Source organism: Thioalkalivibrio sp. ALRh (genome assembly GCF_000381425.1).
Taxonomy (GTDB): Bacteria; Pseudomonadota; Gammaproteobacteria; order Ectothiorhodospirales; family Ectothiorhodospiraceae; genus Thioalkalivibrio.
This window is the reverse complement of record NZ_KB906525.1, coordinates 1-55,720: the sequence shown is the minus strand read 5'-3', so window position 1 is coordinate 55,720 and position 55,720 is coordinate 1. Positions and strand designations below refer to the sequence as shown.

The window sequence follows — 55,720 nt, the reverse complement described above, 5'->3', positions numbered from 1 at the left end:
GGGGCCGGTCGCGGCCACCGCGTCCACATCGGCGAGCTGACGCCCGAGTACCTGGCGCAGGCACCGATCGCGGTCGGCGACCACTGCTACGGATGCACGGCCGGCCAGGGTTCCAGCTGCGGCGGGGCGCTTTGATCCCCCCGCGACCATTCAAGTCCTCAACCACGATGAAAAGGAATTCGTCACGAAAAAAACCCTTCTGGCCACCACACTGTCGCTCGCCCTCGCCGCCACGTCCGCGCAGGCGTTCGATGTGGACGGCATGATCACCAAGGCCAGCCCGCACTCGGCCGCGGAAACCCTGGACCGCTTCGAGTCCGCCCTGCAGGCGAACGATGTCAACGTCGCCCTGCGCTGGGATCACGCCAGCAAGGCCGCGGGCGAGGACATTGATCTTGGCCCGACCGAGCTGCTGCTGTTCGGCAATCCGGCCCTGGGCAGCCACATGTTCACCAGCCGCCAGCACGCGGGCATCGACCTGCCGATGAAGGCGCTGGCCTGGACCGATGCGGAAGGACAGACCTGGCTGGCCTACAACGATCCCGAGTGGCTGGCCGAACGCCACGGGATCGACGATCGCGAGGATATTGTCGAGCAGATGAGCAACGCGCTCGACAACCTCTCAGGTGCGGCGATCGCCGACGACTGAGCACCAGCAACCGGCGGGCGATTCGTTATAGTGGGGGCCAGACCCAATGTCCCGGGAGACTCATGGATCGCCCGCCTCATTACAATCCATCGGCGCGTGCCGAAGATGTGCTCGGCTGGCGCGAGTGGGTCGGCCTACCGGATCTCGGCCTCGGAGCCATCAAGTGCAAGGTGGATACCGGCGCGCGCAGCTCCGCGCTGCATGCCTTCTATATCGAGAGTTTTACCCGCGACGGGCATGAATGGGTGCGCTTCGGGATCCATCCGTACCAGCAGGATGACCAGACCGAGGCCTGGTGCGAGGCCCCGGTACTGGATGTTCGCAACGTCACCGACTCCGGCGGCCATAGCGGCGAGCGTTACTTCATCGCCACCCGCGCTAAAATCGGTGATCGAGTGATCCCTCTGGAACTCTCCCTGACCAGTCGCGATACCATGCGGTTTCGTATGCTGCTCGGGCGCGAGGCCATGCGGGGGCGGTTTCTGGTGGACCCCCGCGCCTCGTTTCTGCTCGGGCGACCCGCTCCACATCCTGCAACGCCGGAATCCATGCCCGAATGAAGCTCGGAATCCTCTCGCGCAACAGCAAGCTCTACTCCACCCGGCGCCTGGTCGAGGCCGCCCAGGAACGCGGTCACGAGATCCGCGTGGTGGACCCGCTACGCTGCTACATGAACATCACCGCGCACAAGCCCCAGATCCACTACAAGGGCGATGTGCTCGACCAGTTCAACGCGGTGATCCCGCGTATCGGCGCCTCCATCACCTTCTACGGCAGCGCCGTGCTGCGCCAGTTCGAGATGATGAACGTCTACCCCCTGAACGAGTCAGTGGCCATCTCGCGCTCGCGCGACAAGCTGCGCAGCCTGCAACTCCTGTCACGCCGCGGCATCGGGCTGCCGGTAACCGGCTTTGCCCACTCCCCCGATGACATCGACGACCTGCTGGCCACTGTCGGCGGCGCACCCGCCGTGATCAAACTGCTGGAGGGAACCCAGGGGCTTGGGGTCGTGCTGGCCGAGACCAAACAGGCGGCGGAAAGCGTGATCCAGGCCTTCATGGGTCTGAAGCAGCACATCCTGGTGCAGGAGTACATCAAGGAGGCCAAGGGCTCGGATATCCGCTGCCTGGTGATCGGCGACAAGGTCGTCGCCTCGATGAAGCGCCAGGCAAAGGAAGGCGAGTTTCGTTCCAACCTGCATCGCGGTGGCAGCGCGAGCCTGTGCCGCATCACCCCCGAGGAACGGGCTACGGCGGTGCGCGCGGCCAAGGTGATGGGCCTGAATGTCTGCGGCGTCGACCTCCTGCGCTCCAACCACGGCGCGGTGGTGATGGAGGTGAACTCCTCACCGGGCCTGGAAGGAATCGAAAACGCCTCCGGCAAGGACGTGGCCGGCATGATCATCGACTTCATCCAGAAGAACGCCAAGCCGAACCGCACCAAGACCAAGGGCCGTGGCTGATGGCCACACCCCGGGGCGACCGTAACGCCCCCATCACCATCGGCGGGACAACCGTGCGCCCGGGTGAACGGCGAACGGTGGAGCTGCAGCTCGGTGCCCTGTACACCCACACCCCGACCAACATGCCCGTACAGGTGCTGTGCGGCCGGCGCAAGGGACCGGTGCTGTTCGTCAGCGCCGCCATCCATGGCGACGAGATCAACGGCGTGGAGATCATCCGCCGTCTGCTGAAGGTCCCGGCGCTGCGGCGCATGCGGGGCACGCTGCTGGCGATCCCCGTGGTCAACATGCACGGCTTCATCAACCAGAGCCGCTACCTGCCCGACCGCCGCGACCTGAATCGCTGTTTCCCCGGATCACCCAAGGGCTCGCTGGGGGCCCGGGTCGCGCGGCTGTTCATGCGCGAGATCGTCCACCGCAGCACCCACGGGATCGACCTGCACACCGGGGCGATCCACCGCTCCAACCTGCCGCAGATCCGCGCCAACCTCGACCACGCGGAAACACAGGAACTGGCGCGCGCCTTCGGCGCACCGGTGGTCCTGAATTCCGCACTGCGCGACGGCTCCCTGCGCGAGGCCGCGGCGGAGCGGGATACGCCGATCCTGCTGTACGAGGCCGGCGAGGCACTGCGCTTCGACGAGCTGTCCATCCGCGGCGGTGTACACGGGATCATCGAGGTGATGCGGCATCTTGGCATGCTGCCGGCGAGCCGGCGCCGCAGCCCGCGCGAGCCCATCATGGCCCGCACCAGCGGCTGGGTACGCGCCCCCCAAAGCGGCATCCTGCGCAGCTTCGTGCGCCAAGGCGATCGCGTGGTCCGCGACCAGACGCGCCTGGCAATCGTCTCCGATCCCTTCGGCGAGACCGAGACCGAGGTCCTCGCCCCGGCCTCGGGGATCATCATCGGTCAGCTCAACCTGCCCCTGATCAACGAGGGCGACGCCCTGTACCATATCGCCCAGTTCAACCGGACCGACCTGGCGGTGGAACGCCTGGAGACCTTCCAGGAAAACCTCGAGGCCAGCGACTACCCCTACGCCGACGCCCCGCGCCCGGAAACGCCCTGACGTTCACACTGGCGGGGGATCAAAACCCGCTGTCACCACGTCTACGGCTTGAACTCATTCAACCAGACCTCTGTCCATGATCCGTTTGCCCTTGTGGCTCCATGCCCTGCTCCTGACTGGCGCCCTGTGTACGAGCCCCGCCCTGGCGCAAGAGATTGCCGAAGAGACCTCGGACGATGCCCGGACCGGCACGGTCTCCGCCGCCACCAGCATCGACGCGGGCGGGGCCGAGATCCCGGTCGAGCGCTACCCCACCGATGGCGAGGCCGTGCTGCTGTGGTTCCCGTCCGAGCACGGGCTGCTGGACGGCCACCGGCAGCAGGCCCTGGCGCTACAGGCCGCCGGCGTCGAGGTCTGGCTGACGGACCCGTTCGCCGGGCATTTCCTGCCGGAGGCCGCCTCCAGCTTCGACGAGATGCCGACCGACACCGTGGGCGACCTGATCGAGGCCGCGCACGCGGAAGACGAACGCGCGGTGTTCGTGTTCGGCAATGACCGCGCCCTGCCCTGGCTGCTCACGGGCCTGTACCACTGGCAGGAAGAACATCCGGAAGCAGAGCACCTGGCGGGGCTGATCATGATGAGCCCGTACCTGCATACCGGGGTGGACACCGACGAGGCCGAGATGCAACCCATCGTCGGCGTCACCAACCTGCCCGTCTACATCATCCAGCCGATGCTGTCTCCGCAGTTCCAGCACCTGGGGCTGATCCGCTCGACCCTCAGTGACGGGGGCAGCACCGTCGGGGCGCGCCTGCTCCCCGAGTTGCGTGACCGCTTCTTCTTCCGCCCCGATGCGATGGAGACCGAGCTCCTGGCGCGCGAGGTCTTCCACCAGGAACTCGTCTACGGCATGGACCTGCTACGCCGCCTGTCGGCCGCGCGCACCGCCACCGCATCCGACGACCTGGACCTGAGCGTGAACACGCCCACCGGCGGCGACGTCCAGCTGGATACGCTGGACGAACCCATCGCGGCCCCCGAACTGGTCCGCCCGGACCTGGCCGGCGAGGAACACCGGCTGGAGGACTATCGTGGCGAGGTCGTGCTGATCAACTTCTGGGCCAGCTGGTGCCCGCCCTGCGTGCACGAAATGCCGTCCATGCAGCTGCTGGAAGACGAGCTGCGCGAACAGGGCTTTCGCATCCTCGCGGTCAATCTTGGCGAGGACGAAGAGACCATCCGCGACTTCATCGAGAACGAGGTGCAAACCGAGTTCACCATCCTGCTCGACCCGGACCAGGAGTCGCTGAACGACTGGCGCGCGATGGCCTACCCCACCAGCTATGTCGTCGACCGCGAGGGCAACCTGCGCTACTACCTGTTCGGCGCCATCGAGTGGACCGAACCCGGCGTCGTCGACCAGATGCGCGAACTGCTCGAGGAAGACTACGAAGCCTCGGAAGGCGACGACTAGTCCGAACCCGGTGGCGTCCCGAACGCCTCGCGCAGCCACTCGCGCAGGGCGTCAAAGCCATGCTCCGCCCGCTCCGAGGGCGGCTGCATGCCCGGGACGAACCCGTATTCGCGAAATGGCTCCAGCAAGGCCGGATCGCCGCTGATGATATGCACGGGCACGGCCCAGCTGGCGTCCTGACCAGTCACCAGGGCGGCCGGCTGGTGATCACCCAGCATGAAAAATAGCGTGTCCTCGTCCGCATACCGCGCCGCGTAGCCGCCGGTCACCTCCAGCGAATAGCGCACCGACTCCGCGTAGTACTCGCGCACGCGATCGAAGTCCCGCCACAGCGACTCCGGGGTCGGGCCCTTGCCCGCCCACTCGTCGAAGACCGCGCCGTCCCCGATCGACTCCCAGTCCTCCAGCACCGGCAGGATCGGCGTCCACGGTGCATGCGAGCTGATCAGGGCCAGCATCGCGAATACCGGGCGCTCCGAGGGCCCGCGGATCTCGCGTTCGAAGAACGACCAGGTGTACTGGTCCGGCATGGTCACCCAGAAAAACGGCGGCCCGGCGTAGTCGAACCCGTGCTTGTCGACGATCCGGTCCCAGCGAAACCACTGTCCCTCCGGCCAGTCGAGCTGGATCGCCGGGGCCAGCATGGCCGTGTCGTGCCCGGTCGCCTGAAAGTCCTGCACCAGGGTGTCGCGGGTCTGCGCCTGCAGGGCGTCATAATGCCCGGCGTAACGCACCTGCAGGCCCGCCAGCAGCGAGGCCTGCGCCAGCCAGGACTGCCCCCCGGCGATCGGGGCCTCCAGTACACCGGTCACCACATGCAGGTCCGCGGCGTCGAGCTGCTCGCCAATGGATTCGAGACTCGGCACGATGACCGGGGCATAGCGCTCGTCGAACACCGCCGAGACCCCGTAGGACTCCACCAGCCCCAGGATCACGTCGACGTCAGCCAGACCCGTCAGGGGACGCCCCTCGGCCTGCTCGCGGGTCTGTTCCAGGCGCTCGCGAAATACACGGTTCTCCGCCAACGCCCCCTGCCCGGCCACGATCTGCTTTTGGACCGAAACGAGCCCGGGCGCGGCCGTACCCGGCGGTGCCGCGCCCCGGCCGGAGACGACCGCCCCCACCAGCCCGAGTGTTAGCAGCCCGACCGCTACGGACAGGGGTATCCGGCGCCCTTGCGTCGGCTGAACGGTCAGCGCGAACAGGCCGCGCCCCGCGCCCGCGATCACCGCGATCAGCCCCGTGATCAGTACGACCACCAGTGCCACCGTGACCCAGAGATCCAGATTGCCGGTCACCAGCCGGTAGACCGCGTCCAGCAGGATCCAGTCCTGCATCACATTCAGGGGGCGTACCAGGCTGACGCGGGTCAGGGCATCGAACAGGGCCAGCACCACCAGCGCCAACAGCACGCATCCGGCCAGCCAGGCCAGCGCACGCGCCAGCCGCCCGGCGGGCAACAGCGCGAACAGCCCGACCAGCAGGACCGCCTCCCAGGCCAGCCAGTACGGGCCAATTCCCGCGTGGCGGGGCACGTCCAGCCCCAGCAGCACGACGTTGAGTGCCGCGAGGGTCAGCAGCAGTCGAATCACGGGCAGACGGACATTAGGGAAACACTGATCAATGTACACGCTCGCGCTGCGGGGAACCGAACGTCATCCGCTGCAGGACACCATCCCGTCGCACACGCCAGTGGTACAGGGCCGCCGAGATATGACCCAGTGCCAGCACCAGAAGGGTGATCCCCAGGATCTGGTGCCAGGCGAACAGGGTCTCCGACAGCGCCTCGTTTTCCGGGAACAGGCCCGGCAGGATCAGCGGACCCAGCTGCACCGGGTAGCCGCCGGCGGCCGTGGCCCACCAGCCGATTACCGGCATCACGATCAACAGCAGATACAGCAGGCCGTGGACCGACTCGGCGGCAATGCGCTGGGCCGGCGGCAACGCGACCGCGTAGGGCGGCTTGCCATGCCGCAGACGCATGCCCACACGCACCAGCATCAGCAGCAGCACCAGCACGCCGAAGCTCTTGTGCCAGGTGTAGATGGTGTCGGTCGTGCCTTCGCCAAAGCGCTCCTGGAGACCCTCGAAGCCATACCAGCCAATGGTCCCGCCCAGCGCCAGCGCACCCAGCACCAGCACGGCGACCGCCCAGTGCACGATCCGCTGGCTCAGGGCGTAACGCGGCCACACTCCGGTATTGTCCGTCTCCATCCCGCACTCCCGTTCGTGTATGCCCCCAACATGCCGCCCCCACAGCATGCCCGCAACCCCAGCCCGGCTGACGATATCCCCCATTGGCCGTACCGGGCCATTATGCTTTGAGGATGCGATCCTCCATCCCCAACCCCACGCCGCTGACCGGCGTACGCTGCCTGACGTTCGACCTCGACGACACGCTGTGGCCGGTGATGCCGGTGATCCACCATGCGGAGGCGCGCTTCTACGCCTGGCTGCGCGAGCACGCGCCGGTGGTCTGCGAACGCTTTGATCCGCAGGCCCTGATTGCTGAACGGGCCGCCTTCATGCGCGCGGCCCCGCAGAGCGAGCGCCACGACCTGACCGGCCTGCGCAAGCGCTGGCTGCGCCGGCTGGCCACGGATTGCGGCTGCTGTCCCGATCTGCTCTCGGGCGAGGGATTCGCGGTGTTCTGGCATGCGCGCAACGAGGTGACGCCCTTCCCCGAGGCGGATGGCGTGCTCGCCACGCTGTCGCGTCACTTCCGGCTGGGCGCGATCAGCAACGGCAATGCCGATGTCTTTCGCACCCCCCTGGGGCGCCACTTCGACTTTGCGATCGCGGCGGGCGAGGCCGGCGCGGCCAAGCCCGACCCGGTGATCTTCGCCCAGGCCCGCGAGCAGGCCAGCGTCGAGGCCGAGCAGATCCTGCATGTGGGGGATGACAGCACCAGCGACGTCCTGGGAGCCCTGAACGCGGGGTTTCAGGCCGCCTGGTTCAATCCCGACGCGCTGCCCTGGGAACACGGGCGCCCCCGACCAATACTGACACTGGGCCGCCTGGGCCAGCTGCCGCGGCATCTCGGGATCGACTAGGCGTCTATCGCCGCAGCCCCACCCTCTCAGTCGGGATCGACGCGGCCGCGCAGGGCCTTCTTGCGGCCACGGTGGGTCTTGCCCTCTAGCCGACGCAGCTTGGAGGCACGTGTGGGCCGGGTCGGCTTGCGCGTCTTGATCGGGCGGCCCGCCTCGCGCAGGAGCTCGGCCAGGCGCTCCAGCGCATCCTCGCGATTGGCCTCCTGGGCACGGTACTGCTGCGCCTTGATCACCACCACGCCGTCCTTGCTGATGCGCTGATCACGGCGGCGCAGCAGGCGCTGCTTGTAGACCTCCGGGAGACTGGAGGCATGGATATCGAAACGAAGATGGATGGCCGAGGCCACCTTGTTCACATTCTGCCCGCCCGCGCCCTGGGCCCGGATCGCGGTCAGCTCGATCTCGTCGTCCGGCACCGTAACGCTGTTGGAGATACGCAGGGTCATGGCAGCGTATTCGCTAGCGAAAGTCGCCGTCCTGGATTCGACCCTCGTCATCCAGCTCGGCGAAGAAGCGCGAGTTGTCCTGGCGGTACTCGTGGGTCGCGATCTCGCCCGGCAGCACCAGCGTCACGTCCGGGTAGACGCGCTCGAACTCCTCGGGGCTCGGCCGGGTTTCCAGGAAGTGCAGAAACGGGTTCATCTGCTTGACCGTCCCCGGACGCGGCTCCGGCCCGTCGGGCCGCGTCTCGGTCTTGTGGACCGCGCAGCCGCTAACCCCAAGCGCCAGCATCACTGCCACTACGGACATCCATCGAAGTACTCGTGACATGCATCCCTCCGGCGTCAGTCGTATGCAACTTTATTGCGAGGCACCGCAGGCGCCGCAGCAGTCGCAAACTGGCATCAAGCCACGAACCACTGGTTTCGGATGGAGGTCCCCAGGTCGCTACGCTCCTCGCGATGACGGTGCCAACGCAGGGCTCCGGGGTCGCCCCTACTCGGTTGGCTGGCCGTGCTCGCGGGTGGCCTCGAAGCGGACCTCCGGCCATTTCTCCTGCGCCATCTGCAGGTTCACCCGTGTCGGGGCGATATAGACCAGATCGCCGCCGTGGTCGATCGCCAGGTTGACCGCGGCCTTCTCCTTGAACTCCTCGAGTTTCTTCGGATCGTCACATTCGACCCAGCGTGCCGTCTGGACGTTCACGTTCTCGAACTGCGCCTCGACCTTGTACTCGGTGCGCAGGCGCTCGGCGACCACATCGAACTGCAGCACGCCAACCGCGCCCAGGATCAGGTCGTTATTGGTCAGCGGGCGGTAGAGCTGGGTCGCCCCTTCCTCGCACAGCTCCTGCAGGCCCTTGGCCAGCTGCTTCATCTTCAGCGGGTCCTTCAGCTGTGCGCGACGGAACAGCTCCGGCGCGAAGTTCGGCACGCCGGTAAAGGTCAGGTCCTCGCCCTCGGTGAAGGTATCCCCGATGCGGATGGTGCCGTGGTTGTGGATGCCGATGATGTCGCCCGGATAGGCGGTCTCCACATGCTCGCGGTCCGAGGCCATGAAGGTCAGCGCATCGGGGATCTTCACGTCGCGCCCGATGCGCACATGGCGCAGTTTCGCGCCCTTGTCGAAGGTGCCGGAGCAGATGCGCATGAAGGCGATGCGGTCGCGATGTTTCGGGTCCATGTTCGCCTGGATCTTGAACACGAAGCCGCTGAACTTCTCCTCGGTGGGCTCGACCTTGCGCGAATGGGTCGGCCGCGGCAGCGGACCCGGGGCGTATTCTACGAAGTCGTCCAGCAGTTCCTCGATGCCGAAGTTGTTGATCGCGGAGCCGAAGAACACCGGGGTCTGTTCGCCACGCAGGTAGCCGTCGGAATCGAACTCATGTGAGGCGCCCCGCACCAGCTCCATCTCGTCACGCAGCTCCTGTGCCTGATCGCCGAGCACCTCGTCCAGGCGCGGATTGTCCAGCCCTTCGATGATCTCGCCGGTGGACTTCTTGCCACCCTCTTCCGGGTCGTACAGGTGCACCGCATCGCGGCGGATATGGTAGACGCCGCGGAAACGCTTGCCGGACCCGATCGGCCAGGTGATCGGGGCACACTGGATTTTCAGCACCTCTTCGACCTCGTCGAGCAGCTCGATCGGGTCGCGGCCCTCGCGGTCCATCTTGTTGACGAAGGTCATGATTGGCGTATCGCGCAGCCGGCAGACCTCCATCAGCTTGATGGTGCGCTCCTCAACACCCTTGGCCGCGTCGATCACCATCAGCGCGGAGTCCACCGCGGTCAGCGTGCGGTAGGTGTCCTCGGAGAAGTCTGCATGCCCGGGGGTGTCCAGCAGGTTCACGATGCGGCCCTTGTAGGGATACTGCATCACCGAGGAGGTCACCGAGATCCCGCGCTGCTTTTCCATCTCCATCCAGTCGGAGGTGGCATGGCGCGACGCCTTGCGCCCCTTGACCGTACCGGCGAGCTGGATCGCACCACCGTACAGCAGGAGCTTTTCGGTCATGGTGGTCTTGCCCGCGTCCGGGTGCGAGATGATCGCAAACGTCCGGCGCCGGGCGGTTTCCTCGAGAAAAGACATGGTCTTGGGCCGCCTGAGTGAAGCGCGGGAGTTTAACGCGAAAACGGGGCAGGCGTTGCGTTTCCCGGTGCCCGCAATGCAAACGGCCCCGGATCAAGATCCGGGGCCGTTTGCAGCAGGCCCTGAACAATAATGGCTCGCGCTAGCGTGCAGAGGCTCGCTGGATCGCGGAGGACTGTTCGTCCAGCCGGCTCTGGGCCAGGTCCAGATCACGCTGGCTCATGCGCGTCTTCACGGCCTCCATGCGCTCGCTGTCCTCGGCCAGGGAATACCAGACATAGGCCTCGACCAGATCACGCTCCACGCCCTGTCCGTTCTGGTGCAGGCGCCCGAGACCGATCTGCGCATTACGATCGCCTCGCTCCGCAGCCTTGGTGTACCAGCGGGCGGCCTCACCGGGATTCCGGTTCGTCCCGCGACCCGTCTCGTGCAGGAAGCCGTAGTAGTACTTGGCCGAAACCTGGCCCTGCTCGGCCGCCTTGCCCAGCCACTCCAGGGCCTCGCCATTCGACTGCTCGTTACGGGCATAGTGGCTGCCCAGCCAGTACTGCGCATTGGCGTAGCCGAGTTCGGCCGAGCGGGTGTAGTGCTCGAGGGCCTTGTCTTCATCGGCAGCCGTGCCACGGCCGGCGGCAAACATGAATCCAAGGTAGTAGTGGGCGCCCGCATGGTCGTCGTCCGCCGCACGCGCGAACCAGTGCAGCGCCGCGTCGTAATCCACGTCAGTGCCACGGCCGACATAGTTGGCCATACCCACGTCGAACATGGCGCGGGTGTCACCGCGCTGGGCGTTGCCTTCACGAATCTCGTACCAGACGCCGAGCAACTCCTGTTGCCGCTCGACTTCGTCGTAGCCGAAATCCTGGGCCTGAGCCGCACCGACCCCAAAGGCCAGGGGCAATGTCAGGGGAAGAGAGAAAAACAACGCACGCAGGGATCGGGACATGGGGCAGCCTCGCAGGGAATTCCGGCATCAATGCCGGTTACGATCATAGACCGCCCCCCATCCGCGCGCAAAACCCGTCCACGGGTACGAGAACCGCTGGCCGCAAAACGCCCTCCGAACGCCGAAAAAACGTGGCAGACGTCACACTGTGTCGCGTCACGCCCCGGCCGGGGCGTCGCAACGGCAACTCAGCACCCAGGCATCCTCGCGGCCGCTGTGCAACGGGTAGTAGCGCGGCCGGGTGCCGATGTGCTCGAAGCCCTCCGAACGATAAAGCTGGACCGCCGCGACATTGGAGGGACGCACCTCCAGAAGCAGGGCCTCGGCCCTCTGGTCGCAGGCATAGTCGAGCAGGCGGCGCAGCATGAAGCGACCCAGCCCGTAGCCCTGCCAGCGTCGGTCCACGGTCAGATTCAGAAGATGCGCCTCGCCGGCCGCCACGGTCAGCACGGCGTGTCCCACCTGGCGTTCATCCACCTCCAGCACCCAGCAGTCGTATCCGACCCGGATGCAGTCCTCGAAGATGCGCGCGGTCCACGGATAGTGATACGCCTCGCGCTCGATGCCCATCACACACTCGACATCCTCGGCCAGCATGCGGCGCATCCGGGGTTGTACTTGCGGCTCGGCACTCATGGCGTCGGGCTGGATCTCCTGAGTTTATTACCTGGGCTGAACATATAGGCGAGTCCGCGTTCGCTGCGTTCCCTAACACCTACAGTCTGCAGGGTTACCCTCCGGGCGCACTCGTCAGACAGGCCCGCGCGCGCTGCAGATCCTGCCAGGCCCTGGCCTTGTCCTGCGGCTTCCGCAAAAGGTAGGCCGGATGATAGGTCACGACCAGCGGGACCTCACGATACCGGTGCAGGCTGCCCCGCAGGGATCCCAGCGGCTGGTCGGTCTCCAGCAGTTGCTGGGCGGCGACACGCCCCAGCGCCACGATCACCTCCGGCTGCACCAGTGCGATCTGCCGGTCCAGGAAGCCACGGCAGGCCCGGGATTCCTCCGGACTGGGGTCGCGGTTGTTCGGCGGACGACACTTGAGGACATTCGCGATAAAGACATCCTGCCGTCGATCGAGTCCCAGCGCGGCGAGCATGCTGTCCAGCAACTGGCCGGCACGCCCGACAAACGGCTCGCCTCGGCGGTCTTCCTCGACCCCGGGTGCCTCGCCCACGAACAGCCACCGGGCACGGCGGTCGCCCACGCCAAACACGGTCTGCGTACGCTGGGCCGCCAGTTCGGCGCAGGCCGTGCAGTCGCGCACACGGGCTTCGAGCTCGGGCCAGTCCAGAGCCGCAACTTCGACTTCCAGCGGCCCGCTCGCGGGGGACACGAGCGGCTCGGGTATCTCGGGTGTCTCGGGGGGTGCACTGGTCGCTTGAGCCGACGCGGCCTCGGGCATTAGCGGGGCAGTGGGAGGCTCGACGGTCGGGGCTGCGGCCGGCACGCCAGGAAAGGCGCCGTCCCGGGCACGCCAAACGGGGATCCCCATATCGGCCAGGATACGGCGTTTGCGCGCCGACAGGTCCACGCCTCAATCTCCCGAGGGCGTACGGCGACGGTGACGGCGCCAGCGCTCCAGCGTCAGCAGGGGTCCGGACAGGGCGTAAATCACGAAGCCCGCCCAAAGGACCTTGGGCGGATCCAGCGCCAGCAGCATCAGTGCGCCCACCACCCCGACGATCGCCAGGAAGGGCACCCGATGCTTGAAGTCCATGTCCTTGAAGCTGAAGTAGGTCAGATTGCTGACCATCGCCGCACCTGCCAGAACCGTCACGATCAGGATCGCCACCACGTACGGATCGGCCAGATCCGCCGGAATGCCAAGATCCTCGAGCACCCAGACCATCCCCACCACCAGCGCGGCGGCGGCAGGGCTCGGCAGCCCCTGGAAGAAACGTTTGTCGACCACGGCCAGTCGGCTGTTGAAGCGCGCGAGACGCAATGCCGCGGCCGTGGCAAAGAAGAAGGCCGCCACCCAGCCAAGATTGCCCAGATCCTGCAGCTGCCACAGGTACACGACGAGGGCCGGGGCCACGCCGAAGGAGACCAGGTCGGAGAGCGAGTCATACTGCGCCCCGAACTCGCTTTGCGTGTCCGTCATACGCGCCACGCGGCCATCGAGGGTATCCAGGACCATGGCCACGAACACCGCGATCGCGGCGGTCGTAAATTCGCCATTGATCGCGGAGACAATCGCGAAGAAGCCGGAGAACAGCACCCCGGTCGTGAACAGGTTGGGCAGCAGAAAGATCCCGCGGCGACGCCGGGAACGGCCCTCGTGCCGCTCGTCGGCCCCGTTCATCTCGTCGATATCGCTTGATCTCTCGTCATCCGGCGTCACTCCAGCACCTCCACGGTCGCTTCCTCGTCGCCACTGGCCTCCGGCAGCCCACCGATCACGGTGGAGCCCGCCAGCACCTTCTGGCCGACCTGGGCCATGACCTGCGACCCGGCCGGCAGCCAGACCTCGAAGGTAGCACCGAACCCGGCAAAACCCATGCGTTTGCCGCGCCCGAGTCGATTCCCGGGCACCACATTCTGCAGGCGGATCATGCGCGGCCAGTGATTGACCGACAGCGCGAGCGTCAGGCGCGTGCCCTCGTCGGTCGCCAGCGCAAATGCCAGGCGGTGATCGAGCTGCCCGTCCGGCGGGCTATCCGTCTCCTTACCCGGCCAGACCCGCTCCACCACCTTCGATTCCTGCGGGGCATGGACGTTGTATTCCCCCAGGCGTCGCTGACGAATGCGAATCCGCAGGGCTGACTTGCCCGTGAACGGATCGGTCGTCTCGTCGATCGCCTCCACCGTGCCATCGGCCGGGGCAATCACGCCCAGCGCGGGGGCCGCCGCCTTGCGCCGAAGGTCGCGGAAAAGCCCCATCAGCGCCACGGTCAGCAGCACCATGAACAGGCCCAGCTCCGCCTCCCCGACTAGCAGCGAGATCACCGCCATCCAGGCGGAGATGATCACGAACAGACGGCCTTCGGGGGCAAGCGGAAACAGCATGGGGTTCTCGGAGGGGGTGCGGGTGCGCGACCCGGGGTCTGTGCCCCGGGTCGCCCCGACGGATCAGTTGCGGGACTTGTCGACCAGCTGGTTGGCCTTGATCCACGGCATCATCGCACGCAGGCGTTCGCCCACCTGCTCGATCTCGTGGGCCGCGTTCAGGCGGCGGTTGGCGGTCATCGACGGGTAATTCATCGCGCCTTCCAGGATGAACTGCTTGGCGTACTCGCCGTTCTGGATGTTCTTCAGCGCCTCGCGCATCGCCCAGCGCGACTCCTCGTTGATCACCTGCGGGCCGGTCACGTACTCGCCGTACTCGGCATTGTTGGAGATCGAGTAGTTCATGTTGGCGATGCCACCCTCGTACATCAGGTCGACGATCAGCTTGAGCTCGTGCAGGCACTCGAAGTAGGCCATCTCCGGGGCGTAGCCGGCCTCGGTCAGGGTCTCGAAGCCGGCCTTGACCAGTTCCACCGCACCGCCGCAGAGCACGGCCTGTTCGCCGAACAGGTCGGTCTCGGTCTCGTCCTTGAAGGTGGTCTCGATGATGCCGGTGCGGCCGCCGCCGATCGCGGAGGCGTAGGACATCGCGATGTCACGGGCCTTGCCGGAGGCGTCCTGCTGGATCGCGATCAGGTCGGGGATGCCGCCGCCACGCACGAACTCGGAGCGCACGGTGTGGCCCGGGGCCTTCGGCGCGATCATGATCACGTCCAGGTCCTTGCGCGGCACGATCTGGTTGTAGTGGATCGCGAAGCCGTGGGCGAACGCCAGGGTCGCACCCTCCTTCAGGTTCGGCTCCAGCACGTCGCGGTACAGGGCGGCCTGGTATTCGTCCGGGGCCAGCACCATAATCAGGTCGGCGCCGGCGGTCGCGGCGTCGACATCGGCGACCTTCAGGCCAGCTTCTTCGGCCTTGGCGCGCGAGGCGGAGCCGTCGCGCAGGCCCACGGTCACGTCCACACCGGAATCCTTCAGGTTGTTCGCATGGGCGTGGCCCTGCGAGCCGTAGCCGATGATCGCGACCTTCATGCCCTGGATGATGGAGAGGTCGGCGTCTTTGTCGTAATACAGATTCATGGCAGTCATTTCCTTGGCAACAGGCCCCGCCAGGGGGCCGATGACGAATAAAAAGCCCGTGCCTGGCCGGCACGGACGAAAACGAAGACGATTACAGCTGCAGCGCGACGTCGCCGCGGGCGATGCCCATCACACCCGAGCGCACGACTTCCAGCACCGGGAACGGCGAGACAGCCTCGAGGAAGGCATCCAGCTTGGAGCCCTCGCCGGTGATCTCGATCACGTAGGTCTGTTGGGTCACGTCGATGATGCGACCGCGGAAGATATCGGTCAGGCGCTTGACCTCTTCACGGTCGGCGGCCTCGCCGACGCGTACCTTGACCAGAGCCATCTCGCGCTCGATGTGCGGATGCGCGGTCATGTCCAGCAGCTTGATCACGTCGACCAGCTTGTTCAGCTGCTTGGTGATCTGCTCGACGATCTCGTCGGAGCCACTGGTGACGATGGTCATGCGCGACAGCGACGGGTCGTCGGTCGGCGCGACGGTCAGCGATTCGATGTTGTAGCCACGCGCGGAGAACAGGCCGGCCACCCTTGAGAGGGCACCGGATTCGTTTTCCAGCAGGACACTGATGATATGACGCATACGGCTCTTCCCTGTACCCGGTTCAGACCAGGATCATTTCGTTCTGGCCGGCGCCGGCCGGGATCATCGGATAGACGTTCTCGGACTGGTCGGTGAGGAAGTCCAGGAACACCAGGCGCTCTTTCTGCGCGAGGGCCTCCTTGATCGCGCCCTCGACGTCGCCCGGCTTGTCGATACGCATGCCCACATGGCCATACGCCTCGGCCAGCTTCACGAAGTCCGGCAGCGCGTCCATGTAGGACATCGCGTAACGGCCCTGGTAGAAGAATTCCTGCCACTGCCGGACCATGCCCAGGTAGCGGTTGTTCAGGTTCAGGATCTTGATCGGGAGCTGGTACTGGTAGCAGGTCGACAGCTCCTGGATGCACATCTGGATGCTGGCCTCGCCGGTGATGCAGCCGACCGTCGCGTCCGGGTGCGCGAACTGCACGCCCATCGCAAACGGCAGGCCCACGCCCATCGTCCCCAGGCCACCCGAGTTGATCCAGCGGTTGGGCTTGTCGAAGCCGTAGAACTGCGCGGCCCACATCTGGTGCTGGCCGACGTCGGAGGTCACGAAGGCATCGCCCTGCGTCAGCTCCCAGAACTTCTGCACCACGTACTGCGGCTTGATCAGTTCGGACTCGCGGTCGTATTTCAGGCAGTCCTGCGACTGCCACTCGCGGATCTGCTTCCACCAGGCATCCAGCGCCGCCGGGTCCGGCTTCGCGTTGGCGGCGTCCAGCGCCTTGATCAGCTCGCGCAGCACCGGCTCCACCTCGCCAACGATGGGCACGTCGACCTTCACGTTCTTGGAAATCGAGGATGGGTCGACATCGACATGCACGATCTTCGCGTGCGGGCAGAACTTCTCGATGTTGCCGGTCACGCGGTCGTCGAAGCGCGCGCCGATCGCAATCAGCACGTCGGCGTGGTGCATGGCCATGTTGGCCTCGTAGGTCCCGTGCATGCCCAGCATGCCGAGGAACTGCTTGTCCGACGCCGGATAGCCACCCAGCCCCATCAGGGTGTTGGTGATCGGGTAGCCCAGCTTGCGGGTGAACTCGGTCAGTGCCTCGGAACCCCTGCCCAGGATCACGCCCCCACCGGTGTAGATCATCGGCTGCTTCGCCGACAGGATCAGGTCCACCGCCTTGTCGATCTGGCCTGTATAGCCGCCAAAGGTCGGGTTGTACGAGCGCATGTGGATGGACTCGGGATATTCGAACTCGCAGCTCGCCGCGGTCACATCCTTCGGGATATCCACGACCACGGGGCCGGGGCGGCCGGTGGTCGCCACGTAGAAGGCCTTCTTGATCGTGGTCGCCAGGTCCTTCACGTCCTTGACCAGGAAGTTGTGCTTCACGCAGGGGCGGGTAATCCCCACGGTATCCACTTCCTGGAAGGCATCGTTGCCGATCAGGCTGGTCGGCACCTGGCCGGTGAACACCACCAGCGGCACCGAATCCATGTAGGCATCGGCGATCCCGGTAATCGCATTGGTCGCACCGGGGCCGGAGGTGACCAGCGCGACACCCGGCTTGTCGGAGGACTTGGCATAGCCCTCGGCCGCGTGCACCGCACCCTGCTCGTGACGCACCAGTACGTGCGAGACCTTGTCCTGGCGATACAGCGCATCATAGATGTGCAGTACCGCCCCGCCGGGATACCCGAATACGACATCGACACCCTCGGCCTGCAGGCTGCGGCAGAAGATTTCGGCGCCGGTGATGGCGGTGGAGGAACTTGAGGTCTCGGACATGGTGGTCGACTTCCTTACCTAAGGGCTCGTGCGTGATCGTGACGGGATCACCCAGCAGGAATCAAAATAGCCCAACATCCTAATATGAAATGACGATTTTTCCCAGCACCGGGGTGCGGAAAAGCCATCCCGGGAGGCGGCCCAGCATTGTGCAGACAGCCGGCTTCAGTCGTCCGACTTCTTCACGTCCGCCGCGGGCAGACCGGGATTGGTCGGGCGGCGGGCATCGTCGCTGGACATGTCCTGCGGCGCCATCTGCTGTTCCAGCCCTTGCGGCGGGTTCACCTCTTCTTCCTCGCCTCCGCAACCGGCCAGCACAAGCGTGGCGGCAACCGACAGAACGAGGAATCCAGTGATTCGGGCATGGCGGTACATAGCATTCTTCCTTGCAAGACAGGGGCGTGAACTGGCGAGCTTGCCGTGGCGCCAATGGCTTGGCAACAATCCACCACGGCGAGACGCTGATTCCCGCGCGGGCCCGGACCCTACGACATCCCCACCGGCAGTATCCGCGTCCCGGCCCGCCCCGCAATAATCGCGGCAGCGTCCTCGAGCGCCCCGATCCCGGCACGGGCACCGTATTCCGCGACGCGCCGCGCGGCCTCCATCTTCGGGCCCATCGAACCGGCCGGGAACGACGCGGGGTCGACCGCGCTCACCAGCAATGCCTTCAAGCGCGTGGCGTCAGGCTCGCCCCAGTTCCAGTAGACGCCGTCGACGTCCGTCAGCATCAACAGCCAGTCCGCGCCCAGTTCCACTGCGAGGCGTGCGGCGGTCAGGTCCTTGTCCACCACCGCCTCGATACCGTACAGCCTTCCCTCAGCGTCTCGCGCGACCGGCACACCGCCGCCGCCCGCACAGATCGCGAGGGACCCGCCGTCGACCAGGGTCCGTACGGCCTCCACGCCCAGCACCTTCTGCGGCTCCGGCGAGGCCACCACGCGCCGCCAGCCGTCACCGTCGCGGGCGATATCCCAGCCGCGTGCCTCGGCCAGTGCACGCGCCCGGGATTCACCCCAGACCGGGCCGATGAATTTCTCGGGGCGGGCGAACGCCGGATCGTCCGGGTCGACCTCGGTCTGCGTCAGGAGGCTGGCAATCCGGTCATGGCCCAGGGCGTTGTGCAGTTCCTGCGCAAGGATGTAGCCGATCATCCCGTGGCTCTCGGCGCCCACCACATCCAGTGGCCAGTGTATGGAGTCGGCCTCCGCCTGGCTGGCGAGCAGGCCCACCTGCGGGCCATTGCCGTGGGTCACAACGACCTCGTGCTCGTTTGCGACTGCGGCGACAGCCCGCGCCGCGGCACGGGCGTTGCGCCGCTGGGCCTCGGCCGACGGCGTCTCGCCGCGTTGCAGCAGGGCGTTTCCGCCCAGCGCGATCACGATGCGCATGGCGGCCTCCTGGGTAGAAGGGTGAGTGCGTCAGGTACGGGGCAGTGTTACGCCGCGCTGGCCCTGATACTTGCCGCCGCGGTCCTTGTAGGACGTCTCGCAGACCTCGTCGGACTGCAGGAACAGCATCTGCGCCACACCCTCGTTGGCGTAGATCTTGGCTGGCAGCGGCGTGGTGTTGGAGAACTCCAGGGTCACGTGGCCTTCCCACTCGGGTTCCAGCGGGGTCACGTTCACGATGATGCCGCAGCGCGCGTAGGTCGATTTGCCGAGGCAGATGGTCAGCACGTCACGCGGGATGCGGAAGTACTCGACGGTATGCGCCAGCGCAAACGAGTTGGGCGGGATGATGCAGACATCGGAATGCACGTCCACAAAGCTGCCCTCGTCGAAGCCCTTGGGGTCGACGATGCTCGAGTTGATGTTGGTGAAGATCTTGAAGTGCTCCGAGCAGCGCACGTCATAGCCATAGCTGGACGTGCCGTAGGAGACGATGCGCTGCTCGTCGCGATAGCGGACCTGACCGGGCTCGAAGGGCTCGATCATGCCCTTCGTCTCGGCCATCTCCCGGATCCAGCGGTCCGACTTGATGCTCATCTGCCCTGTCCCTGGTTGTGATCGCCGGATCAGTTGTTCTGGATGACGATATTGGGGAATTTGCTGCTGTAGTCCTTCGCCTGCTCCGCGAGCTTGGCGCCGGTACGGCGGGCGATCTCGCGATAGATCTCTGTGATGCGGCCGTCCGGATCGGCGATCACGGTCGGTTCACCACCATCGGCCTGCTCGCGAATGCGAATATCCAGCGGCAGCGCGCCGAGCATGTCCACGCCATACTCTTCGGCCATGCCCTGGGCACCGCCCTGGCCGAAGATGTGCTCCTCGTGGCCACAGCTCGAGCAGATATGAATGCTCATGTTCTCGATGATGCCCAGTACCGGCACCTCCACCTTCTCGAACATGCGCAGGCCCTTGCGCGCATCCAGAAGTGCGATGTCCTGCGGGGTGGTGACGATCACCGCGCCGGAGACCGGGATCTTCTGCGACAGGGTCAGCTGGATGTCACCGGTGCCCGGCGGCAGGTCGATCACCAGGTAGTCGAGATCCTTCCAGTTGGTCTCGTTCAGCAGCTGCTCAAGGGCCTGGGTGACCATCGGGCCACGCCAGATCATCGGCGTGTCCTCGTCGATCAGGAAGCCGATGGACATCGCCTGCACGCCGTGGCGTTCCAGCGGCTCCATGGACTTGCCGTCTTTCGACTCCGGGCGGTCCTTGATGCCCAGCATGCGCGGCTGGCTGGGGCCATAGATATCCGCATCCAGGATGCCGACCTGCGCGCCTTCGGCCGCCAGGCCCAAGGCCAGGTTGACCGCGGTGGTGGACTTGCCCACCCCGCCCTTGCCGGAGGCCACAGCGATGATGTTCTTGATGCCGGGCATCGGCTTCAGGCTCTTCTGCACCGCGTGGGCGGTCACCCTGGTGGTGATCGTCACTTCGGAGGACTCCAGCCCGGCGACGCCGGCCAGCGCCCCCTGGATCGCGGCGCGCAGCTCGTCGTGATAGCCGCTCGCGGAGTAGCCCATCTCGAGGGTGATGGCCGCCCGTGCGCCCTCCACACGGATGTCCTTGACCGCACCGGCGGCCACCAAGTCCTGCTCCAGGTACTTGTCCTGAACGGTCTTCAGGGCGTTTTCGATCTGCTCGCGCGAGAGTTCGGCCATGGCGTTCGTTCCATCCGGCAGTTGGGAGTGATCGCGCGATTCTACTGGGCCGCAATCAGCACGCCAATGGCACCACCACACGCCAGCCCTTTACCCATGCCGCAAGAGGCGCCACAGATGATCTGTCAACCCCTATTCGCGACTTTTATACACATGAATCTTCGCTGCCCCTGAAAACGCCCCAGATAGCAGCCAAAACACCGAAAGCACTACACAAAGAAACTTCATGTATTTGTTTTTTCGGCATAAAAAGAAATTGAACGTTTTTTGACCAATCTGTACAAGGCCCTTGCGTGACAAGGCCTGACGATGAATTCCACTGGGTTGCCCACAGAGTTATCCACAGCTTCTGTGGAAAAGCCCGTGACGGACTTTTCCACGCCTCGACAACCCGGCTGGCAGCCCCGACAATAGCGCCCCTGCATGCCACCGCCCGCCGCTACCGACGCACGAGCCCGACGATGACTGACACGCCGCGCAAGATCCTGGTCACCAGCGCCCTGCCCTACGCCAACGGGCCGATCCACCTGGGGCACCTGGTCGAGTACATCCAGACCGATATCTGGGTGCGCTTCCAGCGTGCGCGCGGCCACGAGGTGATCTACGTCTGCGCGGATGACGCCCACGGCACGCCGATCATGCTGAAGGCCCGCACCGAGGGCATCGAACCCGAAGAGTTGATCACGCGCGTACGGCAGGAGCACGAGGCCGACTTCAGCGAGTTCCTGGTGGATTTCGACCACTACCACTCGACCCACTCGGACGAAAACCGCGAACTGGCCGCCCACATCTACACCGCGCTGCGCGACGCCGGGCACATCGAGACGCGCACCATCGACCAGGCCTACGACCCCGAGGCCGGGATGTTCCTGCCCGACCGCTTCATCAAGGGCACCTGCCCCAACTGCGGCGCCGAGGAGCAGTACGGCGATTCCTGCGAGGCCTGCGGAGCCACCTACAGCCCGCTGGACCTGAAAGACCCGGTTTCCGCGATCAGCGGCGCCCGTCCCGAGTCGCGCCAGTCCGAGCACTACTTCTTCAAACTCGGCGACTTCGAGGCCTTCCTGCGCGAATGGACCGGCTCCGGCCGCCTGCAGGACGCGATCCGCAACAAGCTCGACGAGTGGTTCGATGCGGGCCTGACCGACTGGGACATCTCGCGCGATGCCCCCTACTTCGGCTTCGAGATCCCCGACGCCCCGGGCAAGTACTTCTACGTCTGGCTGGACGCGCCGATCGGCTACATGGCGAGCTTTCGCGCCTACGCCGAGAAGCAGGGCCTGAACTTTGATGCCTGGTGGGGCGCGGATTCCGATGCCGAGCTGTATCACTTCATCGGCAAGGACATCGCGTATTTCCATACGCTGTTCTGGCCGGCGATGCTGCACGGCGCGGGCTTTCGCACGCCCAGCGCGGTGTTCTGCCACGGCTTCCTGACCGTCAACGGGCAGAAGATGTCCAAATCGCGCGGGACCTTCATCCGCGCGCGCGACTACCTGGACCACCTGAACCCCGAATCCCTGCGCTACTACCTCGCCGCCAAGCTGGGTGCCGGGGTCGACGACCTCGACCTCAACCTGGACGACTTCGTCCAGCGCGTGAACTCCGATCTGGTCGGCAAGCTGGTCAACATCGCCAGCCGCTGCGCCGGCTTCATTACCAAGCGCTCGAACGGCAAGCTGGCGGCCGAGCTGCCACGTCCGGACCTGCACGAGGCCTTCGTCGCCGAGGGCGACGCCATCGCGGCCGCGTTCGAGAACCGCGAATACGCCCAGGCCATCCGCCGCATCATGGCGTTGGCCGATCAGGCCAACCAGTACATCGACGAGGCCCAGCCCTGGGTGCTGGCGAAGCAGGAGGGCCGCGAGGCCGAGGTACAGGCCATCTCCACCCAGGGCCTGGACCTGTTCCGCATCCTGATCGTCTACCTCGCCCCGGTGCTGCCGCGACTGGCGGCCGACGCTGCGGCCTTCCTCCGGCTGGACCGCCTGGCCTGGGACACGCGCGCGCCGCTGGTCGGGGGCTCGATCGAGAAGTTCAAGCCGCTGATGACCCGCATCGAAGGCGAGACCGTCGACAAGCTGCTGGAGGCCTCGAAGGCCACCCTGGCCGCGACCGCGCAAACGCCCACCCCCAGCACCAAAGCGGAGCCCGACGTGGACCCCATCGCCGAGACCATCGACTTCGACACCTTTGCAAAGGTGGACCTGCGCATCGCCCGCATCGCCAGTGCCGAGCACGTGGAAGGTGCCGACAAGCTGCTGAAGCTCACCCTCGATATCGGCTCGGAGACGCGCCAGGTGTTTGCCGGGATCAAGTCGGCCTACGCGCCGGAGGACCTGGTCGGCCGGCACACTGTGATGGTCGCCAACCTCGCGCCGCGCAAGATGCGCTTTGGCGTATCCGAGGGCATGGTCCTGGCGGCCGGCCCCGGCGGCTCGGAGCTGTACATCCTGAACCCGGACGACGGCGCCCAAGCCGGGATGCGGGTCAAATAGGCCGCCCGCGTCATGGATTTGCACCCACGGCTCGCGTAAGCTGCCGCTCTTTTGTCGATACCCGGACGCATGGACCAAAGCCCCGAATTCCTGGCGCAGGTACGCCTGCTGGCCGAAGCAGGCCGCGATCTCTCGGCGCGCGGCTGGCTGCCCGCGCGCACCGGCCACTTCTCCGCGCGCCTGGACGACCGGCATATCGCCGTCACCGCGCCCAATCGCGAGAAGAGCTTTCTCGACCGCCACGACTTTCTGGTGGTCGATCTCGACGGCCACGTGGTCGCCGGCAGCGAAGAGCCGGCCCCGGAGACCTTCCTGCACATCATCATGTACCGCCACGATGCCCAGCTGGGCGCCGTGCTGCACACGCATTCCGTACATGCGACCGTACTGTCGCGCCAGTTCCCCGGCACGCTTGCCCTGCGCGACTACGAGGTCCTGCGCGAACTGCCCGGCGTGAAAAATCCCGCCCGGGGCCTGGACCTGCCCGTGTTCGCGAACGACCCCGACGTACAGCAACTGGCCGCGCGGGTCGACGCCGCCATGAGCCGCGAGCCGAACCTCGCCGGGTTCCTGATCGGCGGCCATGGCCTCTATACCTGGGGCGCGAGCGTGGAACTGGCGCTGCACCGGGTCGAGGCCTTCGAATTCATGTTCCAGTGCGAGACGCTTGCACACCAGATGAGCCGATGAACATGTCACCGAATCCCGCGCCCCAGGCCCTGATCCTCGCGTTTGAAGGGGTCCTGGCACCACCCGGCGTGCTGCGCGACACACTTGAGCCCTATTCCCTGGAGGCCTTGCCGGGCTTTCTCGAGCGCCACGCGGAGAGTACCGCGGTGCAACGCGTGCTCGCGGATATCCTCGCCTATTCCGGCCGCGAGCTGGACGTCGACGGGCTGCTCGCGCAGATCCGCGCCTGGATTCGCGGCGGACAGGACATCACGCCCCTGCGCCAGCTACAGGGGCTGATCTGGGCCGACGCCCTGGAGGCCTCGATGCTGCGCCCTGAGCTGTCGGACGACACGGCCCGCGCCCTGATGGCGCTGGACGATGCCGGCGTGGCCATGTACAGCTTTGGTGCGAGCCCGGCCCCGGTCCAGCGCGACTGGCTGCGTCACGGCCCGTATCCGGAGGTGGAGCAGCGTCTGACCGGGCTGTTCGACACCCGCATCGGCGGTCGCCGCGATGCCGGCAGCTACCGCCGTCTGGCCGACGAGATCGGCATCGCGCCGGAGGCGATCATGCTGCTGTCGGTGCGCGGCGAGGAGCTGGATGCCGCACACCAGGCCTGGCTGCAGACCGCCCGCCCGTTCACCGACCCGGCGGCTACCGACCAACACCCACTGCGCAGCCTGGAATCGCTCATCCCGGCAGGCGACTAGACTCTATCCTGCAGGGGCAAGCCTGTCCGCGAATGCCGCCCGCCAAGGTCCGGCTATTGCAGGGGCTTCGCGGGCAGGCCCGCTCCCACGCAAAACCAGCGCCCCGGAAGGGTTGAGTCGGGATAAGCAGTCCCTGATACTATTTTGTTGACCTGACGACTCGGAATTAACGTGGAATACGTCCTGATCCTCATCAGTACGATCCTCGTGAACAACTTCGTACTGGTGAAGTTTCTGGGCCTGTGCCCGTTCATGGGGGTCTCGCGCAAGGTCGAGACGGCCACCGGCATGGGCCTGGCCACGACCTTCGTGCTGACGTTGTCCGCGGTCAGTTCCTACGTGATCAACGAATACCTGCTGACCCCACTGGGGCTCGAGTACCTGCGCACCATCGCGTTCATCCTCGTGATCGCCGCCGTGGTCCAGTTCACCGAGCTGGTGGTGCGCAAGACCAGCCCGCTGCTCTACAACGTGCTGGGCATCTTCCTGCCGCTGATCACGACCAACTGCGCGGTGCTGGGCGTGGCCCTGCTGAACGTCCAGGAGGCACACAACTTCGTCGAATCCGCGCTCTACGGCTTCGGCGCCGCGGTCGGCTTCTCCCTGGTGCTGATCCTGTTCTCCGCCATTCGTGAACGCATCGCGGTGGCCGATGTGCCCGTGGTCTTTCGCGGCAGCGCGGTCGCCATGGTCACCGCGGGCCTGATGTCGCTGGCGTTCATGGGCTTCTCCGGGCTGGTGCGGCTGTGAGTGTCGTCTACGCCATCCTCGCGATCGGCGGTCTGGCCGCCGCGTTCGGACTGATCCTCGGCTTTGCCGCACAGCGCTTTCGCGTCGAGGCGGATCCCGTCGTCGACCAGATCGACGCCCTGCTGCCACAGACCCAGTGCGGCCAGTGCTCCTACCCCGGCTGCCGCCCCTATGCCGAGGCGATCGCTGCAGGCGAGGCCGACATCAACCGCTGCCCGCCCGGTGGCCAGGCCACGGTCCAGGCGCTGGCGGACCTGCTGGACCGCGAGCCGACCCCGCTGGAAGAAGAGGAACAGGAAAAGGCCGTCGCGGTGATCGACGAAAACATCTGCATCGGCTGCACCCTGTGCATCCAGGCCTGCCCGGTGGACGCCATCCTGGGCGCAGCCAAGCAGATGCATACCGTGATCGAGGAGGAATGCACCGGCTGCGAACTGTGCATCGAACCCTGTCCAGTCGACTGCATCGACATGGTGCCGGTCCAGACCGATATCACCGAGTGGCGCTGGGCGGAGCCGGAACCCTCGCCCATCGAGCGGCCCATTTACGCGATTGCGGACGTCTCGCGCAGCGGGCACTAAGCCCCGCACCCGCGAAACGTTAGAATACGCCGATGCAGCTGCACCGCTTCCATGGAGGCCTGAAACTGGCCGACGAGACCGACGCCAGTACCGCCAATCCGGTGCTGGTGATGGGCGTGCCCGCGAAACTGACCGTACCGCTTGGCCAGCATATCGGCGAGGCGACCGAAGCCTGCGTCCAGGTCGGCGACCACGTGACCAAGGGCCAGCGCATCGGCCAGTCCAAGGGCTACATCGCGGCGCACGTGCATGCACCCACCTCCGGCGAGGTGGTCGATATCGACCTCTACCCCGTACCCCACCCCTCGGGCCTCAATGCCCCCTGCGTGGTAATCGAGCCCGATGGGCGCGACGACTGGGGCGAGGCCCGCATGGAACCCTGGCTGGACTGGGATACCCGCGACCTGCGCGCGCTGCGCCAGCGCCTGCGCGCCGGGGGGATCGTCGGGCTGGGCGGCGCGGCCTTCCCCACAGCGGTCAAGCTGAACCCGCGCGCCGGCCAGCGCATCCACACACTGATCGTCAACGGGGCAGAGTGCGAGCCCTACATCAGCGCCGACGACATGCTGCTGCGCACCGCCCCCGAGGCGGTGTTCGAAGGGATTCGCATTACCGCCCGCCTGCTGGGCGTGGAGCGGGTGCTGTTCGCGGTCGAGGACAATATGCCGGAGGCGATGCGCTCGCTGACCGAGACCCTGCCCCCCGAGCTGCGCGATCTGATCGAGCTGGTATCGGTCCCCTCGATCTATCCCACCGGGGGCGAGCGCCAGCTGATCAAGGTACTGACCGGCCAGGAGGTCCCGAGCGGCGGCCTGCCTGCGGATCTCGGGATGGTCTGCCACAATCCAGGCACCTTCAAGGCGATCTGCGACACGGTGATCCAGGGCCGCCCGCTGCTGTCCCGCATCGTCACGGTCACCGGCCCCGGCGTGAAACACCCGCGCAACGTGGAGGCCCTGCTCGGCACCCCGTTCGCCGACGTGATCGAGGCGGCCGGAGGCTATGCCGAAGGCGTCGACCGGCTGGTGATGGGCGGCCCGATGATGGGTTTCGCGGTCCACGACGACTCCATGCCAGTGATCAAGGCCACCAACTGCCTGCTCGCCACGCGCCCCCAGGACACGCCCGCGCCCGGCCCGGTCATGCCCTGCATCCGCTGCGCCGAGTGCGCGGCCGTCTGCCCGGCCCAGCTGCTACCGCAACAGCTGTACTGGCAGGCAAAGGCGAAGGACTTCGACGCGATCCAGGACTACGGGCTGTTCGACTGCATCGAATGCGGCTGCTGCGCCTATGTCTGCCCCAGCAACATCCCGCTGGTGCAGTACTACCGCTATGCCAAGAACGAGATCTGGGCGCGGGAGAAGGAGCGCCAGAAGTCGGACATCGCGCGCGAGCGCTACGAGTTCCGCCAGGAACGCATCGAGCGCGAGGAGCGCGAGAAGGCCGAACGCCTGGCGAAAAAGAAGGCCGCGCTCAAGAACAAGGAAAGTGACGGCGACAAGCAGGCCGCGATCCAGGCGGCACTGGAACGCGCCCAGAAGAAAAAGGCCGCCCGCGCGGAAGAGCCCGCGAAGGACAGCGATCAGGCGTCCGGCTCGGAGACGACCGGCGAGGCAACCTCCACGACAGACAACACCCGGGACGGGGACGGCCGCTGATGCGCTTTCGTACGCAATCCTCCCCCCATGTGATCCCGGCGCACTCCGTGGGCGGCGTGATGCAGCAGGTGCTGATGGCGCTGGTGCCCGGCACCCTGGCCATGACCTGGTTCTTCGGCTGGGGCGTGCTGGTCAACGTGCTGCTGGGCGTGCTGTTCGCGGTGGCCTTCGAGGCGGCGATGGTCGCCGCGCGCAAGCGGCCCGTCATGGCCACGCTGGCGGACAACTCCGCGATCGTTACCGGCTGGCTGTTCGCGCTGGCGATCCCGCCACTGGCGCCGTTCTGGGTCACGCTGATCGGGATCGCGTTCGCGATCATCGTCGCCAAACACCTGTACGGCGGGCTGGGCTACAACCCGTTCAACCCCGCGATGGTCGGCTATGTCGTCGTGCTGGTCTCGTTCCCGCGCGAAATGGCGCTCTGGCCGGCCCCCAGCACGCTGCCGGAATCCCCGCTGAGCCTGCTGCAGACCCTGCAGACCGTCCTGACCGGCAGCCTCCCCGGCGCCCAGGCGTGGGACGCGGTCACGCGCGCGACACCACTCGATGCGATGCGTGAGGGGCTGGTCTCCGGGCGAACCGTGGGCGAGATCACCGCCAGCCCGCTGTTCGGCACCTTCACCGAGACGGGCTGGGAATGGGTCGGCAACTTCTTCCTGCTCGGCGGGCTGTACCTGCTGTTCCGCCGTATCATCCACTGGCACATCCCGGTGGCGGTCATCCTGGGCGTGGCCATCCCGGCCGGCTTCTTCTGGCTGCTGGACCCGGACTCGTTCGCCTCGCCCGCCTTCCACGTGTTCTCCGGGGCGGTCATCATCGGCGCGTTCTTCATCGCCACCGATCCGGTCTCCGCTTCCACCACCCCGCTCGGCCGCATCCTCTACGGGGCCGGGATCGGCGTGCTGATCTTCGTGATCCGGACCTGGGGCGGCTACCCGGACGCGGTCGCCTTTGCCGTGCTGCTGATGAACATGGTCGCCCCGACGCTCGACCACCTGACGCGACCCCGAGTCTTCGGGCGCAGCCGGGGCGGGCCACCGCCAGGCGACGGTCATGCTTAACCTGAAACCGCGCGACATCCTGATCGCCACCGTCCTGCTGGCCGGCTTTGCGGCGGCCGGCGCCGGGCTGGTCGCGCTGGTGCAGGAAGGCACCGAGGCGCGCATCGCGGACAACCGCATGGAGGTCAACCGCAACCGCATCGCGGAGCTCACCGGCGATCTTGATTACGCCAATGACCCGGTGCACGACACGATGGCCCTGAGCGACGAGCGTCTGGGAGGCGACAACCTGCCGGCGTGGTTCGCCCGCGACGCAGACGACAATGTCATGGGCATCGTGTTCTCGGCGGTCGCGCGCGACGGCTACAGCGGCAACATCCATCTGCTGATCGGCGTCGACCGCGACGGTGAACTGCTCGGCGTGCGCGTCTCCAGCCATCGCGAGACGCCGGGACTGGGCGATGCCATCGAGGCCGAGCGCTCCGACTGGATCCATGGCTTCGAAGGCCGCTCCCTGGGCGACCCCGAGCCTGGCGAGTGGGCGGTGCGCCGCGATGGCGGCGTGTTCGACCAGTTCACCGGCGCCACCATTACCCCGCGTGCGGTGGTTCGCGCCGTCCGCCGCACACTGGAATACTTCGACGACTACCGCGACGACCTGCTCTCGACCGCGCCGAAGGAAGAGGAAGGCGCGGTGGTCGAGCCGCTCACGGAACAGGACGACCGATGAACCCGACCCTGACCGACATCATTCGCGACGGCCTGTGGAACAACAACCCGGGCCTGGTCCAGCTGCTCGGCCTGTGCCCGCTGCTGGCGATCTCCGGGACGATGGTCAACGCCATCGGCCTGGGCATCGCGACCACCCTGACGCTGCTGCTGTCGAACGTGCTGGTCTCGATGATCCGCCGCCACGCCCGCCCGGAGATCCGCATCCCGGTCTACGTGCTGATCATCGCCTCCATCGTGACCGCGATCGAGCTGGCGATGAACGCCTGGTTCCACGGCCTGTTCCTGATCCTCGGCATCTTCATCCCGCTGATTGTCACCAACTGCGCGATCATCGGCCGCGCCGAGGCATTCGCCTCGCGCAACTCGGTCCCGCGCGCCGCGCTGGACGGGCTGATGATGGGGCTGGGCTTTACCGGCGTACTGATTGCGCTGGGCGCACTGCGCGAGGTCCTGGGCCAGGGCACGCTGATGGACAACGCCCACCTGCTGTTCGGCGAGTGGGGCCACGCGATGACCATCCAGATCTTCCCGTCCGAGCACGGCTTCCTGCTGGCCCTGCTGCCGCCTGGCGCATTCATGGCCATGGGCCTGCTGATCGCCGCCAAGAACTGGATCGACCAGCACACGGCGACCGAGCCGGAGCCCGCTGCCGACGAATCCCGCGCCGAGGCTTCCGAGACCACCTGATCAGACGGACCGTACAGGCCCCATCAACGAAAACGCCCCACCGGGGCGCTCCGGCGGGGCGTAAAGGGAACCACTGATCAGTGTTCCCCTGAGTGACCGTATGGGCAATCAGGCGGTCGTGTCGACGCTATTGCCCACGTGGTCGGGCAGGCCCTGGGAGGTCGCCTGCATCTCGCTGATGTTCGGCATGGCCTGCAACAGGCCCTGTGCCGCCATCTCTTCCGATTCCATGGCCTTCTTCTGCACCGCCACATCCTTTTGCGCTGCGATATTCTGCTGGCTCATCTGCGTGGCCTGGCTGGCAATCGCACTGGCATCCATCGTTCACTCCTGATTCGAATGTAGAGCCAGCCCGCCGGGTGTAATTAACACCAACTCGGACCTGGCTCTCCCGGGGTGACGACCACGCATGCTCAGACTTTAGAGTTCGCCTCGAATTTTTTTGGATGGGCCACGAAGCGCCGCATGACCCCGCGCGACTCGCGATCCTCTGCCTCGATCGCGAACCCGGCGCGCTCCACCGCGGCCTCGGTATCACGGTTCGGGTGGCAGCCCCCGGTCACACAGGTCCAGGTCGGCTGTACGCGATCCTGTACCCAGGCCAGGCTCGGGCGCCGGTGCCGCACGTGCTCGAGCATGCGTAACTGGCCCTCGGCGCCCAGCACACGGAGGATCTCCCCCAGCCCCCGCTCCGGGTCCTGAACCGAACAGAACACCAGCCCCGAGACGACCGTGTCGAACTGTCCATCGGCAAATGGCAATGCCTCGGCCCGGGCGACCACAAAAAGCGCCCCGGGCGCGCGATCGCGCGCCCGATGCAGGGCCGCCAGATCTGGATCGAGCGCGACGAGCTGCGTCGGGTCGGAATACAGAGGAAGATTGCGGCCCGTGCCGCAGCCCAGCTCGAGGACGCGACCCCGTGCCCTCACGACGAGACGCCGGCGCCAGCCACGGAAACCAAGCGCGTCCGCCAGCCCCATCAGAGCGTCATAAAGCCAGGGAATCTGTTCCACTCCGCGCATGGAAACCATTCTACGCGCCGCAAAGTGTGAACGCGTTCGCGTGATGCCCGAATCCGGAAGGAACCTGTGGGCAACACCCCTGTCCACCGAGGCAAGAGCGGAAAAATCGGCGCCTGGCAACGGCCGCCGCAGTTCCGCCGTTCAGACTAGAAGACTCCATCACACGGTTGTCTGAACGTTCGGCCCGGACTCCCACCGGGCCATTTTTTTGTCCGGGCCCACGACCGGGGTCGGCGCGGGCCAACGCCTGACTCACGCCTGCGCGGTCACTCCCCCCTTACCCTGATACGATTCGGCGCTTTCGTGCTCCCCACGCGGTGATGCAATGACCGAACCCTCGCAATCGAAGATTCTCTACGAGGTGGATGACCATCCGCCGGTCGGGAAATGCGCGCTCAGCGCCCTTCAGAGTCTGATCCTGGTCGCCCCGACCATTATCCTCGCGCCCCTGATTCTGGCGCGCACCATCGGCCTCGACCTGGCCGCCACCCAGTGGACCGTCTTTGCCGCACTCATCGGCAGTGCGCTCGCCACGCTGGTCCAGGTTCGTCGCGTCGGGCCGGTCGGTTCGGGCTACCTGATCTTCATGGGCACCTCGACCGCGTATCTGGCCGTCGGCATCGAGGCGGCCATGGTCGGCGGCATGGCGCTGGTCGCGACGCTGGCCATCCTGTCCGCACCCGCACAGTTACTGTTCGCCCGCTACCTGGGTCTGTTCCGGCGCATCATAACGCCGACCGTCAGCGGGGTCGTGATCATGCTGCTGGTGCTGACCGTGATCCCGTCCACGGCCGACATGATGCATGGAGAAGGCGAGTACGAGGGCACCTGGCGCGCCCTGGTCGTCGCCCTGTTTACGCTCGGCTTCACCATCCTGCTGGCGATCTTCGGCGGTCGCATGCTGCGCCTTTGGGCACCCATCATCGGGCTCGGGGTTGGCGTCGCGGTGGCGGTTGCATTCAACATCACGGACTTTTCCAGGGTCGCGGACGCCGCCTGGCTGGGTCTGCCGCCACTGGAATGGCCGGGCTTCAACTTCGAGTTCTCGACCGCCTGGTTCACACTACTTCTGACCTTCATCATCGTCACCCTGGTCGGATCGGTCGAGTCAGTGGGCGACACCATGGTCGCGCAACGCAACTCCCACCGGACCCCGCGCAAGGTTGATTACGACCGCGTGCGCGGCGGCCTTTATGCGGACGGGGTCGGCAACATGATCGCCGGCGGCCTGGGTACGCTGCCGAACACCACCTACGGGATCGGCGTGTCCTCGATCGAGCTGACCGGCATGGCTGCGCGGCGCGTCGGCTACTACTTCGCCGGCTTCCTCGCCCTGGTCGCACTCATCCCCAAACTCAACATGGTGATGATCTCGCTCCCTGGCCCGGTCTTCGGAGCCTTCCTGCTGATCCTTCTGGCGCTGCTGTTCGTGGCCGGCATTCGCCTGTGCGCACAGGACGGCCTGAGCTACCAGAGCGGGCTGATCATCGGCGTGGCGTTCTCCACCGGCTTCCTGTTCCAGAACCAGTTGTTCTTCCATCACTTGATCCCGGACGCGCTGGGGCCGTTCATGAACAACAGCGTGACCACCGGCGGCACCGTCGCGGTCGCCATCAGCCTGATCTTCAACCTGCGCCCGCGCCCACGACGCCGCAGCACCTTCGCGCCCGAGGCCGAATCCCTGCCGCAGATCCAGGCCATGGCGCGGGAGTTCGGCGAGAGCCTGAGTCTGCCGGAGAAGCAGTCCGTCAAGCTGCAGGTGGCCTTGGAAGAGGTGTTCATGCACCTGTCCGAACAGGCCGCCAGCGAGCCGGGGCGCAGCCGCCCGGTGGATGTCCGTCTGGAACGCGAGGGCGAACACCTCGCGGTGGAGATGATCGACCGCAGTGCGGCGGCCGAAGTCGACGAGGCCTCGCTGCGCAAGGCCCGGCAATGGGGTCACAACGACGAGCAGTCCCTGCGCGAACTGGGGCTGTACCTGCTGAATAGCCTCGCGCAGGACGTGCGACACCTGCGCATGGCCGGGGTCAACTACATCTCGTTCAGTATCCCGCTGCGCCCGATGTAGTCACTCGACGCCGGTTCGCCGGTTCAGGGCCCCGCCGCCAGCGGTTCAGTCGCGGGAGCCGTGGATCAGGTTGAGGAACTCGCGACGGGTACGCGCATCTTCGCGGAAGGCACCCAGCATCACCGACGTCGCCATCGAGGAGTGCTGCTTCTCCACCCCGCGCATGGTCATGCACATGTGCTTGGCGTCCACGACCACGCCCACGCCCTTGGCATTGGTGACCTGCTTCAGGGCCTCGGCGATCTGCCGCGTCATGTTTTCCTGGATCTGCAGGCGCGCGGCGAACATATCGACAATCCGCGCGATCTTGGAGAGGCCGATCACCTTGCCATTCGGCAGGTAGGCGACATGCACCTTGCCGATAATCGGCAGCAGGTGGTGCTCGCACAGCGAGTACAGCTCGATATCGCGCAGCAGCACCATCTCGTCGTTGTCGGAGCTGAACAGCGCGCCGTTGACGATCGTGTCGAGGTCCTGGTGATAGCCCCGGGTCAGGTACTGCATCGCCTTGGCCGCCCGCATCGGCGTATCCAGCAAACCCTCGCGGTTCGGGTCTTCATTCAGGCCGGCGAGGATCTCGCGATAATGACGGGCCAGGGCCTCGGGGGCCGGCAGCGGCCGCCCATCGGCTGCGCTGGTCACGGGTTCGTCCGCGGTACGGGCATCTGCTTGCATCGATAGGTCCTTGTTCTGTGCCATCTTCGGCATTCCTAGGGGCGTGCGGGCGCGTCAGCGCACCATGATAACGGCCAGCCCGGAGGCCAGCGAAACGATAGCCCCCGCAGTCAGCGCCATGCGCAGTCCCAGGTACCCGCGCGGCAACGGCCGCCCACGCAGGCTCAACCGGTCCACCCACAGCGCCCCCAAAAACAGCGCGGCCAGGGTCATCAGCGCCTCGGGCAGCGGTTGCAACAACGCCAGCCAGGCGAGGATCGCCGGGACCACCGCCCACACGGGTGCCGACAGCGGGCCCACCCGGTGCTCACGATCCGCCAGGTAAAGCCCCCAGTGGATCGCTCCGAGAAACGACAGGATGACAGCACCATAAAACGCCAGGGCCTCCAGCGCGAAAACCTGCCATTCCGGCTGGGCCATCCAGGCCCCGAAGCCCAGGACCACAAAGGGGATCAGACCTCCGTATCCCAGCACCTGAAGCATCGGTGCCGAGGCTTCCTGGGACTGTTGCGTCTGCCCTGCCCGTTCCGCGACGTCACGCGGACCTCTGTTAGCCCCGGCCGCGACAGCCCGCGCACCGAGGTACTCACGCAATTCGGGGAGCCCCCCGATTGCACCGTCCCGCGCAACGAAATAGGGCAATACATCGGCCCCGGTCGCCTGCTGCAGGGCATGAAACTGCTCGCGGTTGTGAGCAGAGCCCATGCCCCACTCCAGGCGCACCCAGCGACCGGGCAGCATTGCATCCAGCAGGGCCACAGCATCGCGCACATCGGACAGCCCGGAGGTGATCGCGACGACCTCGTGCTCGACCAGTGCCTGGCGCACCTCGGCAGGCCAGCCGCTCATGGCCTGGGCGGTGTCGTTCATAACGCGGCCTCAATCGCGGCGCGTAAACGCCGGTCCTCGGACGTCAGGCCTGCCCACAACAGCTCTATCACCACAAGCAACCGACTACCCCTACGCATCGCTGCACCCTCCGCGCCCCGGGCTGTGCGGGGCTCACTGTGCGCCGTATTCTGGACGACGACCATTTGCAGGCATTGTACAGGTATTGTATAAGATGTACATCACCCTTTGATGGAATCGGAACCGTCATCATGAGCACCTCTCGCATCGCCGTCATCGGTGGCGGCATCGCCGGGCTGGCCAGCGGCTGGATCCTGCAGTCGCGCCACCAGGTGCGCCTGTTCGAGGCGACGCCCAAACTGGGTGGTCACGCCCACACCATCGAGGTATCCGACCCGGAGGGCCCCACGCACCTCGATACCGGCTTCGTGGTGTACAACGAGCGCAACTACCCGCTGCTGACGCGCCTTTTTCGCGACCTGAGCGTGCCGACCCAGCCGACTGAAATGTCGTTCTCCTGTTCCCGGCATCCCCACGGCGTGGAATACGCCGGCAGCGACCTGAACACCCTGTTCGCGCAGCGGCGCAACCTGCTCAGCCCGCGCTTTCTGCGCATGAGTGCCGACATCCTGCGCTTCAACCGCCTGGGCCACCGACTGTTCGAGCGCGGCGAGACCCCGCAGGGCACCTTGGGCCATTTTCTGTCGCGGCACCGCTTTGGCCAGGGGTTCATCGAGGACTACCTGTTGCCGATGGCCGCCGCGATCTGGTCCGCGCCGCCGGAGTCCATCCGCGAGTTCCCGTCCGCGAGTTTCCTGCGGTTCTTTCGCAACCACGGGCTGCTGGACCTGCGCGACCGCCCGCAGTGGCGCACCGTGCGCGGTGGCAGCCGCGAATATGTGCAGCGCCTCGCCGCGCGGCTCGAGCCACGTAGCGTCATCCACGAGGCCGTCCGCGCCGTGATCCCCGAAGGCGGCCAGTGGCGTGTGCTGACCGCGGAGCGCTCCGAGGGATTCGATCAAGTCGTGTTCGCCTGTCATGCGAACGACGCCCGCCGCCTCCTGGGGCGAACCATGCCCGCGCTCGACGGCCTGCTGGCGGACTGCCGCTTCCAGGAAAACCGCGCCATCGTGCATACCGACGCCACCCTGATGCCCCGCTCACGCCGCGTCTGGTCCTCGTGGAACTACCTGAGCGGACGCACCACGCAGCCTGGTGAACGGGTTTCGGTCTCCTACTGGATGAACCGCCTGCACAACCTGGAGCGTCGGCGCGACTACGTGATCAGCTTGAACCCCTGGCGCGAGCCCCACCCCACCGCAGTGCTTGGCGAGCACCTTTGGGAACATCCCGTAATGGATGCCCCCGCCGAGATCGCGCGCCAGCGCCTGATGGACCGCCAGGGCCAGGACGGACTCCATTTCGCCGGGGCCTGGATGGGCGACGGCTTCCACGAGGACGGGCTGCGCTCCGCCGTCGCGATCGGCGAGGCGATGGGCATCGCGCCCCCTTGGGACTCCACGCCGAGTGCTACACCCGCGCCGGTGGCGGTGGATTCGGAGCCGGTCAACGGCGGTGGCGCGACGCCGACCGCGGCACCGGCTGCGCGCCCCGAGGATGCCTGAGGCGCTGGCATGGACGCGGCCCTCGTCTACACATCGGTTGTGCACCAGCGCATTGCGGCGCCGGCGTACCGCTTTCGCTACCCGGTAATCGCCGCGCTGTTCGACATTGATCGCCTGGAGGCCACCGCGGCCCGCTGCCGCGCTTTCTCCCTGAATCGTTTCAACCTGTTCAGCCTGCATACCCGCGACCACGGCCCCCGCGACGGTCGCCCCTGGCGGCCCTGGATCGAGTCCCGTCTCGCGGAGCACGGCATTGAGCTCGCGGGCGGCACGATCCACCTGCTCGCGATGCCGCGAGTATTCGGGCACGCGTTCAACCCGCTCAGCGCCTGGTTCGCCTATCACGCGGATGGCGGGTTGCGTGGCGTGTTGCTGGAAGTCCGCAACACCTTCGGCGAGCACCACCACTACCTGCTGCACGAAGGCGGGTGCGCCATGACCACGCCGGTACGCCAGGAGAAGGACAAGGCCTTTCATGTATCCCCGTTCATCGACATGGATGCGCGCTACGCCTTCACCATCTCGCCCGCACGGCTGGAACGCGGGGCCACCGTGCGGTTGGCAATCCGCGAGACCCAGGCGGGTTCACCATTCCTGGTCGCAACCCAGCACGGACGCCTGCGCGACTTTGCCGACCGAACGCTGCTGGCCGCATTGATGCACCAGCCCTGGATGACCCTCAAGGTCCTGCCACTGATTCACTGGCAGGCACTCAAGATCTGGCTGCGCGGCGGACGCTACCACCCGCGCCCTGCGCCGCCGCAAAAGGAGATGCACTGATGTCCGTCGAACAAGGAAGCGCGACGACCGGGTTCGCGACCCGCCGGCACTGGGCCCTGCAACTGATCGCCCGGGCCCTGCGCGGTCTCGAGCAGGGACAATTGACGCTGGTCGGCCCACGCGGGGAACGGGAGGTCGTACAGGGCGAGCAACCCGGACGTGAAGTGATCTGGCACCTCAAGCGGCCCTGGCGGACGCTGCTGCGCATCCTGCGCCACGGCGATCTCGGCTTTGCCGAGGGCTATATTGCGGGGGACTGGAATACGCCGGACCTGAAGGGCCTGCTGCACCTCGCCACCGACAACGAGGCGGCGCTGGCCGATCTTGCGGCTCGCCCCGTGGTCCAGCGTCAATTCGACGCCCTGCGCCACTGGTGGCACCGCAACAGCCGCCGCGGCAGTCGTGCCAACATCCGCTTCCACTACGATCTAGGCAACGACTTCTATCGCATGTGGCTGGATCCGAGCATGAGCTACTCCGCGGCCCTGTTCAGCCGCGGCGACGAGGCACTGGAAAGTGCCCAGCAGCGCAAGTACGAGCGCCTGCTGGATCAACTCGACGCCGCCCCCGGGTCCCACATCCTCGAGATCGGGTGCGGCTGGGGCGGCTTTGCCGAACTCGCCGCGCGTCGCGGCCATCAGGTCACGGCCATTACCCTGTCGCAAGAGCAGCTCGACTACGCTCGCGAGCGGATCGAGCGGGCCGGTCTCTCCGACCGTGTCGAACTGCGCCTGCAGGATTACCGGGATCTGCACGGCCAGTTCGATCACGTCGTCTCGATCGAGATGTTCGAGGCGGTCGGACAGCAATGGTGGCCCAGCTTCTTCGAGACCTTGCGTGCCTGCCTGCGCCCAGGCGGGCGCGCCGCACTGCAGGTCATCACCATCGACGAAGCCGCGTTCGAGTATTACCGCAACAACGCCGATTTCATCCAGATGTATGTCTTCCCGGGCGGGATGCTGCCGTCCGTCCCCCGCTTCAACGCCGCCGCCCGCCAGGCGGGCCTCGCGATCGGCGATCAGCAGTTCTTTGGGCAGGACTACGCCGAAACCCTGCGTCGCTGGGATCGCGAGGTGCGCCATGCCGAACCCGTCATCGAGGCCCTGGGATACTCGCCCGAGTTCCTCCGCATGTGGCGCTACTACCTCGCCTACTGCGAAGTCGGTTTCGAGCACCAGCGTGTCGACCTGATGCAGGTAGTCCTGGAGCCCCACGACCGGGACGAGCGCGCGCCCCACATGACTTCCCAATAATCCAAGATTCTCAAGAACCCTCCCCACCGATGAGCGCAAACTGGTACCCAATCACCAGTTTATTGGGACACCAGTCACAGGACGGTTCTGGATTCGTCGACTAGAATGCAAATTTCCGGGCTCATGGAAAGCGGGATCCGCCCACCACCCGCCCCGTGTGGTCGAGCCCCGATTGGTCGAGGACCCCAGCCATGCAACAACGCATTCAGTTCCGCGAGGCCAGCTGGCCCGCCGACGCCGAAGCCATCTCCGCCGTCCGACGCGAGGTCTTCATCGACGAACAGGGCGTCCCCGAACCGCTGGAATTCGACGGTCTGGATGTGACCGCATTGCACTGGCTGGCCATCGGCCCCGGCGAAGAACCCATCGGTACCCTGCGCATGCTGCCCTCCGGTCAGATCGGGCGCATGGCCGTGCGCGAACCCTGGCGCGGCCACGGCATCGGCTCGCGGCTGCTCGACTACGCCGTCGAGGCCGCCATCCGCCATGGCTGGCGCGAGGTCTGGCTGAACGCCCAGAACACCCGCCTGGGCTTCTACGCCCAGCACGATTTCTTCATCATCTCCGACACCTTCGAGGACGCCGGCATCCCCCACCGCCGCATGCTCCGCCGCATCCGCCAGCCCCTGGCGCAGGCCAGGTAACCAACACCTGCTCGCGAGTTGCGAGTCCTCCGAAAATACTCGGGACAATGGTCCCGTGCCGCACACCACGCTGTGGGTGAACACGATTGTTGGTACGGCCCCTTCCCGGCACAGCCGCTCGAACCGAATCATCCATCTCCATTGATTGCGCATGCGCGTAGATGCGCGATGGGCGGTAGTTGCCTATGCTGAGTAGAGACCCTGCCCGGAGGCGACTGCATGGCCGAACCGACGACCGACCCCGTGATGGAAGATGCCGCCGTGCTTCTCGGGGAGCTGCTGGACCAAACCCGGCGGCGCTTCTGGCTGCATGCGCGCGTGGGACTCCTGGCGGAGTTTCGCGGGCTGGAGCTGGGCTCGTATCTGGCCAACATCGCGCGCCGCCACCGGCATACGGACATCCGCATTCTGGTGGACGACGATCTGGCGCTGCGGGATCGCATCCCTGGACTGGTCGAAACCATCAAGCGCCTGCCCACCGCCGTCACCGTGCGCCGGCTCGATGCCGCCGAGGAGAGCCCCCTGACGCTGACCGCAATCGCTGACCACAGCGGCTGGATGCAGCTGACCCAGGCTGGAGGGCAACGAATCCTTCGGGGGGATGTCGATGATCGTGGGGGTACCCAGCGGGCCGCCCTGGATTTCGAGGCGAACTGGAGTCTCAGCGATGAAGCGATCGAACTGCGCCGGCTCATGGTCTAGGCGCCACACCCTGCGCATCCTGGCGGGGAGCCTGCTACTGCCCGGACTCTCGGCACCCGCGTTGGCCCGCGACCCACAGGCCGAGGTCGCCGTGCTCCCGCTGCAAAATCGCCCGGCCGCCGAGATCCTGCCAGAGCTACAAGGCCTGTTCGGGAATGCCGCCACGCTGCGCGCCGATGGGTTCCGCCTCCTGGTTCGCGCCGACGCCCAGACCCTCGTGCAGATCCGCGAGGTCGTGGCCGAACTCGACCACAGCGCCCAGGATCTCGTCCTCTCGGTACGCCGCAGCAGCGAGCGCCCCCGTCAGGACACGGGTGCGGGGATCGACATCGAATCCGGCCCGGATGGCACCCAGGCCCGCGGTACCGCCCGGCGCTGGACCACCACCCGCGACGACGACCAGACCCAGCAGATCCGCCTGCGCGAAGGCACCGAGGCCATCATCCTGGTCGGCGAGACCGAGGCCCACGGCTTCCGCGTATTCGCCGGCCGCGCCGGCTTCGGCATGGAACCCGTCTTTCACGACACCGCCCGCGGCTTCCGAGTGCAGCCCCACGCCCAGCCCGACGGCCGCATACGCATCGACATCCTTCAGCTCCACGAACAGCCACCCGCCACCCCCATGGGCCGTGCGGAACGCCAGTCCGTCGAATCGTCTATCACCATCGAGCCCGGCGCTTGGGCCGATATTGCCGGAGTGGGCCGCACCATCAACCTAGACGAACGCGGCATTGCCTCCCGGCGCACCACCCGCGAACGAGATACCCTGTCGCTTCAGATCCGAGTCGACCCGATCGACTGATCGTCCACCAAGGGACAAAGGCCCTTCGATACCGTACGGGCCCCCGCCCGCTACCACCAGCACCCACTGACCGTCATCCCGGAAAGCGCGCAGCGGTTATCCGGGATCTCCTACCTCGCTCGTAACCCACCCCGTGCCAGCCCCAAAGCCGTGGATCCCGGCTCTCCGCTTCGCTGCGGCCGGGATGACGAAGGCGGGCCGTCCCCGAAGCAATGACAGGGAGCCGATCCGCTAACCAAAATGCCAGCATCCACCCCGGAACGGGCACAACACCCCAGACCGCCAGGCACAAAAAAGCCCCGAACGGGGCCGAAGGTCGTGCATAAAAAACGGGGCCCCTGGGGGCCCCGTAAAACAAGCTAGTGCTTGTTGTTATACCGCTTGTATGCAGTGCTCGGGCTTAGAAGGACACCCGCATGCCGCCACCGACACCGGTGAAGCTCAGGCTGCGATCGCCGACCACGTTACCGTCAGAGTCCAGGTTGGAATCTTCGGTGCTGTTGTATCCCACACCAGCGAACGCCATCACGCGGTTGCTGAAGTTGTGCTTGACCGCAATCGCGGCGTAGTCGGTGTTGGGGTTGTTGTCTCGACGGCTGTGGCCCAGGTTCAGCACGAAGTCGTTGCGACCCATTGTGTAGGTACCGGACAGGAAGTAGGTGTTAACGTCAACGCTGTCGCCGTCTACACGATCGCGGGAGAGGTCTTCAACTTCACCCACCAGACGGAACGGGCCATGGGACCAGTCGGCACCGATCTTGGTGTTGCGCGAACGAGAGTCACGGAACTCGTAGTCACCAGCATCCGCGTGGGCAACGTACAGGTCGACCGGGCCGACGTCGAAGTTCAGGCGAGCAGACCAGGCGGTGTCGCTGTCGTCGGCATTGTCGAGGAACATGCCCACATCAAGGCTGACGATGCCGAAGCTGTTGCTGTAGCGAACACCGCGGTCGACGTAACCGCCGTTACCAAAACCACCGTCGCCACCCAGGCGGGCGCCATTGGCGCGACCCTGCATGAACGTCGCGTTCAGCGGATCCTTGCCAGCGGTGTTGTAAGAGGAGGTCATGCGACCGGCGATCACCTGGCCAAAGTTGCCGTCCAGGCCTACATAGATGTCGCGGTTACCGGAGTTGAAGCCACCAGTATCTGCAATGCTGGTGCTTGCCGCGCCAGTCTGGAAGTCGCCTTCGAACTTGGCCAGCGCGCTCAGGCCATTACCCAGATCGTGGTTGACCATCACACCGAGGCGGTTCGGGCCGGCGCCATCGGCAGGGGAACCAGCGCCGCCCGCGTCGTGCTGGCGGAAGCCGCTCTCAAAAGTGCCACCATCACCGGAGGCGCTGTGGTGGACGATCTGCGTCTGCAGCTGACCGAACAGGGTGACGGAGGAGTCAGCGGCGGCGAAGGCCGGGACTGCGAAGGCGCCGGCAACGGCGACTGCGAGAATCTGTTTTTTCATGTTGCGTATCTCCCAGGAGAGGTGTTTGGTTCGTTTCTACGCCTGCATCCACGGTCGATGCCGCGAATGACAGGTGTTTTATATACACCACGGTGTCGTATTTCAACCCTTTGTGGCGAAAAAATGTCGAGTGCGTTGGAAGTTTGCGCCTCGGTAACCGGGAGGAACGCATGGATACGGGTGAAAGACAGTGCAGAACTGCATCGCAAGGCACTGAATAAGCGCAATGATGGCAACTCCCGAGAACGCACGGTAGTTGTGATGGAGCACCCATATAAGGATGATCTTATTTTGTAGAAAAGTGCGCTTTCATGCGGGTTAGAGGATGGAATACGGCCGCCCTGAAGCTGTTGCATATGTGCAACGAAGCGGTACAGGGCAGGCGTTCGAGAGTATTTGTTGCGGGAAGGCGACAATTGAGCCGACGGCGCGAAGGCCGGAGTGGAGTGATGCGTTTCGCTTGGTTCAACGCATCCTGCGGCGTGCAAGGCGGAAGATGGAGTTGTAGGAGGCCAGCCCTCTGGCCGATTGGGAGTCGCCCAATGCCCGATCGGCCAGAGGGCTGGCCTCCTACAGGGGGGTGTGGCAGCGATTGCGCTAATCGAGGCCGAAGGCGCGGCGGGCGAGGCGGCGCTTGGCGGGGTCGGCCTGGTCGACCAGGCGCAGGCCGAGGCCGCGCAGCTCGGGGAGCCCGGCCGCCTGGGTGCCGAACAGGAGCTTGAAGCCGTCCATCGCGCGTTGCATGAGGGCGTTTTCCGGGCGGCGGGCGCGGGTGTAGGCGCGCAGGACGGTCTCGGCGCCCGGGTCGTGGCGGGCGGGGCCGCGCAGCCCGTCGACCAGTGTGCGGGCGTCAGCCAGGCCCAGATTCAGGCCCTGCCCGGCCAGCGGGTGGATGGTGTGAGCGGCGTCGCCGGCCAGTACCACGCGGCCCGAGTGGTAGGTCTTTGCGTGCCGGGCGGTGAGCGGGAAGCTGGCGCGCGGGGACGTGGCGGTAATCGCACCCAGGCAGCCATCGGTCTCCTGCTCCAGCGCCGCACAAAAGGCGGCGTCGTCCAGGGCCAGTGTGTCTTCGGCCGCGGGCCATTCGGGCTGCGACCAGACGATGGAGCAACGCCCGTCCGCCAGTGGCAGCAGCGCGATGATCCGGTCCTCGACGAAGCGCTGCCAGGCGGTGTCCTGGTGCGGGTGCTCGGTGGTGATGGTCGCGACGATGCCGCGCGCGTCGTAGTCGTGGCCGGTAAACGGGATACCGACGTAGTCTCGGACACGGGAACGCGCCCCGTCGGCCGCGACCAGCAGGCGGGCCGAGGCGATCGGCTGTCGTTGATCGGCGTACACATCGACCCGGTCGGGGCGGCGGTCGAGGGTTTTCCATTCGGTCTGCGGATACAGGGCAACGCCCGCGGCCTCGAGTTCGGTCCAGAGCACCGACTCGAGCTCGGCGAGTTCGACCGTCCAGCCGAGTGCCGGCACGCCCAGCGCGTCCGCATCGAAGCGGATATGGCCGGGGCCATTGGCGTCCCAGACGTACATGCCGGAGAACGCATGGGCGCGGCGCTGCTCCAATGCCTCGCGCACGCCCAGTTCGTGGAGAAAGGCCATGGACGCGGAGTTGAGCGTGGCGACCCGCGTAACCGGCGCCGTCTCCGGATCGAACTGGGGCGCGGCGTTGCGTTCCAGCACGCCGACCCGCAGGCCCTGCCGCGCGGCGCCCAGGGCGATCGCCCCGCCGACGGCGCCCGCGCCCACGACCAGTACGTCCAGCGTTTCGTCGTGGCTGTCTTTAGTCATGGCGTGCCCTGCCCGGCTGCGGGTAGATGGGCGAGCGTGTGGCGCGGCAGTGGTCCCAGCCCCATCGCGGAGCGGGCCAGCGCATCGCGCGCCGGGCGCAGGCGATCGACCGCCATCATGCCGGCCCCCAGCCCGTGACCGCGCAAGCCGGCGGCGTGCAACAGGCCCCGGGCGAGGAAATCGGTGGCGGTGACGACGCTACTCACATCCTGTCGACGATCTTTCGCATAGGCCTCCAGCACGGCCGCCGCACCAGGGTCGGCCGCAAACGTCGGGGTTCCATCCGCCTGCCGCCCGGTGCGCAGCGCCCCGAGCAGGCCCGCCACGTCGCGCAGCGACAGGTTGAGCCCCTGCCCCGCGACCGGGTGCACGGAATGTGCGGCATTGCCCAGCAGCAGCGCACGCTCGGCGACCGGCTCCGGTGCGTGGACGCGCTCCAGCGGGAAGCGCACGACCGGCCCCGCCGGGCGCAGGCGCCCGAGGGTCCAGCCAAAGCGCGCCTGCAGCGCGCGCAGGCGTTCGGCCTCGCCCTGCTCCAGGCGCTGCTCGCAGGTCCGCGGCGGCGCCACCCAGACGACATTCATGCGGCCATCGGCCTGCGGCAGCAGGGCCAGTGGCCCCTCGTCGGTGAAGCGCTCGAAAGCCTGGCCGTTGTGCGGGCGGTCCGGACGCACGTCGAACACCAAAGCATCGGCGTCGTAGCGCAGCCGCTGCACCGGCAACCCCAGGGCCTTGCGGGCCGGGGAGCTCACGCCGTCCGCCGCGAGGATCAGACGGGCGGACCAGGTCGCCTCGTCCTTCGCCCCCTCAATATGCAGAGTGCGTCGATCCCCTTCGGCCGGATCGAGGCCGGCCAGGGTCGAGTCGTAATGCAGGTCCACACCGGCCGCGCGGCAGGCCTCGTTCAACATCGGGTCCAGGGCGGCGGCCGGAACGACCTGCCCGAGCGCGGCGCGGCCATGGTCGCGCGCGTTCAGGTGCACCCGCCCCAGCCCGCCGCGACGGCTGACCACGATGGATCGGATGGGGGTGGCCTGGTCGGCCACGGAGGACCAGTAGCCGAGGTCGTCCAGCAGCTGGACGGAGCCGGCGGCCAGGGCGTAGCCGCGGGTGTCGGGGCGGGTGGTGTCCGGCTTCGGCGCGGCTCCGCGCTCGAACAGGGCCACGGAATAGCCGGCCCGGGAGAGGGTCGCGGCCGCCAGACTGCCGACCGGGCCGCCACCGATGATGGCGATGTCGGGGGTTTGCACGCTCATCTCAGCGCCGCACCCGGTCATTGCGAGGCTCCGAAGGGGCCGTGGCAATCTCCGGACGCTGGCACAGCGGCCGGATCCGGTGGCTTCGGAAGGCGATCGCCGCGGCGCTGCGCGCCTCGCGATGACGGTACCTGGGGCCACGAACCTTCGTAGGATGCCGATGAGCGCAGCGAATCGCATCAAAGGTGTGGCCACGCCCCAGCGATCGGTGCGTTTCGCAAAGCTCAACGTACCCTACGGTTTTGGGGTGGGCCGGGCTTTGGCGGGAGCGAGGACCCGGAGGGGCCGTGACAATCTCCGGACGCTGGTGCAGCGGCGGGGTCCGGTGGCTGTGGAAGGTGATCGCCGCGGCGCTGCGCACCTCGCGATGACGGTACCTGGGGCCACGAACCTTCGTAGGATGCGGATGAGCGTAGCGAATCGCATCAGGGGCGAGGGCACACCCCGGCGATCGGTGCGTTTCGCGGGGCTCAACGCACCCTACGGTTATGGGGTGGGCCGGGTTTGGCGGAGAGTGCATGGTCAGGTCCAGCCCGGGCGGTCGCCGGCCATGCAGGCTTCGATGTCGTCGGGGGTCTTGGGGCAGGCGGTGGTCAGGACTTCGTGTCCGTCGCGGGTGACGGCGACGTCGTCCTCGATGCGGATGCCGATGCCGCGCAGGGCCTTTGGGGCCTCGGAGTACGGGCCGAAGTAGAGGCCCGGCTCCACGGTGGTCACCATGCCCGGCTCCAGCAGGCGCCAGGCGTCGCCGACGCGGTAGTCGCCGACGTCGTGCACATCCAGCCCCAGCCAGTGGCCGGTGCGGTGCATATAGAAAGGCCGGTAGGCGTGGTCCTTGAGCAGCTTGTCGAGCCGGCCCTTGAGCACGCCCATATCCTTGAGCCCGCGGGTCAGCTCGCGTACGGCGGCATCGTGCGGGTCGTTCCAGTGGTTGCCCGGGCGGGTCTGCTCGATGGCCGCGTGCTGGGCGGCCAGCACGCACTCGTAGACCTCGCGCTGGGTGTCGCTGAAACGGCCGGAGACCGGGAAGGTGCGGGTGATGTCGGAGGCGTAGCCCTGCACCTCGCAGCCGGCATCGATCAGCAGCAGGTCGCCGTCGTTCAGGACATCGCGGTTCTCGATGTAGTGCAGGATGCAGCCGTTCTCACCACCGCCGACGATGGAGGGATATGCCGGCTCGGTGCCATGGCGGTGAAACTCGTGCAGCAGCTCGGCCTCGACCATGAACTCGGTCACGCCCGGTCGCGCCGCCTGCATCGCGCGGATATGGGCCTGGCACGAGATCGCCGCCGCGTGGCGCATCATGCGCAGTTCCGGGGCCTTCTTGAACAGGCGCTGTTCGTGCACGTAGTGCTCGACCGCGACGTATTCATGCGGGGCCCGTACGCCGTTGCGCGCCTTCGCGCGGACCCGATTGACCCAGCCGAACAGCCGCTGGTCCAGCGCCTCGTCACGCCCGAACGGGGCACACAGCACGCGCCGATTCTCCATCAGGCCCGGCAGGATCTCGTCGATGTCCTCGATCGGGAACGCGCACTCCGCGCCGTAGTGTTCCATCGCCCCGTCCGGTCCGGCGCGCCGCCCCTGCCAGGTCTCCTGCGTGGGGTCGCGGTCGCGGCAGAACAGGATGTACTCCCCGGCCTCGCGTCCGGGGACGCACACGGCGACCGCATCCGGCTCCGGGAAGCCCGTAAGATAGAGGAAGTCGCTGTTCTGTCGAAACGGGTAGTCGACATCGCGATTGCGCACCTGCTCGTGCGCCGCGGGCACCACGATGATCGAGTCGCCACCCACGCCGCGCATCAGGCGCTGACGCCGCCGGGCGAACTCGGCCAGGGTGATGGTCGGGGTCTTGCCGGGCAGCGGGGGGCGCGTGGGGGCATTCATTGCATCGGGATCCGTTTCGGGTCGTCCGGGGCGAGCTCGTCGGCGATCAGCAATACACCGACGCGCACATATTCGTTGAGTTCCTCGAAGGCGGCGGCGTTGTCTTCGTCGTCCTCCGGCTCCAGTTCGATGCGCGCAATCTCGGCAAAGTCGCGCAGGATTTCGCTGGCCTCGGCCGAGGGCTTCATCTGCTGTAGCCGGGGCATCTGCCCGAAACCCGAGATAAAGCCGTCGACCCACTCGGACAGGGCCTGGGCACGCGCCTCGATCGGCTCGTCCTCCGGCAGCAGGGGCCCGAAGCCGAGCTCGACGTCGTACAGCTGCGCCAGCAGTGCCCGGCGGATCGCCTCCACCGTCGCGCGGAAGTCGTCCGGCGCGGCATCGGTCAGCGGCAGCGCCTCGCCCAGGCTCTGTTCCAGCGCCTCGACATCCGCGCCGGGGTCCGCGACCACACAGCCGGTGAACAGCCCGTGGGCGGAGGCCGGCGTTTGCGCGAAGCCCATGCGGCGCAGGCCATGCGCGAGCTGCTCGGCCAGCGCGGTCGGGTCGGATTCAAGGCCGCCGCGCGCCTTGGTCGATTCGCCGGTCGGAGCAGCCATCAGAAGGACTCCAGACGGGCTTCGTACGGAAACAGCAGGAAGCGGTAGAGGTCGTCACCGACCTGCAGATGGGTGAACTGCGGCTCGCCCAGCTTGATCGCGCTGGACCCGGTGGCCGACAGCGCATTCAGACCAAAGCGCTTCTCCGCGATCAGGTCCGCCAGCAGCTGCTCCAGATCCGCGCGCGGGATCGCCCCGGTATTGTCCACGATGCGGCAGGGCTTGCCGTTGTGGGCGGTGCCCTCGATCACGGTGGCCTGCGGGTCGGGTTCGGGGGGCTGGGTCATGGGCGCGGCAGTTCCTGAGAAATGATATGCCGCCTATTGTGACCAGCCCGCCATAGGAGTCGCAACAAAGCGCCGTGTCCGCGCGCGTTTGGCCCTGTCGCCGCCGGCAGTCGCGGATGGCAATAGTGAAGGCGCTCCCGCAAAAAGGTCACACAAGTTGACGATTTGCGGGGGGGCCTCCTAGACTCCATGGACTGCGTCGCGCGCCGTGCGCGGTCGCCTTCACCGAACCGGGGCCTGTCGCCATGTCGTCCGAGGATTCCAGCCACGATCCCGTCGAGCGCCTCGAGACCGCGATTACGCGGCTGCTCGATGAACATGCCGCCCTGCGCGAGGAGAACAATCTGCTGCACGAGCAGATTCGTCAGCTCAAAAGCGAGCGCGCGGCCTTCAAGGAACGCAACGAACAGGCCCGCCACCGGGTCGAGACGATGATCGCCCGCCTGCGGTCGATGGAGCACAGCGAATGAGCCAGTCCGAACCCGTACGCGTCTCGATCCTGGGCAAGGAATACCAGATCGCCTGCCCGCCCGAGGAACGCGCCGACCTGTTTGCCTCCGCCTCCCTGGTCGACGAGCGCATGCGCGAACTGCGCGACACCGGCCGCGTGGTCGGCGCCGAGCGCATTGCCGTGATGGTGGCGCTGAACCTCGCTCACGAGATGCTCGACTGTCAGGAGCAGCTCAAACGTGCCGAGCAGACCGGCCCGGCCCGCATCACCGCCATCGCCGACCGCATCGAACAGTCACTGGGCACGCCCCGCTCCTGAATCCCCCCACCCCCGCGCCGTAGGATGGGATGAGCCAGGCGAATCCCATCAAGGGTTCCCACGGCACGGGGAATGGTGCGTTACGGCCGGTAGATATCCACCCCGGACGGCGGATCGAAGGTAAACGCAGCCTCGTCGACCGAGGCATTGCGCTCGCTTTGCTCGAAGTGAATCTCGGTCTCCTGGCCGAAGATGTCGCGGAAGGCCATGCGGGTCAGGTCACCATCCGGCGTCAGGTCCAGCTCGAGGTGCGTAAAGTCCGCCTGTTCGTTGCGCGGGATCAGCAGCAGGCGCAGGGCCGAGGCATCCCGTACCGGCAGCACATCCATGCGGAAGTGTTCGTCCAGCCGCTCCGGCTGGGTGATCGCCGCGATCGGTGTCGCATCGAAGGCATCCCCCAGCGGGCGCACGGTCGCCTGCGCCAGGTCCGGGTCATAGGTCCACAGGTCCTCGCCATCGGACACGATCGTCTGCGGGAAGGGCTCGGTCACCTCCCAGCGCAAGCGGTTGGGCATGCCCAGCTGCATCGAGCCATCGGACTCCTGCAGCACATAGCCCGTCTCGTCGCGTACCGTCTGCGTGAACTCGGCCGTAAAGGTCTCCAGTCCCTCGACAAAACGGTCCAGCGCCGCGCGCGCATCCGGCGCCGGGCCGCGCTCGGCCGCCAGCGGCCCGGCGAACAGGAACATCGTCGTCGCGGCCAGGGCGAGCAGCAGGCGGGAAACAAGTCGGACAGTCATGCGGGCTCCAGTTGCATGTTTACGATGATCCTGCGCCCGGTCGCTTAACCGGGCGTGAATACCACAACAGAAAGGTCGAGCCAGATCACAGGATCCGGTACATGGACCCGGCCGAGCGTTAGGGAAACACTGATTAATGTACACACTCGCGTTGGCACCCCAGGTTTTCCGAGACAAGGCGCGTTGCGCAGCGGGTAGTGGTTCTACCTGCAAGGGGCGCAACGCAGGATCGGGGAACCTGGGGTGCCAACCCCGAAGGGGCTCGGCCGCTTTTGCGCGCGCACGGCGTTGCGGCTCCCTTGTGCAGAATGACTGCACGGCAGTCACCGCGCCTTGTTCGCACGCAAAAGCGACTCGAGCGCGAGCGTGTACATTGATCAGTGTTTCCCTAGTCGTTCGGTCCCGGGACCAGGACCTCGCGATTGCCATTGGACTGCACCGGGCTGACCAGCCCGGCGGCCTCCATGTCCTCGACCATGCGCGCGGCACGGTTGTAGCCGATCTTCAGGCGGCGCTGGATGAACGAGATCGAGGCCTTGCGCGTCTCGATCACGATCTGCACAGCCTGGTCGTAAAGCGGGTCGGTCTCCGCCTCGCCATCGCCCGGTGCCTCCAGCCCCGGGATCGCGGCGGCCCCGGCCTCCGGCTCGTCAAGGATCGCCTCGTTGTAGTTCGGCTCGCCGGTAGATTTCAGGTACTCCACCACCTGATGGACCTCGTTGTCGCCGACGAAGGCACCATGTACGCGCTCCGGCATCGCCTTGCCCGGCGGCAGGTAGAGCATGTCGCCGTGGCCCAGCAGGTGCTCGGCCCCCATCTGGTCGAGGATGGTGCGCGAGTCCACGCGCGAGGAGACCTGGAAGGCGATACGGCTGGGGATGTTCGCCTTGATCAGGCCGGTGATCACGTCCACCGACGGGCGCTGGGTGGCCAGGATCAGGTGGATACCGGCGGCGCGCGCCTTCTGCGCCAGGCGTGCGATCAGCTCCTCCACCTTCTTGCCCACCACCATCATCATGTCGGCGAACTCGTCGACCACGATCACGATGAACGGCAACGGCTCCAGCTCCGGCGCCTCGGTCTCGGTCAGCGCCTCCTCCGGCTTGAACAGTGGGTCCTTCAGCGGCTCGCCGGCGGCCTCGGCATCGCGCACCTTCTTGTTGAAGCCGCCGATGTTGCGCACACCCATCGCCGACATCAGCTTGTAGCGCCGTTCCATCTCTGCCACCGCCCAGCGCAGGGCGTTGGAGGCATCCTTCATGTCGGTCACGACCTCGCACAGAAGGTGCGGGATGCCGTCGTACACCGACAGCTCCAGCATCTTCGGGTCGATCAGGATCAGGCGTACGTCGTCCGGCGTGGACTTGTACAACAGCGACAGCAGCATCGCGTTCACGCCGACCGATTTCCCGGAGCCGGTCGTCCCGGCCACCAGCAAATGCGGCATCTTCGCCAGATCCGCCATCACCGGGCCGCCACCGATGTCCTTGCCGAGCGCCATGGTCAGCGGCGACTTGTTCGCGTCGAACAGCTCCGAGCGCAGGATCTCCGAGAGCGCCACGATCTCGCGGTTCTCGTTCGGGATCTCCAGGCCCACGGTGGACTTGCCCGGGATCACCTCGACGATGCGCACCGCCATCACCGACAGCGAGCGCGCCAGATCGGTGGACAGCCCCGAGATGCGCGAGGCCTTGACGCCAGCGGCCGGCTGCAGCTCGAAGCGCGTGATCACCGGGCCCGGCTGCACCGCGACCACCTCGACCTCCACGCCAAAGTCCTTCAGCTTCAGCTCTACCAGGCGCGAGAGTGCCTGCAGCGACTCCTCCGAGAAGCCATCCGGCGGGGGTGGCGCCTCGTCCAGCAGGGACAGCGGCGGACGCGGATCGGCCCCGGACCCTTCGGTGAACAGCGGGACCTGCTTTTCCTTCTGTACGCGCGGGCTGGGCGCGGGCGCCTCGATGCGCGGCTCCACGCGCGAGGGCGCGCGCTTCTCGGTGCGCTTGCGCTCCTTTTCCACCCGCGTCTCGCGCTCGGCCCGCTCGCGCGCGCCGATGCGGCGATCCCGGGCCGAATCCAGCTGAGCGCGAAGCCGCTCGAAGCCACGGACGGTCAACTGACCCAGCCGGTCCATCAGCAGGAACCAGGACAGGCCCGTGAACAGCGTCACCCCGGCCAGGAACAGCGCCAGCAGCACCAGCGTCGCCCCGACCAGGCTCAGCCCGGCCACGGCCCAGCCGGCAAACAAGTCTCCGAGGATGCCGCCCGCGTGCACCGGCATCCCGCCCGGGAGCAGGTGCAACGCGGCCAGCGCCGCGCCCGAGATCAGTGCCACAATCAGCGCGACCCCGCGCACGGTCAGTTCCATCGGGCTGGCGATCCGCGCCTCGCGGCGATGCCGGAACAGCCACCAGCCGATGCCGCCGACCGCCAGCGGAATCAGGTAGGCCAGATAGCCCAGCAGGTGAAACGCGATGTCCGCAAACCAGGCGCCGGTGGTGCCACCCAGGTTGCGCAGGCTCTCGCCATCGCCGGTGGTGGACCAGGCCGCATCGCCCGGGTGATAGCTCACCAGGGCGACCAGCAGATAAAGCGCCAGCATGCCGAAGATCAGCAGCGCACCCTCGCGCAGCCCGCGCAGCAACTGCCCGCTCAGGCTGGGTGCCGCAGCCGGCTCTGCCGTCTTCCTGCCCTTGCCCCCGGATTTGGCCTTGCTTGCGGCCATGCGCTCCCCATTGTGTTCGGCCCGCGACACGGGCATTGCGAATCATCGCGCAGTTTACCGATTAAGACGTCGTTCGTGGGGGCCGATCTCCCTCCCTGCGAAACGGGTCCGGATCGGCCGACCAGATCCAGCCCTCGCGGCCCGCCAGCGCCGCCTCATCCGCGGTCGGCGCGACTGCGTGTCCGGCCAGGAAATCGACCCCGGCCAGCACGCACAGCGCCGCATCCAGCGTATCGTCGGTGGCGACACTCAGGTCTGGCACGGGCCCCTCGAAGGCCTCGGGCAGCCGGGCCCGGACATCGACACGGGTATCCCAGCCACGGACCCTGCGCAGGGCGGCCGGATACACCTCGATCGCAGCTGAATCGGCAACCGGCCCAGCAACCCGGGGCAGCGGAAGCGCCCGTCCGCTCTGGTCGCGCAGCGCTTGCAGCAGATTGACCGCCGCCAGCGCAGTGCGCGCGATGAAGTTCGCCCCCACCTCCAGCGGGCGCTTGCCGAGGCGCTCCCGAATCACCCGGTCGGTATGGCGGTGGAACATCGCATCCGCGTCCGCCGTAATGCCCGCACCGGCCTGGTGCCCCGACAGTTCCCGCGCCAGGGCGCTGGGCCAGCCGAGCGGGGCATCCAGGCACAGCAGAACGGGTCCCGGCGTATCCATCCAGCCGGCCACGATCGCGGCCGCCGGCTCGCTCGGGTGCGCGCGGCGGGCTTCCTCCAGGCGCAAGTCGTCGCCGGACCAGCGGGCACAGGCCAGCCCGGTCTTGCGCGGCTGGGTGGCACAGTCGACGCCGATGATGCGGATGGGGTTGCTCACGGACACCGGCCCCAGACCGCGAACACCGGGTCGGAATAATCCAGGCGCCCGGCATAAGGGTCGTCCGGCGGGCGCGGCAGGCCGCGCAGCGAGAGCGTGGAAAGGTCGTCGAACCCTGCGCGCAGGAACAAATCGAGCACCAGCCCCATGCGCTCGAAGTCGTACAACTGCTCCCAGACCGCGATCGCCTTGGTCGGGAAGCAGCGATCGGAGAACGCCACCACGAACACCCCACCCGGGCGCAGAAGCTCGCGCACCGAGGCGAATACCGCCTGTGGGCGCGTCAGGTATTCCACCGAGGCGGTGCACACCACCGCATCGAAGCTCGCGGGCGGCATCGGAATCGCCGGCTGCCGGTTCAGGTCGTGCACCAGGGCCTGATCCAGGGCCTCGTTGGCGGCCAGCTCCTCGTGGTTCATGCCCAGCCCGACAACCGCCTCGGGCCCTCGCAGCTGATCGAGGTGCGATGCCCAGCTGCTCATCAGGTCCAGCACCCGTGCACCCTGCGGGATCAGCGTGGCGTACAGCGCCGCGATCCGGGCACGGGCCGTGGCATCCAGGTGGTGCACCATGCGTGGCCCGGCGTAGAACTCGCGATCGGGCGCGGGATCCTCGCGCTCACAGGCCTCCCCAGACCAGAAGTCCGTCGGCCGCCCGTGCCACCGCGCCTGCATCCCCGGGCCGCGCGCCGTCAGCATCCGGGTAACAGCCACCGCCCGATCGTCTTCGCGTCCCTGCTCGTGAAACGCCATTACCCGAGCGCGCAGCTGCAGGTCGTCCATGCCCGCCAGCGGATGGTTCAGGTCCGCGACGAGCCGCGCGTCTTCCAGCTTGCCGATGCGGAACAGCTCGCGGTCGCCGGCCTCGATGCCGGCATGGCCGGCGATGAACGCACGCGGATAGAAACGCCCGGCCCGGGGTTCCACCACCCGATGCCGGCGCAGGCGGCGATTGAACGCCGCCGGCGGCAGTTCGACCTCCCCGGCCGGGTCCCACCCCGGGACCAAAGGTGCCCCCGGAACGTCTACTGCCTCGCCGACATCCACGCCGGCCAGCTGCGACCCGATGGCGCCCGGCCAGACGTCGTGCGCCGGCATCAGCCACGGCAGGAACAGGCACTCGCGATGCCGCACCTCGGCACTGCTCCAGTCCAGGGTAAAACCGACATCCAGCGCCGGGCGCGGCGTACCCATGGCCGTTGGCGCGCGTTCCGGGCAGGCAAAGGGGTCGTACATCCGTTGGTGTTTCCCTGTGGGCATTCCCGGTATGGTACGGCGAATCACCTTGAGGATATGCCCATGCCCCGTAGCGGTCGCGCTCTGTTGTACCTGATCGTTCTGACTGTGCTCGCGGGGCTGCTGGCTGCCCCTGCCGCGGCCCAGCCCCCCGGGGCCACGGCAGGCTCCGATCTCGGTGAGACGGAAACACTGCGGGTCGGCACCCGCTTCGTACCTCCCTTCGTGATCCCGCCGGACGATGCCGAGGGCCACCCCACCGGCATCGCGATCGAACTGTGGGAGCGGGTCGCGGAGCGCCTGGAGCTGGACTACGAGTACCGCGAGACCAGTCTCGAGGGGCTGATCGACGGGCTGGGGGACGGGCGTATCGATGTCTCGGTCGCCGCCCTGACCGCCACCTCGGACCGCGCCGAGCGGGTCGATTTCACTCACCCCTATTACACTACCGGGCTGTCCATCGCCGTGCCTCAGCAGGGCAACCCGGTGGCCGGGGCGCTGCGGGCCTTCATCTCCGTTCCCTTTCTGATGGTGGTACTGGCCCTGGCCGGACTGCTCCTGCTGGTGGGCGCGCTGCTGTGGCTGTTCGAGCGTCGGCGCAACGCCGACGAGTTCGGTGGCAACGCCGCCCAGGGGCTCGGCTCCGCGTTCTGGTGGGCCGCAGTCACCATGACCACGGTCGGCTATGGCGACAAGGCCCCGCGCACCCTGCCAGGACGCATGATCGCGCTGGTCTGGATGTTCGCCGCGCTGATCCTCGTGTCTACATTTACTGCCGCGATCGCGACCACGCTGACGGTCAGCTCGCTGGATACCGGCATCCAGAATGTCTCCGACCTGGAGGGTCAGCGTATCGCCACCATCGGCGGCTCCAGTGCTGCCGCCTGGCTGAACGATCAGGGCTTTGCCTACCGCGACCACCAGGACCTGACGTCCGCCCTCACGGCGGTGGCCGAGGGGCGCGCCGATGCGATGGTCTACGACGCCCCGCTGCTGCGCTACCAGACGCGCGAACACTTCGCCGGCGAACTGGAGGTCCTGCCGGTGGAGTTCCTGCGCCAGGACTACGCCCTCGCCCTGCCCCAGGGCTCGCCCCTGCGCGCCCCGATGAACGTTGCCATACTGGAGATTCTGGAATCCGACGACTGGCAGCGCGTGCTGCGCCGCTATCTCGGCAACTGACCAGCCGGGCGGGGAGTAAAGACATCATGGCTGAAACATTTCTGGTGGCCATCGTCGATCAGGATCGCGAGGACCTGGCGCTGGCGATCGCGGCCGAGGAAGGCGGCGCGGACGGCACGGTGATGCACGGCGCGGGGCTCGGCTTTCCGGACCACATGACCTTTCTCGGCGTGACCTACCAGGGCCGGGAGTCGATCTGCATCTGGGAGCTGGACGAGGAACGCGCCGAGCGCATCGCCCGCCGCCTGAACCTGGAACTGGACCTGCTGCAGCCGTACAACGGCCTGGCCTTCACACTGGATGCCCAGGCCCTGGCGGGCATGCAGTTCGCGGGTACCCCCGCCCAACCCTAAGGAAACACTGATCAATGTACACGCTCGCGTTGGTACCCCAGGTTTTCCGAGACAAGGCGCGGTGCGCAGCCGGTAGTGGTTCTACCGGCAAGGGCCGCAACGCAGGATCGGGGAACCTGGGGTACCAACCCCAAGGGGCTCGGCCGCTTTTGCGCGCGCACCGCGTTGCGGCTCCCTTGTGCAGAATGACTGCACGGCAGTCACCGCGCCTTGTTCGCACGCAAAAGCGACTCGAGCGCGAGCGTGTACATTGATCA

At 66.8% G+C, this 55,720-nt stretch carries 58 protein-coding genes (1 of these 58 cut by a window edge); 27 read left to right on the top strand and 31 right to left on the bottom strand.

Going from position 1 to position 55,720, the window contains the following annotated elements; genetic code table 11:
• The 6 genes from arsS to F791_RS0112090 all read left to right on the top strand — a co-directional run.
• Positions 1-135, top strand: the final stretch of a protein-coding gene (gene arsS, locus F791_RS0112115; protein ID WP_018994004.1) for an arsenosugar biosynthesis radical SAM (seleno)protein ArsS. It extends 825 nt beyond the left edge of the window; only the last 135 of its 960 coding nucleotides appear in the window; the start codon falls outside the window, past its left edge; its stop codon occupies positions 133-135.
• 118 nt (positions 136-253) lie between these two features.
• Positions 254-649: a DUF302 domain-containing protein gene (locus F791_RS0112110; protein ID WP_018994005.1), complete on the top strand. Its 396-nt coding sequence runs from the start codon at positions 254-256 to the stop codon at positions 647-649.
• Between the two features lie 62 nt (positions 650-711).
• On the top strand, positions 712-1,209 hold the full coding sequence (locus F791_RS0112105) for an ATP-dependent zinc protease (RefSeq protein ID WP_018994006.1): 498 nt from the start codon (positions 712-714) through the stop codon (positions 1,207-1,209).
• Positions 1,206-2,111 (top strand): 30S ribosomal protein S6--L-glutamate ligase, encoded by a 906-nt coding sequence (gene rimK / locus F791_RS0112100; RefSeq protein ID WP_018994007.1) that lies wholly within the window; start codon positions 1,206-1,208, stop codon positions 2,109-2,111. The genes F791_RS0112105 and rimK overlap by 4 nt, the downstream gene beginning before the upstream one ends.
• A complete protein-coding gene (locus tag F791_RS0112095) occupies positions 2,111-3,181 on the top strand; it encodes a succinylglutamate desuccinylase/aspartoacylase family protein (protein WP_018994008.1) in 1,071 nt (356 codons plus the stop codon). The genes rimK and F791_RS0112095 overlap by 1 nt, the downstream gene beginning before the upstream one ends.
• A gap of 76 nt (positions 3,182-3,257) precedes the next feature.
• Positions 3,258-4,598 carry a TlpA disulfide reductase family protein gene (locus tag F791_RS0112090; protein WP_018994009.1) on the top strand — a complete coding sequence of 447 codons (1,341 nt, stop codon included), beginning with the start codon at positions 3,258-3,260 and terminating at the stop codon, positions 4,596-4,598.
• Here F791_RS0112090 and F791_RS0112085 read toward each other — a convergent pair.
• Together F791_RS0112085 and F791_RS0112080 are read right to left on the bottom strand one after the other, a co-directional pair.
• The gene (locus tag F791_RS0112085) at positions 4,595-6,190 is read right to left on the bottom strand and encodes a hypothetical protein (protein WP_019592698.1); all 1,596 of its coding nucleotides are present in this window, start codon (positions 6,188-6,190) and stop codon (positions 4,595-4,597) included. The two genes, F791_RS0112090 and F791_RS0112085, sit on opposite strands and share 4 nt — an antisense overlap.
• Before the next feature lie 28 nt (positions 6,191-6,218).
• Positions 6,219-6,812 (bottom strand): cytochrome b, encoded by a 594-nt coding sequence (locus F791_RS0112080; protein ID WP_018994011.1) that lies wholly within the window; start codon positions 6,810-6,812, stop codon positions 6,219-6,221.
• Between the two features lie 113 nt (positions 6,813-6,925).
• Here F791_RS0112080 and F791_RS0112075 point away from each other — a divergent pair, with 113 nt between their 5' ends.
• The gene (locus F791_RS0112075; protein WP_018994012.1) at positions 6,926-7,651 is read left to right on the top strand and encodes an HAD family hydrolase; all 726 of its coding nucleotides are present in this window, start codon (positions 6,926-6,928) and stop codon (positions 7,649-7,651) included.
• Positions 7,652-7,677: 26 nt separating this feature from the next.
• Here the strand turns inward: F791_RS0112075 and arfB are convergent, their stop codons facing one another.
• The 15 genes from arfB to apbC all read right to left on the bottom strand — a co-directional run bounded on the left by arfB (position 7,678) and on the right by apbC (position 20,654).
• Positions 7,678-8,097, bottom strand: a complete 420-nt coding sequence (gene arfB / locus F791_RS0112070) for an alternative ribosome rescue aminoacyl-tRNA hydrolase ArfB (RefSeq protein WP_018138403.1) — start codon at positions 8,095-8,097, stop codon at positions 7,678-7,680.
• 13 nt (positions 8,098-8,110) lie between these two features.
• On the bottom strand, positions 8,111-8,383 hold the full coding sequence (locus tag F791_RS0112065; protein WP_018138402.1) for a hypothetical protein: 273 nt from the start codon (positions 8,381-8,383) through the stop codon (positions 8,111-8,113).
• Positions 8,384-8,587: 204 nt separating this feature from the next.
• Positions 8,588-10,180: a peptide chain release factor 3 gene (locus F791_RS0112060; protein WP_018994013.1), complete on the bottom strand. Its 1,593-nt coding sequence runs from the start codon at positions 10,178-10,180 to the stop codon at positions 8,588-8,590.
• A 142-nt stretch (positions 10,181-10,322) separates the two neighbouring features.
• Positions 10,323-11,126, bottom strand: a complete 804-nt coding sequence (locus F791_RS0112055) for a tetratricopeptide repeat protein (protein ID WP_018994014.1) — start codon at positions 11,124-11,126, stop codon at positions 10,323-10,325.
• Between the two features lie 156 nt (positions 11,127-11,282).
• A complete protein-coding gene (gene rimI / locus F791_RS0112050) occupies positions 11,283-11,762 on the bottom strand; it encodes a ribosomal protein S18-alanine N-acetyltransferase (RefSeq protein WP_026182202.1) in 480 nt (159 codons plus the stop codon).
• A 94-nt stretch (positions 11,763-11,856) separates the two neighbouring features.
• Positions 11,857-12,660, bottom strand: a complete 804-nt coding sequence (locus tag F791_RS13240) for a uracil-DNA glycosylase family protein (RefSeq protein WP_026296445.1) — start codon at positions 12,658-12,660, stop codon at positions 11,857-11,859.
• Between the two features lie 3 nt (positions 12,661-12,663).
• Positions 12,664-13,473: a CDP-diacylglycerol--serine O-phosphatidyltransferase gene (gene pssA, locus F791_RS0112040; RefSeq protein ID WP_018138397.1), complete on the bottom strand. Its 810-nt coding sequence runs from the start codon at positions 13,471-13,473 to the stop codon at positions 12,664-12,666.
• Positions 13,470-14,138: a phosphatidylserine decarboxylase gene (locus F791_RS0112035; protein WP_018138396.1), complete on the bottom strand. Its 669-nt coding sequence runs from the start codon at positions 14,136-14,138 to the stop codon at positions 13,470-13,472. The genes pssA and F791_RS0112035 overlap by 4 nt, the downstream gene beginning before the upstream one ends.
• 63 nt (positions 14,139-14,201) lie before the next feature.
• Entirely contained in the window at positions 14,202-15,218 is a 1,017-nt protein-coding gene (gene ilvC / locus F791_RS0112030) for a ketol-acid reductoisomerase (protein ID WP_018138395.1), read from the bottom strand.
• A gap of 91 nt (positions 15,219-15,309) precedes the next feature.
• Positions 15,310-15,804, bottom strand: a complete 495-nt coding sequence (ilvN, locus tag F791_RS0112025; protein WP_018138394.1) for an acetolactate synthase small subunit — start codon at positions 15,802-15,804, stop codon at positions 15,310-15,312.
• A gap of 22 nt (positions 15,805-15,826) precedes the next feature.
• Positions 15,827-17,545, bottom strand: a complete 1,719-nt coding sequence (gene ilvB, locus F791_RS0112020) for a biosynthetic-type acetolactate synthase large subunit (RefSeq protein WP_018138393.1) — start codon at positions 17,543-17,545, stop codon at positions 15,827-15,829.
• A gap of 165 nt (positions 17,546-17,710) precedes the next feature.
• Positions 17,711-17,920, bottom strand: a complete 210-nt coding sequence (locus F791_RS0112015; protein ID WP_018138392.1) for a fimbrillin family protein — start codon at positions 17,918-17,920, stop codon at positions 17,711-17,713.
• Positions 17,921-18,030: 110 nt separating this feature from the next.
• On the bottom strand, positions 18,031-18,936 hold the full coding sequence (locus tag F791_RS0112010) for a carbamate kinase (RefSeq protein ID WP_019592697.1): 906 nt from the start codon (positions 18,934-18,936) through the stop codon (positions 18,031-18,033).
• Positions 18,937-18,966: 30 nt separating this feature from the next.
• Positions 18,967-19,533, bottom strand: a complete 567-nt coding sequence (gene dcd / locus F791_RS0112005) for a dCTP deaminase (protein WP_018138390.1) — start codon at positions 19,531-19,533, stop codon at positions 18,967-18,969.
• Positions 19,534-19,562: 29 nt separating this feature from the next.
• Positions 19,563-20,654, bottom strand: coding sequence for an iron-sulfur cluster carrier protein ApbC (gene apbC / locus F791_RS0112000; RefSeq protein WP_018138389.1), 1,092 nt, complete (start codon positions 20,652-20,654; stop codon positions 19,563-19,565).
• 461 nt (positions 20,655-21,115) lie between these two features.
• On the opposite strand from apbC, the gene metG reads away from it, so the two are divergent.
• From metG to F791_RS0111955, 9 genes are all read left to right on the top strand, one after another.
• The gene (gene metG / locus F791_RS0111995; RefSeq protein ID WP_019592696.1) at positions 21,116-23,152 is read left to right on the top strand and encodes a methionine--tRNA ligase; all 2,037 of its coding nucleotides are present in this window, start codon (positions 21,116-21,118) and stop codon (positions 23,150-23,152) included.
• A gap of 69 nt (positions 23,153-23,221) precedes the next feature.
• Positions 23,222-23,842, top strand: coding sequence for a methylthioribulose 1-phosphate dehydratase (gene mtnB / locus F791_RS0111990; protein ID WP_019592695.1), 621 nt, complete (start codon positions 23,222-23,224; stop codon positions 23,840-23,842).
• On the top strand, positions 23,839-24,534 hold the full coding sequence (locus F791_RS0111985) for a hypothetical protein (protein ID WP_019592694.1): 696 nt from the start codon (positions 23,839-23,841) through the stop codon (positions 24,532-24,534). The genes mtnB and F791_RS0111985 overlap by 4 nt, the downstream gene beginning before the upstream one ends.
• 171 nt (positions 24,535-24,705) lie before the next feature.
• On the top strand, positions 24,706-25,284 hold the full coding sequence (gene rsxA / locus F791_RS0111980) for an electron transport complex subunit RsxA (protein WP_017925285.1): 579 nt from the start codon (positions 24,706-24,708) through the stop codon (positions 25,282-25,284).
• Positions 25,281-25,865, top strand: a complete 585-nt coding sequence (rsxB, locus tag F791_RS0111975) for an electron transport complex subunit RsxB (RefSeq protein WP_018138385.1) — start codon at positions 25,281-25,283, stop codon at positions 25,863-25,865. The genes rsxA and rsxB overlap by 4 nt, the downstream gene beginning before the upstream one ends.
• Positions 25,866-25,897: 32 nt before the next feature.
• Entirely contained in the window at positions 25,898-27,523 is a 1,626-nt protein-coding gene (rsxC, locus tag F791_RS0111970; RefSeq protein WP_018174134.1) for an electron transport complex subunit RsxC, read from the top strand.
• Positions 27,523-28,584 carry an electron transport complex subunit RsxD gene (gene rsxD / locus F791_RS0111965; RefSeq protein ID WP_018994018.1) on the top strand — a complete coding sequence of 354 codons (1,062 nt, stop codon included), beginning with the start codon at positions 27,523-27,525 and terminating at the stop codon, positions 28,582-28,584. Before rsxC ends, rsxD begins: the two co-directional genes overlap by 1 nt.
• On the top strand, positions 28,577-29,254 hold the full coding sequence (gene rsxG / locus F791_RS0111960) for an electron transport complex subunit RsxG (RefSeq protein WP_019592693.1): 678 nt from the start codon (positions 28,577-28,579) through the stop codon (positions 29,252-29,254). The genes rsxD and rsxG overlap by 8 nt, the downstream gene beginning before the upstream one ends.
• Positions 29,251-29,943: an electron transport complex subunit E gene (locus tag F791_RS0111955; RefSeq protein WP_018174137.1), complete on the top strand. Its 693-nt coding sequence runs from the start codon at positions 29,251-29,253 to the stop codon at positions 29,941-29,943. The genes rsxG and F791_RS0111955 overlap by 4 nt, the downstream gene beginning before the upstream one ends.
• Positions 29,944-30,051: 108 nt before the next feature.
• On the opposite strand, the gene F791_RS0111950 is transcribed toward F791_RS0111955, so the two are convergent.
• Both F791_RS0111950 and F791_RS0111945 read right to left on the bottom strand, forming a co-directional pair.
• Positions 30,052-30,264, bottom strand: coding sequence for a YjfB family protein (locus F791_RS0111950; protein ID WP_019592692.1), 213 nt, complete (start codon positions 30,262-30,264; stop codon positions 30,052-30,054).
• 92 nt (positions 30,265-30,356) lie between these two features.
• Positions 30,357-30,965: a class I SAM-dependent methyltransferase gene (locus F791_RS0111945; RefSeq protein ID WP_018994020.1), complete on the bottom strand. Its 609-nt coding sequence runs from the start codon at positions 30,963-30,965 to the stop codon at positions 30,357-30,359.
• 325 nt (positions 30,966-31,290) lie between these two features.
• Between F791_RS0111945 and F791_RS0111940 the strand changes: the two genes are divergently transcribed.
• On the top strand, positions 31,291-33,033 hold the full coding sequence (locus F791_RS0111940) for a uracil-xanthine permease family protein (protein ID WP_018138379.1): 1,743 nt from the start codon (positions 31,291-31,293) through the stop codon (positions 33,031-33,033).
• A gap of 45 nt (positions 33,034-33,078) precedes the next feature.
• Here the strand turns inward: F791_RS0111940 and folE are convergent, their stop codons facing one another.
• Both folE and F791_RS0111930 read right to left on the bottom strand, forming a co-directional pair.
• Positions 33,079-33,732, bottom strand: a complete 654-nt coding sequence (folE, locus tag F791_RS0111935; protein ID WP_018138378.1) for a GTP cyclohydrolase I FolE — start codon at positions 33,730-33,732, stop codon at positions 33,079-33,081.
• Between the two features lie 30 nt (positions 33,733-33,762).
• The gene (locus F791_RS0111930; protein ID WP_018174141.1) at positions 33,763-34,578 is read right to left on the bottom strand and encodes a DUF3429 domain-containing protein; all 816 of its coding nucleotides are present in this window, start codon (positions 34,576-34,578) and stop codon (positions 33,763-33,765) included.
• A gap of 230 nt (positions 34,579-34,808) precedes the next feature.
• On the opposite strand from F791_RS0111930, the gene F791_RS0111925 reads away from it, so the two are divergent.
• The 6 genes from F791_RS0111925 (at position 34,809) to F791_RS0111900 (ending at position 40,363) form a co-directional block, all read left to right on the top strand.
• Complete coding sequence (locus F791_RS0111925; RefSeq protein ID WP_019592690.1) at positions 34,809-36,182, top strand: NAD(P)/FAD-dependent oxidoreductase; 1,374 nt, start codon at positions 34,809-34,811, stop codon at positions 36,180-36,182.
• Positions 36,183-36,191: 9 nt separating this feature from the next.
• A complete protein-coding gene (locus tag F791_RS0111920; protein WP_018994817.1) occupies positions 36,192-36,962 on the top strand; it encodes a DUF1365 domain-containing protein in 771 nt (256 codons plus the stop codon).
• Positions 36,962-38,215, top strand: a complete 1,254-nt coding sequence (locus F791_RS0111915) for a cyclopropane-fatty-acyl-phospholipid synthase family protein (RefSeq protein ID WP_019592689.1) — start codon at positions 36,962-36,964, stop codon at positions 38,213-38,215. Before F791_RS0111920 ends, F791_RS0111915 begins: the two co-directional genes overlap by 1 nt.
• 191 nt (positions 38,216-38,406) lie before the next feature.
• Complete coding sequence (locus F791_RS0111910) at positions 38,407-38,859, top strand: GNAT family N-acetyltransferase (protein ID WP_018138373.1); 453 nt, start codon at positions 38,407-38,409, stop codon at positions 38,857-38,859.
• 219 nt (positions 38,860-39,078) lie between these two features.
• A complete protein-coding gene (locus F791_RS0111905; RefSeq protein WP_018174146.1) occupies positions 39,079-39,561 on the top strand; it encodes a hypothetical protein in 483 nt (160 codons plus the stop codon).
• Positions 39,527-40,363, top strand: a complete 837-nt coding sequence (locus F791_RS0111900; RefSeq protein ID WP_038057166.1) for a secretin N-terminal domain-containing protein — start codon at positions 39,527-39,529, stop codon at positions 40,361-40,363. The genes F791_RS0111905 and F791_RS0111900 overlap by 35 nt, the downstream gene beginning before the upstream one ends.
• 400 nt (positions 40,364-40,763) lie before the next feature.
• Here the strand turns inward: F791_RS0111900 and F791_RS0111895 are convergent, their stop codons facing one another.
• From F791_RS0111895 to F791_RS0111870, 6 genes are all read right to left on the bottom strand, one after another.
• The gene (locus F791_RS0111895) at positions 40,764-41,825 is read right to left on the bottom strand and encodes a porin (protein ID WP_019592687.1); all 1,062 of its coding nucleotides are present in this window, start codon (positions 41,823-41,825) and stop codon (positions 40,764-40,766) included.
• Positions 41,826-42,422: 597 nt separating this feature from the next.
• Positions 42,423-43,616: an FAD-dependent monooxygenase gene (locus F791_RS0111890; RefSeq protein WP_019592686.1), complete on the bottom strand. Its 1,194-nt coding sequence runs from the start codon at positions 43,614-43,616 to the stop codon at positions 42,423-42,425.
• The gene (locus F791_RS0111885; RefSeq protein WP_019592685.1) at positions 43,613-44,872 is read right to left on the bottom strand and encodes an FAD-dependent monooxygenase; all 1,260 of its coding nucleotides are present in this window, start codon (positions 44,870-44,872) and stop codon (positions 43,613-43,615) included. Before F791_RS0111885 ends, F791_RS0111890 begins: the two co-directional genes overlap by 4 nt.
• Positions 44,873-45,394: 522 nt before the next feature.
• A complete protein-coding gene (pepP, locus tag F791_RS0111880) occupies positions 45,395-46,759 on the bottom strand; it encodes a Xaa-Pro aminopeptidase (protein ID WP_019592684.1) in 1,365 nt (454 codons plus the stop codon).
• Positions 46,756-47,358, bottom strand: a complete 603-nt coding sequence (locus F791_RS0111875) for a UPF0149 family protein (RefSeq protein ID WP_018138364.1) — start codon at positions 47,356-47,358, stop codon at positions 46,756-46,758. The genes pepP and F791_RS0111875 overlap by 4 nt, the downstream gene beginning before the upstream one ends.
• Positions 47,358-47,645, bottom strand: a complete 288-nt coding sequence (locus F791_RS0111870; protein WP_018175511.1) for a hypothetical protein — start codon at positions 47,643-47,645, stop codon at positions 47,358-47,360. Before F791_RS0111870 ends, F791_RS0111875 begins: the two co-directional genes overlap by 1 nt.
• 245 nt (positions 47,646-47,890) lie before the next feature.
• Between F791_RS0111870 and zapB the strand changes: the two genes are divergently transcribed.
• Together zapB and F791_RS0111860 are read left to right on the top strand one after the other, a co-directional pair.
• Positions 47,891-48,115 carry a cell division protein ZapB gene (gene zapB / locus F791_RS0111865; protein ID WP_018138362.1) on the top strand — a complete coding sequence of 75 codons (225 nt, stop codon included), beginning with the start codon at positions 47,891-47,893 and terminating at the stop codon, positions 48,113-48,115.
• On the top strand, positions 48,112-48,414 hold the full coding sequence (locus F791_RS0111860) for a cell division protein ZapA (RefSeq protein WP_018175510.1): 303 nt from the start codon (positions 48,112-48,114) through the stop codon (positions 48,412-48,414). The genes zapB and F791_RS0111860 overlap by 4 nt, the downstream gene beginning before the upstream one ends.
• An 80-nt stretch (positions 48,415-48,494) precedes the next feature.
• Here F791_RS0111860 and lolA read toward each other — a convergent pair whose 3' ends face one another.
• The 4 genes from lolA to F791_RS0111840 form a co-directional block, all read right to left on the bottom strand.
• Positions 48,495-49,154 (bottom strand): outer membrane lipoprotein chaperone LolA, encoded by a 660-nt coding sequence (lolA, locus tag F791_RS0111855; protein ID WP_019592683.1) that lies wholly within the window; start codon positions 49,152-49,154, stop codon positions 48,495-48,497.
• Between the two features lie 388 nt (positions 49,155-49,542).
• Entirely contained in the window at positions 49,543-51,912 is a 2,370-nt protein-coding gene (locus tag F791_RS0111850; RefSeq protein WP_019592682.1) for a DNA translocase FtsK, read from the bottom strand.
• A 25-nt stretch (positions 51,913-51,937) separates the two neighbouring features.
• Positions 51,938-52,693, bottom strand: coding sequence for a DUF429 domain-containing protein (locus tag F791_RS0111845; protein ID WP_020404934.1), 756 nt, complete (start codon positions 52,691-52,693; stop codon positions 51,938-51,940).
• Positions 52,690-53,928 carry a methyltransferase domain-containing protein gene (locus tag F791_RS0111840; protein ID WP_019592681.1) on the bottom strand — a complete coding sequence of 413 codons (1,239 nt, stop codon included), beginning with the start codon at positions 53,926-53,928 and terminating at the stop codon, positions 52,690-52,692. The genes F791_RS0111845 and F791_RS0111840 overlap by 4 nt, the downstream gene beginning before the upstream one ends.
• Positions 53,929-53,991: 63 nt before the next feature.
• Between F791_RS0111840 and F791_RS0111835 the strand changes: the two genes are divergently transcribed.
• Both F791_RS0111835 and F791_RS0111830 read left to right on the top strand, forming a co-directional pair.
• Positions 53,992-55,110 carry a transporter substrate-binding domain-containing protein gene (locus F791_RS0111835; RefSeq protein WP_018138357.1) on the top strand — a complete coding sequence of 373 codons (1,119 nt, stop codon included), beginning with the start codon at positions 53,992-53,994 and terminating at the stop codon, positions 55,108-55,110.
• A 26-nt stretch (positions 55,111-55,136) separates the two neighbouring features.
• Positions 55,137-55,463, top strand: coding sequence for a hypothetical protein (locus F791_RS0111830; protein ID WP_018138356.1), 327 nt, complete (start codon positions 55,137-55,139; stop codon positions 55,461-55,463).
• Positions 55,464-55,720: the final 257 nt, after the last annotated feature.

Bases quoted from the DNA above. Each gene is read 5' to 3' on its own strand.
- ilvB (WP_018138393.1), bottom strand. From the start codon at position 17,545: ATGTCCGAGACCTCAAGTTCCTCCACCGCCATCACCGGCGCCGAAATC.
- folE (WP_018138378.1), bottom strand. From the start codon at position 33,732: ATGGCACAGAACAAGGACCTATCGATGCAAGCAGATGCCCGTACCGCG.
- F791_RS0111895 (WP_019592687.1), bottom strand. From the start codon at position 41,825: ATGAAAAAACAGATTCTCGCAGTCGCCGTTGCCGGCGCCTTCGCAGTC.
- F791_RS0111870 (WP_018175511.1), bottom strand. From the start codon at position 47,645: ATGACCCAGCCCCCCGAACCCGACCCGCAGGCCACCGTGATCGAGGGC.
- apbC (WP_018138389.1), bottom strand. From the start codon at position 20,654: ATGGCCGAACTCTCGCGCGAGCAGATCGAAAACGCCCTGAAGACCGTT.
- F791_RS0111925 (WP_019592690.1), top strand. From the start codon at position 34,809: ATGAGCACCTCTCGCATCGCCGTCATCGGTGGCGGCATCGCCGGGCTG.
- F791_RS0111950 (WP_019592692.1), bottom strand. From the start codon at position 30,264: ATGGATGCCAGTGCGATTGCCAGCCAGGCCACGCAGATGAGCCAGCAG.
- F791_RS0111930 (WP_018174141.1), bottom strand. From the start codon at position 34,578: ATGAACGACACCGCCCAGGCCATGAGCGGCTGGCCTGCCGAGGTGCGC.
- ilvN (WP_018138394.1), bottom strand. From the start codon at position 15,804: ATGCGTCATATCATCAGTGTCCTGCTGGAAAACGAATCCGGTGCCCTC.
- F791_RS0111885 (WP_019592685.1), bottom strand. From the start codon at position 44,872: ATGAGCGTGCAAACCCCCGACATCGCCATCATCGGTGGCGGCCCGGTC.
- mtnB (WP_019592695.1), top strand. From the start codon at position 23,222: ATGGACCAAAGCCCCGAATTCCTGGCGCAGGTACGCCTGCTGGCCGAA.
- zapB (WP_018138362.1), top strand. From the start codon at position 47,891: ATGTCGTCCGAGGATTCCAGCCACGATCCCGTCGAGCGCCTCGAGACC.
- F791_RS0111875 (WP_018138364.1), bottom strand. From the start codon at position 47,358: ATGGCTGCTCCGACCGGCGAATCGACCAAGGCGCGCGGCGGCCTTGAA.
- F791_RS0112080 (WP_018994011.1), bottom strand. From the start codon at position 6,812: ATGGAGACGGACAATACCGGAGTGTGGCCGCGTTACGCCCTGAGCCAG.
- F791_RS0112015 (WP_018138392.1), bottom strand. From the start codon at position 17,920: ATGTACCGCCATGCCCGAATCACTGGATTCCTCGTTCTGTCGGTTGCC.
- F791_RS0112090 (WP_018994009.1), top strand. From the start codon at position 3,258: ATGATCCGTTTGCCCTTGTGGCTCCATGCCCTGCTCCTGACTGGCGCC.
- F791_RS0112060 (WP_018994013.1), bottom strand. From the start codon at position 10,180: ATGTCTTTTCTCGAGGAAACCGCCCGGCGCCGGACGTTTGCGATCATC.
- F791_RS0111910 (WP_018138373.1), top strand. From the start codon at position 38,407: ATGCAACAACGCATTCAGTTCCGCGAGGCCAGCTGGCCCGCCGACGCC.
- F791_RS0111850 (WP_019592682.1), bottom strand. From the start codon at position 51,912: ATGCCCGTGTCGCGGGCCGAACACAATGGGGAGCGCATGGCCGCAAGC.
- F791_RS0111905 (WP_018174146.1), top strand. From the start codon at position 39,079: ATGGCCGAACCGACGACCGACCCCGTGATGGAAGATGCCGCCGTGCTT.
- F791_RS0111940 (WP_018138379.1), top strand. From the start codon at position 31,291: ATGACCGAACCCTCGCAATCGAAGATTCTCTACGAGGTGGATGACCAT.
- lolA (WP_019592683.1), bottom strand. From the start codon at position 49,154: ATGACTGTCCGACTTGTTTCCCGCCTGCTGCTCGCCCTGGCCGCGACG.
- F791_RS0112075 (WP_018994012.1), top strand. From the start codon at position 6,926: ATGCGATCCTCCATCCCCAACCCCACGCCGCTGACCGGCGTACGCTGC.
- rsxD (WP_018994018.1), top strand. From the start codon at position 27,523: ATGCGCTTTCGTACGCAATCCTCCCCCCATGTGATCCCGGCGCACTCC.
- F791_RS0112035 (WP_018138396.1), bottom strand. From the start codon at position 14,138: ATGCTGTTTCCGCTTGCCCCCGAAGGCCGTCTGTTCGTGATCATCTCC.
- F791_RS0111900 (WP_038057166.1), top strand. From the start codon at position 39,527: ATGAAGCGATCGAACTGCGCCGGCTCATGGTCTAGGCGCCACACCCTG.
- F791_RS0111945 (WP_018994020.1), bottom strand. From the start codon at position 30,965: ATGCGCGGAGTGGAACAGATTCCCTGGCTTTATGACGCTCTGATGGGG.
- F791_RS0112065 (WP_018138402.1), bottom strand. From the start codon at position 8,383: ATGCTGGCGCTTGGGGTTAGCGGCTGCGCGGTCCACAAGACCGAGACG.
- F791_RS0111840 (WP_019592681.1), bottom strand. From the start codon at position 53,928: ATGTACGACCCCTTTGCCTGCCCGGAACGCGCGCCAACGGCCATGGGT.
- metG (WP_019592696.1), top strand. From the start codon at position 21,116: ATGACTGACACGCCGCGCAAGATCCTGGTCACCAGCGCCCTGCCCTAC.
- rimK (WP_018994007.1), top strand. From the start codon at position 1,206: ATGAAGCTCGGAATCCTCTCGCGCAACAGCAAGCTCTACTCCACCCGG.
- F791_RS0112095 (WP_018994008.1), top strand. From the start codon at position 2,111: ATGGCCACACCCCGGGGCGACCGTAACGCCCCCATCACCATCGGCGGG.
- F791_RS0111830 (WP_018138356.1), top strand. From the start codon at position 55,137: ATGGCTGAAACATTTCTGGTGGCCATCGTCGATCAGGATCGCGAGGAC.
- F791_RS0112055 (WP_018994014.1), bottom strand. From the start codon at position 11,126: ATGTCCCGATCCCTGCGTGCGTTGTTTTTCTCTCTTCCCCTGACATTG.
- F791_RS0111890 (WP_019592686.1), bottom strand. From the start codon at position 43,616: ATGACTAAAGACAGCCACGACGAAACGCTGGACGTACTGGTCGTGGGC.
- rimI (WP_026182202.1), bottom strand. From the start codon at position 11,762: ATGAGTGCCGAGCCGCAAGTACAACCCCGGATGCGCCGCATGCTGGCC.
- F791_RS0111915 (WP_019592689.1), top strand. From the start codon at position 36,962: ATGTCCGTCGAACAAGGAAGCGCGACGACCGGGTTCGCGACCCGCCGG.
- F791_RS0112105 (WP_018994006.1), top strand. From the start codon at position 712: ATGGATCGCCCGCCTCATTACAATCCATCGGCGCGTGCCGAAGATGTG.
- pepP (WP_019592684.1), bottom strand. From the start codon at position 46,759: ATGAATGCCCCCACGCGCCCCCCGCTGCCCGGCAAGACCCCGACCATC.
- rsxG (WP_019592693.1), top strand. From the start codon at position 28,577: ATGCTTAACCTGAAACCGCGCGACATCCTGATCGCCACCGTCCTGCTG.
- arfB (WP_018138403.1), bottom strand. From the start codon at position 8,097: ATGACCCTGCGTATCTCCAACAGCGTTACGGTGCCGGACGACGAGATC.
- F791_RS0111860 (WP_018175510.1), top strand. From the start codon at position 48,112: ATGAGCCAGTCCGAACCCGTACGCGTCTCGATCCTGGGCAAGGAATAC.
- dcd (WP_018138390.1), bottom strand. From the start codon at position 19,533: ATGAGCATCAAGTCGGACCGCTGGATCCGGGAGATGGCCGAGACGAAG.
- F791_RS0111955 (WP_018174137.1), top strand. From the start codon at position 29,251: ATGAACCCGACCCTGACCGACATCATTCGCGACGGCCTGTGGAACAAC.
- ilvC (WP_018138395.1), bottom strand. From the start codon at position 15,218: ATGAATCTGTATTACGACAAAGACGCCGACCTCTCCATCATCCAGGGC.
- F791_RS0112010 (WP_019592697.1), bottom strand. From the start codon at position 18,936: ATGCGCATCGTGATCGCGCTGGGCGGAAACGCCCTGCTGCAACGCGGC.
- F791_RS0111920 (WP_018994817.1), top strand. From the start codon at position 36,192: ATGGACGCGGCCCTCGTCTACACATCGGTTGTGCACCAGCGCATTGCG.
- rsxC (WP_018174134.1), top strand. From the start codon at position 25,898: ATGCAGCTGCACCGCTTCCATGGAGGCCTGAAACTGGCCGACGAGACC.
- F791_RS0111835 (WP_018138357.1), top strand. From the start codon at position 53,992: ATGCCCCGTAGCGGTCGCGCTCTGTTGTACCTGATCGTTCTGACTGTG.
- F791_RS0111985 (WP_019592694.1), top strand. From the start codon at position 23,839: ATGAACATGTCACCGAATCCCGCGCCCCAGGCCCTGATCCTCGCGTTT.